Consider the following 56,859-nt stretch of genomic DNA (forward strand, 5'->3'; position numbering starts at 1 on the left):
CACTCGGCACCGGCGTCGAGGAAGACCTTGTCCAGACCCTCCTGCTCGGCCTGCGCCTTGACCCGCATGGACCCCGGCACCACCAGCATCCGCATCCCCTCGGCCACGTGGCGGTCGCGCAGGACGTCGGCAGCGGCCCGCAGGTCCTCGATACGACCGTTGGTGCAGGAGCCCAGGAAGACGGTGTCCACGGTGACCTCCCGCAGCGGCATGCCCGGGGTGAGACCCATGTACTCGATGGCCTTCTGGGCGGCCTGGCGGTCACCCTCCTCGACGATGGTGTCGGGGTCGGGCACCGAGGCGCCCAGCGGCAGGCCCTGGCCGGGGTTGGTGCCCCAGGTGACGAACGGGGTGAGCGTGGTGGCGTCGATGCGCACCTCGTGGTCGAAGACCGCGTCGTCGTCGGTGCGCAGCTGCTCCCAGCTGGCCACCGCGGCGTCCCAGTCGGCTCCCTGCGGGGCGTGCGGGCGGCCCCTGAGGTAGTCGTAGGTGGTCTGGTCGGGCGCGATCATGCCCGCCCTGGCGCCGGCCTCGATGGACATGTTGCAGATGGTCATGCGCGCTTCCATGGACAGCGCCTCGATGGCCTCGCCGCGGTACTCCAGCACGTAGCCCTGCCCGCCGCCGGTCCCGATCTGGGCGATGACGGCGAGGATCAGGTCCTTGGCGGTGACGCCGGGGGGGAGCTGGCCGTCGACGGTGATGGCCATGGTGCGGAACGGGCGCAGCGACAGCGTCTGGGTGGCCATCACGTGCTCCACCTCGCTGGTGCCGATGCCGAAGGCCAGCGCACCGAAGGCGCCGTGGGTGGAGGTGTGGCTGTCGCCGCAGACGATGGTGACGCCGGGCTGGGTGAGACCCAGCTGGGGACCGATGATGTGCACGATGCCCTGCTCGGCGTCGCCCATGGAGTGCAGGCGGATGCCGAACTCCGCGCAGTTGGCCCGCAGGGTGTCCACCTGGGTCCGGGAGACCAGGTCGGCGATCGGCTTGTCGATGTCGGTGGTGGGGACGTTGTGGTCCTCGGTGGCGATGGTGAGGTCAGGACGACGCACCGGCCGGCCGGCCAGCCGCAGGCCGTCGAACGCCTGCGGGCTGGTCACCTCGTGCACGAGGTGCAGGTCGATGTAGATCAGGTCGGGCTCGCGCTGCTCCCCCGTGCCGGCGCCCTGTCGCACGACGTGGGCGTCCCACACCTTCTCGGCCAGTGTCTTCGGCATACGTCTTCCATCTCCGCTCACGCGTTCCCAGCATGTGGGACGTTAGTATCGTCCTGTGAGACAGCATAGCGGTATCGGCGTGCTCGACAAGGCGGTGCTGGTCCTGCACGCGGTGGCGGCGGAACCCTGCGCGCTCGGTGAGCTGTGCGCCAGGACCGGGCTGCCCCGGGCCACGGCGCACCGCCTCGCCGTCGGCCTGGAGCTGCACCGGATGCTGGCCAGGGACGAGCAGGGCCGCTGGCGACCCGGACCGGCCCTCAGCGAGCTGGCGGCCACGGTCACCGACCCCCTCCTGGACGCCGCTGCGGGCGTGCTGCCCCGGCTGCGCGACCTCACCGGGGAGAGCGTGCAGCTCTACCGTCGCGAGGGCCTCAGCCGGGTCTGCGTGGCCATCGCCGAGCCACCCACCGGGCTGCGCGACACCGTGCTGGTCGGCACTCACCTGCCGCTGACCGCCGGATCGGGAGCCAAGGTGCTGGTGGCGTGGGCCGAGCCCCAGCTGCAGGGGTCCGTGCTGGACGAGGCCACCTTCACCGCCCAGACCCTGGCCCAGGTCCGGGCCCGCGGCTGGGCGCAGAGCGTGGCCGAGCGGGAGCCCGGGGTGGCCAGCGTGGCGGCACCGGTGCGCGACGCCGCCGGCGCGGTGGTGGCGGCGGTGTCGGTGTCCGGCCCGGTGGACCGGATCGGCAGGCGCCCGGGCGAGCGCTGGGCGGCAGACCTGCTGGCGGCGGCGGAGGCCCTGCAGCAGCGGCTCTGAGCGGGCCGCCAGGCGATGTGACCTTCACCGCACCGTCGTCGGCGTGCTGCCCCGAACGGCAAGAAACCCCCTGCCGCAGTGCGACAGAGGGTTTCGTGCTGTGTAGCCCCGACGGGATTCGAACCCGCGCTACCGCCTTGAGAGGGCGGCGTCCTAGGCCGCTAGACGACGGGGCCAGGGAGATCAACACGTCCGTGCTGATCTCTCAGCTGGGGTACCAGGACTCGAACCTAGAACAACTGAACCAGAATCAGCCGTGTTGCCAATTACACCATACCCCAATGGCTTCCAAGTTCCAAACCGGCTGGCTGCCGGTGGTTGGTTCCTTGTTCTCGAGCCGTGGAAGAGACTAGCGCACCCCCGGCCGAGACCACCAATCCCCTGGTCAGCGGGCCGCAGCGCGCAGTCTGCCCAGGGAGCGCTCCCGGCCGAGCAGCTCCAGCGACTCAAACAGCGGCGGGCTGATGGTGGAGCCGGTGACGGCCACCCGCACCGGCGCGAACGCCTTGCGCGGCTTGAGCCCCAGATCCTCCACCAGCGCCTTTTTCAGCGCCTCCTCGATGCTGGCCGTGTCCCACCCCTCCAGGGCCTCCAGGGCCGCCACAGCGGCGTTCAGGGCCGGCTCCGCGTCGGGGCCGAGCGTCTTCTTCGCGGCTGCCTCGTCGATGGTGAACTCGCTCTCGTCCACGAAGAGGAAGCCGAGCAGGGCGGCGGCGTCGGAGAGCACCACGATGCGGGTCTGCACCAGGTCGGCCGCGGTGGCGAAGAGCTCGGAGTCCACGTCGGCGGGCAGCTGGCCGTGCGCGGTGAGGTGCGCGCGCAGCCGCTGGGCGAAGTCGGCCGGCTCCAGCATCCGGATGTGCTCGGCGTTGATGGCGTCGGCCTTCTTCTGGTCGAACCGCGCCGGGTTGGAGTTCACCGCGTGCACGTCGAAGGCGTCCACCATCTCCTGCAGGCTGAAGATGTCGTGGTCGTCGGCGATGGACCAGCCCAGCAGGGCCAGGTAGTTGAGCAGACCCTCGGGGATGAAGCCACGCTCGCGGTGCAGGAACAGGTCCGCCTGCGGGTCGCGCTTGGACAGCTTCTTGTTGCCCTCCCCCATCACGAAGGGCAGGTGCCCGAACTCCGGGGTGAAGTCGGCGACCCCGACGCGCTGCAGCGCCTCGTAGAGGGCCAGCTGGCGCGGGGTGGAGGACAGCAGGTCCTCCCCGCGCAGCACGTGGGTGATGCCCATCAGCGCGTCGTCCACCGGGTTCACCAGGGTGTAGAGCGGCTGGCCGTTGCCCCGGGTGATGGCGAAGTCCGGCACGGTGCCGGCGCGGAAGGTGGTCTCCCCGCGCACCAGGTCGTTCCAGGTGAGGTCGTGGTCGGGCATCCGCAGCCGCAGCACCGCCGGACGGCCCTGGGCGCGGAAGTCGGCCTTCTGCTCCTCGGTGAGCGTGCGGTCGTAGTTGTCGTAGCCCAGCTTGGGGTCGCGACCGGCGGCCTTGTGCCTGGCCTCCACCTCCTCGGGGGTGGAGAAGCTCTCGTAGACCTCGCCCGCCTCGACCAGCTTGGCGACGACGTCGGTGTAGAGGCCCTTGCGCAGCGACTGCCGGTAGGGCTCGTGCGGACCGCCCACCTCCGGGCCCTCGTCCCAGTCCAGCCCCAGCCAGCGCAGCGCGTCCAGCAGGGCGTCGTAGGACTCCTGGGTGTCCCGGGCGGCGTCGGTGTCCTCGATGCGGAAGACGAAGGTGCCGCCGGTGTGCCGCGCGTAGGCCCAGTTGAACAGGGCCGTGCGGACGAGGCCCACGTGGGGTGTGCCGGTGGGCGACGGGCAGAAGCGGACACGGACCGGGCGGGTGCTCTGGGAGGTAGTCATGTTGCTCCCAGGCTATCGGTCAGCGCTTGGCCGCCACCGGGTTGGTCAGCGTGCCGATGCCCTCGACGGTGACGCTCACGCTCTGGCCCGCGGTGATCGGCCCGACGCCGGCCGGGGTGCCGGTGAGGATCACGTCACCGGGCAGCAGCGTCATGATCGCCGAGACCCACTCGATGATGTCCGCCACGTCGTGCAGCATCAGCGAGGTGCGGCTGCGCTGAACCACCTCGCCGTCACGCTCGGTGACCAGCTCCAGGTCGCCCGGGTCCAGCTGGGTCTCGATCCACGGGCCCAGCGGGCAGAACGTGTCGTGGCTCTTGCCCCGGGTCCACTGCCCGTCCGCGGCCTGGTGGTCGCGGGCGGTGACGTCGTTGGCCACGGTGTAGCCCAGCACCACGTCCAGCGCCTTGGCGGCCGGCACGTCCTTGCAGGGCCGCCCGATCACCACGGCCAGCTCACCCTCGTAGTCCACCCGGGTGGAGCTCGGCGGCAGGACGATGGGCGCGTGCGGGCCCACGATGGTGGTGGAGGGCTTCATGAAGATCACCGGGGCCTCCGGCGCCGCCCCGCCCATCTCGGCGGCGTGGTCGGCGTAGTTCTTGCCCACGCAGATGATCTTGGTGGCCAGGATCGGCGCCAGCAGGCGCACGTCGGCCAGCTTCCAGCTGCGCCCGGTGAAGGTGGGTGTGCCGAAGGGGTGCTCGGCGATCTCGCGCGCCTGCTGCTCAGGGCCCTCCCCCTCGATGCTGACGAAGGCGACCCCATCCGGGCTGGCAACTCGACCCAAGCGCATGCGCCCGAGCCTACGGTGCGGCTCGACCCCGGCAGCGAGGGCCACCGGGGTCGAGCAGGGTCTGCGCGGGAGGGGACTAGCCGGCGACGCGGGCGGCCAGGCGGTCGCCGATCTCCTTGGTGCTGGTGGCGGCGGTGCCCCGCTCGGCCAGGTCGGCGGCCACCGCGTCCTCGATGGCGCGAGCCTGTGCGGGGTGGCCGAGGTGCTCCAGCAGCAGCGCCACCGACAGCACCGCGGCGGTGGGGTCGGCGATCCCCTGGCCGGCGATGTCCGGCGCGCTGCCGTGCACCGGCTCGAACATGCTCGGGTTGGTGCCCGAGGCGTCCAGGTTGCCGCTGGCGGCCAGGCCGATGCCGCCGGAGATGGCCGCCGCGAGGTCGGTGATGATGTCGCCGAAGAGGTTGTCAGTGACGATCACGTCGTACTGCGAGGGCTTGGTGACCATGTGGATGGTGGCGGCGTCCACGTGCTGGTAGGCCACCGTGACGTCGGGGTGCTCGGCGGCGACCTGGTCGACCACGCGGGTCCACAGCGAGCCGGCGTTGGCGAGCACGTTGTTCTTGTGCACCAGGGTGAGGTGCTTGCGGCGGTTCTCGGCGCGGGCGAAGGCGTCGCGCACCACGCGCTCCACGCCGAACCAGGTGTTCACGCTGACCTCGGTGGCCACCTCGTGCGGGGTCGCCCTGCGGAGCACGCCGCCGTTGCCGGTGTAGGGGCCCTCGGTGCCCTCGCGGACCACCACGAAGTCGATCTCGCCCGGGTCGGCCAGCGGGCTGCGCACGCCGGGGAACAGCCGCGACGGACGCAGGTTCACGTGGTGGTCCATGGCGAAGCGCAGCTTGAGCAGCAGGCCGCGCTCCAGGGTGCCGCTGGGCACCGACGGGTCGCCGATGGCCCCCAGCAGGATGGCGTCGTGCTCGCCCAGCTCGGCGATCACCGACTCCGGCAGCAGCTCGCCGGTGGCGTGCCAGCGCCGGGCACCCAGGTCGTACGTGGTCAGGTCGGCCCCGGGGGCCACCACGTCGAGCACCTTGAGCGCCTCGGCGACCACCTCAGGTCCGATCCCGTCACCCGGAATCACCGCGAGCTTCATCCACTGCCTCCTGCACACATGAGTATGGGGCCGCCACACAGCGGCCGAGGTGCACGCTACCGGGCGACACGGGGTCGCCCGGCAGCGCGCTCGGCGGCGCTCAGGTCAAGCGGCTCAGCTGAAGTCGACCAGCTCGATGGTGCTGGCGCCGGCCGCCTCGGCGATCGGGGCGAGCTGGTAGGCCGCCGGTGCCCGGTCCACGCGGAGCATCATCACCGCGCTGTCGCCCTGGGCCGCCTGGCTGAGCTGCGCGGCCTCGATGTTCACGCCCTGCTCGCCGAGCAGGGTGCCGACCTTGCCCATCACGCCGGGCTTGTCGGCGTAGGCCAGCAGCAGCACGGTGCCCTCGGCCCGCAGGTCGAAGTTGCGGCCGTTGATGGAGACGACCTTCTGCACCTGCTGAGGGCCGGACAGGGTGCCGGCGACGCTGTACGCGGCACCGTCGCCCATGGCGGCGTGCAGCACGACCACGGAGCGGTGGGCGGGGCTCTCGGTGGCGGTGGTGACCTCCACGCTCACCCCGCGCTCCTCGGCGATGGACGGCGCGTTGACGAAGGTGACCTGCTCCTCCACCGCGCCGGAGAACAGCCCGCGCAGGGCGGCCAGCTGCAGCACGGTGACGTCCTCCGACGCCAGCTCGCCGCGGACCTCGACGGTGACCGAGGTGGGCAGGCTGCCGGACACCGCACCCAGCAGCACGCCGAGCTTGCGCACCAGCTCCAGCCACGGGGCGACCTCCTCGCCCACCACGCCACCGGCCTGCACGTTGACGGCGTCGGGCACGAAGTCACCGGCCAGGGCCAGCTTCACGCTGCGCGCCACGTCGGTGCCCGCGCGGTCCTGGGCCTCCACGGTGGAGGCACCCAGGTGCGGGGTGACCACGACGTTGCGCAGCTCGAACAGCGGGCTGTCGGTGCAGGGCTCGCTGCCGTAGACGTCGATGCCGGCGGCGCCGACCTGGCCGCTGGTGACGGCGTCGGCCAGCGCCTGCTCGTCGATCAGGCCGCCACGGGCGGCGTTGACGATGATGACGCCCTTCTTGGTCATCGCCAGCTGCTCGGCGCCGATGAGTCCCTTGGTCTCCGGGGTCTTGGGCAGGTGCACCGAGAAGGCGTCGGCGCGCTGCAGCAGCTCGTCCAGGGTGACCAGCTCGATGCCCAGCTGGGCGGCGCGGGCGGCGGAGACGTAGGGGTCGTAGGCGATGAGCGTGGTGCCGAAGGCGGCGATGCGCTGGGCGAAGAGCTGGCCGATCTTGCCCAGGCCCACCACGCCGATGGTCTTGCCGGAGATCTCCACACCGTTGAACTTGCTGCGCTGCCAGGTGTGCTCGCGCAGGGTGGCGTCGGCGGCGGGGATCTGCCGGGCGGCCGAGAGCAGCAGCGCCACGGCGTGCTCGGCGGCGGAGACGATGTTGGAGGTGGGCGCGTTCACCACCATCACGCCACGGGCGGTGGCCGCGGGCACGTCCACGTTGTCCAGGCCCACGCCGGCACGGGCGACGACCTTGAGGGTGTTGGTGGCGCCGAGCACCTCGGCGTCGACCTGGGTGGCGGAGCGGACCAGCAGGGCGTCGGCGCCGGCGACGGCCTCCAGCAGCGCCGGGCGGTCGGTGCCGTCGACGTGACGCACCTCCACTCCGTCGCCCAGCGCGTCGATGACGGACGGCGCGAGCTTCTCGGCGATGAGGACGACGGGACGGACGGACTGGCTCACTGACGATCTCCCTGGCTTGGAATATGTGACGAAGCGCGGTTCTTCGAGCCTACTTTGCGGTCCCGCCAGCCCAGCGGGCGGTGAACGGCTGTGCCTCCGCAGCACTTCCGGTGGGGCCCGCGGTGGGATAGACATGCACCACGGACGAGCACGGGGGGACCGTCATGGACGTCAGCAGCAGCAACCTCACTCGCCGTGGGCTCCTCGGCGGCCTGGCCGGTGGCGCGCTGCTGGCCAGTGGTGCGCTCTCCGCTCCGGCGCGGGCGGTCGCCGCGGGCGCGCGCGACCAGTTGCCGGGCACCGCCGACGTCGTGGTGGTGGGAGGCGGCATCTCCGGGCTGGTCACCGCGCGCGAGCTGGCCAGGGCGGGCCGGTCGGTGGTGCTGCTGGAGGCCAGGGACCGGGTGGGCGGCCGGGTGCTCAACCACACCCTGGCCAACGGCTCGGTGATCGAGGCCGGTGGCGCGTTCGTCGGACCCACCCAGGACCGCATCCTGGCGCTGGCCGCCGAGCTGGGGATCCCCACCTTCAAGGAGCACGTGGCCGGCGACAACATCTTCGCCGCCAACGGCCGCACCATGCGCTACCAGGGCACCGTCCCGCCCGACCTGGCCATCGTGGTGGACGCCTTCGTGCTGCAGCTGCGCATCGACTGGATGGCCGGGCAGGTGCCGGTGGACGCGCCGTGGAGCGCCCCGCACGCGGCGGAGTGGGACGCGGTGACGGTGCAGGAGTGGGTGCGCGCCAACACCTTCAACCGGGACACGCTGACCTTGTTGCAGTCGTTCCTGCAGCCCACCTACGGCTCCGACGGCGAGGACGTGTCACTGCTGTTCTTCCTGTGGACCATCGCCTGCTCCGGCAACGAGACCACGCCGGGCAGCTTCGAGCGGGCCTCCAGCACCGCCAACGGAGCCCAGGACTCCCGGTTCGTGGGTGGCTCACAGCTGGTGCCCCTGGCCCTGGCCCGCCAGCTGGGCGCGGTGGTGCAGACCGAGGCCGCGGTGCGGCGCATCGCCCAGGACGACACCGGCGTGACGGTGACCAGTGACCGCGGCCAGGTGCGGGCGGGCCGGGTGGTGGTGGCCGCTCCCCCGCCCCTGGTCACCGCCATCGACTGGGACCCGCTGCTGCCTCCGCTGCGCCAGCAGCTGCTGACCCGGCTGCACCTGGGCACGCTGATGAAGGTGGACGCCGTCTACCCCACGCCGTTCTGGCGAGCGGCCGGGCTGTCCGGCAGCGGCATCGCCACCTCCGGCGCGGTGCGCACCTGCTTCGACAACTCCCCTGCCGACGCCGCCGTGGGGGTGCTGCTGGCCTTCGTCGGCGGGTCGACGTGGCGCGAGTACGGCAACCTGCCCCTGGCGCAGCGCCGCACCGCGGTGCTGCAGGGCTTCGCCCAGCTCGTCGGCCCGCAGGCGCTCGACCCGGTGGAGTACGTGGAGCAGGACTGGACGCGGGAGCGCTGGACCAAGGGCTCGCCGGTGGCGTCGGCGGGCACCGGCACCACCACCGCCTACGGCGCGCAGATCCGGGTGCCCTTCGGTCGCGTGCACTGGGCGGGGACGGAGACGGCGACCTACTGGGCGGGATTCATGGACGGCGCGGTGCGGGCGGGTGAGCGCGCGGCGGCCGAGGTCTTGGCGCAAAGGTAGGGACACAGCGGTGACGGCCCCGCTGTGACGGCCCAGTGGTGAATGATCCCGGGGCGAGACCAGCCGTGCCCGCCGGCGCAGGAGCGCGGGCGGGCACGGCTGGTGGTGCAGCTGGCGGTGACCAGGTGTCAGGCCGTCTCGGTGATCGGACGGTCGACCCAGCTCATCAGGTCGCGCAGCTTCTTGCCGGTGACCTCGACGGGGTGCTCGGCGTTGGCCTTGCGCAGCCCCTCGAGCTCGGTGTTGCCGTTCTCCACGTTGGCGACGAGACGACGGGTGAACTCACCGCTCTGGATGTCGGCGAGCACCTCCTTCATCCGCTCCTTGGTGCCGGCGTCGATGATGCGCGGGCCGGAGAGGTAGCCGCCGAACTCCGCGGTGTCCGACACCGAGTAGTTCATCCGGGCGATGCCGCCCTCGTACATCAGGTCCACGATCAGCTTGAGCTCGTGCAGCACCTCGAAGTAGGCCATCTCGGGGGCGTAGCCCGCCTCGACCATCACGTCGAAGCCGTTCTTGACCAGCTCCTCGATGCCGCCGCAGAGCACGGCCTGCTCACCGAAGAGGTCGGTCTCGGTCTCCTCCCGGAAGGTCGTCTTGATGACGCCCGCGCGGGTGCCGCCGATGGCCTTGGCGTAGGACAGCGCCAGCGCCAGGCCGTTGCCGGTGGGGTCCTGCTCCACGGCGACCAGGCAGGGCACGCCCTTGCCGTCGACGAACTGGCGACGCACCAGGTGGCCGGGGCCCTTGGGCGCCACCATGGCCACGGTGATGCTGGGGTCGGGCTTGACCAGGTCGAAGTGGACGTTGAGGCCGTGGCCGAAGAACAGCGCGTCGCCCTCGTTGAGGTTCGGGGCGATGTCCTCGGTGAAGATCTGGGCCTGGGCGGTGTCCGGGGCCAGCACCATGATCAGGTCGGCCTCGGCGGCGGCCTCGGCGGGAGTGACGACCCGCAGGCCCTGCTCCTCGGCCTTGGCGCGGGACTTCGAGCCCTCCTTGAGGCCGACGCGCACGTCCACGCCGGAGTCCCGCAGGCTCAGCGAGTGGGCGTGGCCCTGGCTGCCGTAGCCGATGACGGCGACCTTGCGGCCCTGGATGATCGACAGATCTGCATCGTCATCGTAGAAGATCTCGACGCTCACAGTGTTTCCCTTCGATTGGTGACTTGAGTCTTGGTTCGTGCGGGCGCGGGTGGCTAGCGTGTCGAGGTGATCGACTTGGGGCCGCGGCCCAGCGCGACCACACCGGACTGCACGATCTCCCGGATCCCGTAGGGCTCGAGCAGCCGCAGCAGCGCGTCCAGCTTCTGGTTGGTGCCGGTGGCCTCGATGGTGATGGCCTCGTGGGCAACGTCGATGACCTTCGCGCGGAACAGGGCAACAGTTTCCAGCACCTCGCTGCGGACGCTGGCATCGGCCCTCACCTTCACCAGCACCAGCTTGCGGGCCACGGCGTTGGTGGGGTCCTGCTCGACGATCTTGATCACGTTGACCAGCTTGTTCAGCTGCTTGGTGACCTGCTCCAGCGGGAAGTCCTCCAGGGAGATCACGATGGTCATCCGGGAGATCCCGGGCAGCTCGGTCTCGCCCACCGCCAGGGAGTCGATGTTGAACCCACGGCGGGAGAACAGGCCGGCCACGCGCGCGAGCACACCGGGTTTGTTCTCCACCAACACGCTGAGGGTGTGGGTGCTCACAGGTTCTGTCCCTTCGGGTTCTGGTGCCCAGTGGTGTCGGTGCCGGTGCCCGCAGCACCGGTCTCGGTGGCCGCGTCCTCGGCGGTGGCCGCGGCGACGATCTCCGGGTCCGCGTCGTCGGTGTCGAACAGCGGACGGATGCCGCGGGCAGCCATGATCTCGTCGTTGCTGGTACCTGCGGCGACCATCGGCCACACCTGGGCGTCGGCGCCCACGATGAAGTCGATCACGACGGGCCGGTCGGTGATCGCGCGGGCCGCCTCGATGGTGGCGGCCACGTCTTCCTCACGCTCGCAGCGCATCCCCACGCAGCCCAGGGCCTCGGCCAGCATGAGGAAGTCGGGGATGCGGCGACCGTCGGCGTCGCCGTGGGTGGACAGCCCGGTGTTGGAGTACCGCTCGTCGTAGAACAGCGTCTGCCACTGCCGGACCATGCCCAGGTTGCCGTTGTTGATGACGGCCACCTTGATCGGGACGCCCTCGATGGCGCAGGTGGCCAGCTCCTGGTTGGTCATCTGGAAGCAGCCGTCCCCGTCGATGGCCCACACCTCGGTGTCCGGCCGGCCCATCTTGGCGCCCATCGCCGCGGGCACCGCGTAGCCCATGGTGCCCAGGCCCCCGGAGTTCAGCCAGGTGCGCGGCTTCTCGTAGGAGACGAACTGCGCGGCCCACATCTGGTGCTGGCCGACGCCGGCGACGTAGATGGCGTCCGGTCCGGCCGCCTTGCCGATCTCGGAGATCACCAGCTCCGGGGACAGCGCACCGTCGGCGGGGCGGTCGTAGCCCAGCGGGAACCGGGTGCGGATGTCGTCGAGCTGGCTCCACCACTGCGTCAGGTCCGGCACGTCGCCCTCGGAGCGCTGGTCGCGCACGCACTCCAGCAGCTCGGTGATGACCTCCTTGCAGTCACCCACGATCGGCACGTCGGCGTGGCGGTTCTTGCCGATCTCAGCCGGGTCGATGTCGGCGTGGATGACCTTGGCCTCGGGGGCGAAGGAGCTGAGCACCCCGGTGACGCGGTCGTCGAAGCGCGCGCCCAGGGTGATCAGCAGGTCGCTGCGCTGCATGGCGGCGACCGCGGCGACGGTGCCGTGCATGCCAGGCATGCCCAGGTTGAGGTGGTGGCTGTCGGGGAACGCGCCGCGGGCCATCAGGGTGGTGACCACCGGGACGCCGGTCAGCTCGGCCAGCTGGGCCAGCTCCTCGCCGGCCTCGGCCTTGATGACGCCACCGCCGACGTAGAGCACCGGCCGGCGGGCAGCGGCGATCAGCCGGGCGGCCTCGCGGACCTGCTTGCTGTGCGGCTTGGTGATCGGCCGGTAGCCGGGCAGGTGGATCTCCGGCGGCCAGGAGAAGGTGGTGCGCGCCTGCAGCACGTCCTTGGGGATGTCCACCAGCACGGCGCCGGGACGTCCGGACTCCGCCAGGTGGAAGGCCTCGGCGATGGTGCGCGGAATGTCCAGCGGGTCGGTCACCAGGAAGTTGTGCTTGGTGACCGGCTGCGTGATCCCGGAGATGTCGGCCTCCTGGAAGCCGTCGGTGCCGATGAGCGCGGTGGCCACCTGGCCGGTGATCGCCACCAGCGGCACGGAGTCCATCTGGGCGTCGGCGATGGGAGTGACCAGGTTGGTGGCACCGGGCCCGGACGTCGCCATGCACACCCCCACCCGGCCGGTCGCCTGGGCGTAGCCGGTGGCCGCGTGGCCCGCGCCCTGCTCGTGGCGAACCAGCACGTGCCGAACCCGGGTGGAGTCCAGCATCGGGTCGTAGGCCGGCAGGATCGCACCGCCGGGGATGCCGAAGACCACCTCGCAGCCCACCTCCTCCAGCGAGCGCACGAGGGACTGCGCCCCGGTGACCTGCTCGGGCGGGGACGACACGCGGCGGCCGGTGGCCGGCGCAGCCGGGCTGCGCGGCGCGCGCGGGGTGGGGTGCGGGCGGGCGGTGGGTGCGCTCACTGCAGCTTCCTCTGGTCGGACGGGGCAACGGGAACGTGGCATGAAGCTCGGCGAACAACAAAAAACCCCCGCCGCGGAGACTCCGCTGTGCGAGGGTGGCGCATCGACGCTGTGGTTGAGCTGTTCGGAAGACGTCCGGCTCAGGCGTAGATGCGCCTGCCGAGTACGAGAGCGTCATGGTTCACCCGTGTGACGTTAGCCGGGCGCCACCGGCAGCGTCAACTTGACCCACGGGTGCGACCATGGAGGCATGTCCCCAGCCGAGGCGAGCACCCCTCCCCGGGTCGAGCCCGCCCCCACCGCCGTGCTGCAGAACAACCGTGTCGCCCTGCTCGGCGTCGGCTTCCTGCTCGTCTGCCTCATCCCCGCCATGGTCGCCGCACCGCTCGTCTTCGGCTGGCTGGTGGTCGTCCCCGTGGTGGCCACGTGGTGGGTGCTGCGGATGCGCACCACGGCCAGCCCGGACGGGTTGCAGGTGCGCACCATGACCGGTGGGCAGTCCATCGGCTGGGACCGCGTGCGCGGCGTCCGGTTCCCCCGCCACCGGAGCACCCGGCTGGGCTCCTTCGGCCGGGCGGTGCTCGACGACGACACCGAGGTGACCCTGCCGTGCGTCACCTTCCGCGACCTGCCGGTGCTCTCGCTGGCCAGCGGCGGCCGGGTCCCTGACCCGTTCGCGGCCAGGGACGAGGCGGAGCTGGCGGACCAGGGTGCCGACGAGGCCCGCGACCACCCGGACCAGGACGAGCCCCGAGCCGAGCGCTAGGCGAGCTGGAGCTGCAGCAGCACCGCGCCCGCGGCGGCGCCCAGCACCAGCGCCACCGCGGCCGTGCGCAGCGGGGCCCGGGCCCACACCCGCCCGTGGTCCAGGCTGATCCGGCCCGCCCCGGCCAGGGCCAGCGCCACGGCCAGCACCCCCAGCCCGAGCAGCAGCTCGGGCCCCAGCGCGTGCACGCTCACCCCGAGCCCGGGCTCACCGATCACGGGGACACCCACGCGGGGCTGCTCCAGCACCTCCGGCAGCGCCGCCACCACCAGCGCCAGCACCGCACCGCTCGCCCACTCGGTGAGCAGACCCAGCACCAGCAGGACTCCCACCACCAGCTCGGCCACGCTCACCGCGGTGGGCAGCGCCTCGATGACGTGGCTGTCGCCCAGGACGCCCCACAGCTGGTGCGCACCGCGAGCCAGCACCAGCGCCCCCACCGCCAGCCGCAGCAGGAGCAGACCCAGGGCGGTGCCTGGCGACGGCCCGAGGCCTGGCGATGGACGGGTGCGGCGCTCCACGGGGACGGCCACCGCGCTGGTCGGCTCTGCGCTCTCGTCAATCTCGTCGTCGTCGTCGAGGCCGGGGTAGATCGGCGGCAGCTCCGACCGCTCGGACGCCGGCGGGATGTAGCGCGGGCTGGCGCGCTCCGTGGGGGCGATCACGCCCAGGCTGCCGCCGGGCAGGACCACCGTGGGCGGGCCCTGCTCGTCCGCGCTCGTGGGGCGGTCTCGCGGTGCCATGCGAGGACGGTAGGACCGCTCCCGCCGCATCCGGCGCAGCACGGCACCGGTGGCGTGTTGCGATTCGGTGAACGCTGCTCACCGCTGGCTCACCACCTGCCCAGTAGCCTGCTGTGGTGACCAGGGGCAGAGGCGGCGACCGGTGGGTCCGACGGCTGGCTCCGCTGGCCGCGGTGGCCGTGCTCGCCACCGGCTGCGCCCAGTTCGACGACCAGCCCGCCGGCGACTTCCGGCCGAACCCCACCCTGGGCGCCGGCCCGGAGGTCACCCCCCAGCTGCCCACCCCGCCGACCGCCCCGCCGGAGCCCGGCTCGCCGTCGAGCCCGGCGCCCAGCGCGACGCCGGCGCCGTGCACCGACCCCGACCCGGCGGTGGTGGCCACCTGTCTGGATCCCACGGCAGGGCTGGCCAAGCTGCCCGGCGAGGACGGCGCCCTGGTGGCGGAGCGCCGCACCGGCCGGCTGCTGCGGGTCGCCCCGGAGAAGGCGCCGGTGGAGCTGGCCCGGGTGCCGGTGGACGGCGCGGCCGACGGTGGGCTGCTGGACGTGGCCCTGTCTCCCAGCTACGCCCAGGACCGCCTGATCTACCTGTACACCACCACGGCCACCGACAACCGGGTGGTGCGCATCGCCGTGGGCGACTCCCCCAAGCCGGTGCTGGTGGGCATCCCCAAGGGGCCGCTGCACAACGCCGGCTCCCTCGCCTTCGACGCCAAGGGCAACCTGCTGGTGGCCACCGGCGACGCCGGCCAGCCCGCCGCCGCCGCCGACCCGGCCTCGCTGGCGGGCAAGCTGCTGCGGGTCACCCCGGCCGGGGCGCCGGCACCGGGCAACGCCACCCCCACCTCGCCGGTGGTGGCCAGCGGCCTCAACGAGCCCGGCGGGGTGTGCACCGACGGCGTCACCGGCAGCAGCTGGCTCACCGACCGTGGCGCCACCGTGGACCGGCTGCGACCGGTGTCCGCCACCGGCGCGGTCGGCGAGCAGGTGTGGACCTGGCCGGACCGGCCCGGCGTGGCCGGCTGCGCTGCCGTGCAGGGGCGCGTGTCGGTGGCGGTCACCACCGGCGCCGGGCTGCACGTGCTGAGCATCGGCGGCAACGGCGCCGTCACCGCGCCGCCGGAGGTGCTGGTGCCGGGCCGCTACGGCCAGCTCTACGGCGCCGACGTGGGCGCCGACGGCGTGGTGTGGGCCGGCACCGTCAACAAGACCACCGGCGCGGCGGGACCCACCGACGACCGGGTGGTGCGCATCCAGCCGCCGGCGGGACAGGGTGGCGCGAGCTCGGTGTAGCCGGTCGTATGCTCACCCGGTGTTCCGGGTGATGTTCGTCGAGCCACGTATCCCGCCCAACACGGGCAACGCCATCCGCACCTCGGCGATCACCGGCACCGAGCTGCACCTGGTGCGCCCGCTGGGGTTCGACCTCTCCGACGCCAAGCTGCGCCGGGCCGGGCTGGACTACCACGACATGGCCTCGGTGACGGTGCACGACGACCTCACCGCCGCCTGGGCCGCGCTGGGCGAGTGCCGCGTGTTCGCCTTCACCGGGCACGCCACCACCCGCTACACCGACATCGACTACCGCCCCGGCGACGTGCTGATGTTCGGCGCGGAGCCCACCGGGCTGTCCCCGGAGGTGCTGGCCGACGAGCACGTCACCGAGCGGGTGCGCATCCCCATGCTGCCCGGGCGCCGGTCGCTGAACCTGGCCAACGCCGCCACCCTCGCGGTGTACGAGGCGTGGCGCCAGCACGGGTTCCCCGGCGCTGTCTGAGCCCGGCACTGGCTGAGCCCGCGCCGGGGCTCGCTCAGGAGCAGGCCTTGATGACCAGCTCGCGCACGCGCGCCGCGTCGGCCTGACCGCGGGTCGCCTTCATCACCGCACCCACGATCGCGCCGGCCGCCTGGACCTTGCCGCCCCGGATCTTGTCGGCCACCCCGGGGTTGGCGGCCAGGGCCTCGTCCACCGCCGCCTGCAGCGCGGAGTCGTCGCTGACGATGGCCAGCCCACGAGCGGCAACCACCTCGTCGGGCTCCCCCTCGCCGGCCAGCACGCCGTCCACGACCTGGCGGGCCAGCTTGTTGTTCAGCGAGCCCTCGGCCACCAGCGTGATCACCCGGGCCAGCTGCGCGGGCGTGATGGGCAGCTCGGCCAGCGCCACCTCGCGGGTGTTGGCCTGCTGGGTGAGGTAGGACACCCACCACGACCGGGCCTGCGCCGCGGGGGCGCCCGCCTCCACCGTTGCGGCCACCAGGTCCAGCGCACCGGCGTTGCGCAGGTCGCGCATCTCCTCGTCGGTGATGCCCCACTCAGCCTGGATGCGGGCCCGGCGCTGCCAGGGCAGCTCGGGCAGGGTGGACCGCAGCTGCTCCACCCACTCCGCGTCCGGGGCGACCGGGGTGAGGTCGGGCTCGGGGAAGTAGCGGTAGTCCTCGGAGGTCTCCTTGCGGCGGCCCGGGGAGGTGGTGGCGTCGGCCTCCTGGAAGTGCCGCGTCTCTTGCACGATGGTGCCGCCGGCGGCCAGCACCGCAGCCTGGCGCCGCATCTCGTAGTGCACCGCACGCTCCACGCTGCGCAGGGAGTTCACGTTCTTGGTCTCGGTGCGGGTGCCCAGCTCGGTGGCGCCCTTGGGCATCAGCGAGACGTTGGCGTCGCAGCGCAGCGAGCCCTGGTCCATCCGCACGTCGGAGACGCCCAGCGCCTGGAGCAGGTCGCGCAGCGCGGTGACGTAGGCGCGGGCCACCTCGGGCGCGCGGGCCCCGGCGCCCTCGATCGTGCGGGTGACGATCTCCACCAGCGGCACGCCGGCGCGGTTGTAGTCCAGCAGCGAGTGGCTGGCACCGTGGATGCGGCCGGTGGCCCCGCCGACGTGCAGCGACTTTCCGGTGTCCTCCTCCATGTGGGCGCGCTCGATCTGCACCCGGAAGGTCTCGCCGTCGTCGAGCACCACGTCGAGGTAGCCGTCGGTGGCGATGGGCTCGTCGTACTGGGAGATTTGGTAGTTCTTCGGCTGGTCGGGGTAGAAGTAGTTCTTCCGCGCGAACCGGCCCCACGGGGTGATGCTGCAGTTCAGCGCCAGGCCGATGCGCACCGCCGACTCCACCGCCGCGGCGTTGACCACCGGCAGCGAGCCGGGCAGGCCCAGGCACACCGGGCAGACCTGGGTGTTGGGCTCGGCGCCGAAGCCGGTGGGGCAGCCGCAGAACATCTTGGTGGCGGTCCCCAGCTCGACGTGCACCTCCATGCCGAGCACCGGGTCGAACCTCTCGACGACCTCGTCGTAGTCCATCAGGTCGACGGCGGTGCTGGCGGTCATCGGTGACGAGCTCCTCGCGTTGGTGCGGTGGACGGGCGCGGCGCGCTGCACGGCCGGTGGACCCGGCCGGGCGCCGCACGCCGGCGTTGTCCCCCATCCTAGGTGCCGTGCGACGATCGGAGTCAGCCCCGCACGGTCGCGGGGCCCAACTGCGAGGAGAGTCTGAACGTGCGCACCTTCCACAACGCCGACGAGCTGATCGCCGCCAAGGGCGAGACCCTGGGCACCAGCGACTGGGTGACCATCGAGCAGAGCCGCATCGACACGTTCGCCGAGGCCACCGGCGACCACCAGTGGATCCACGTCGACCCCGACGCCGCGGCCCAGGGCCCCTTCGGCAGCACCATCGCGCACGGCTACCTCACCCTCTCGCTCATCCCCATGCTGTCCTGGCAGGCGTACTCCCTGGAGGGCGTCAAGATGGGCGTCAACTACGGCCTGAACAAGGTGCGCTTCCCCGCGCCGGTCAAGGTGGGTTCCAAGGTGCGCAGCACCTCCGTGCTCAGCGAGGTCACCGAGATCGGGGGCGGCCTGCAGCTGGTCGTCACCGTCACCCTGGAGGTCGAGGGCGGCGACAAGCCGGTGTGCGTCGCCGAGACGGTCACCCGCGTCTTCTTCTGATCCCTGGTCTGCTGGTGCGATGAGCGACCTGGCCGAGCGGCTGCTGACCGAGGCACCGATCTGGGTGTACCTGGCGATCGCGCTCATCGTGCTGGTCGAGGATGCGATGTTCGTCGGCTTCGTCGTCCCCGGCGAGACCGCCGCGGTGGTCGGCGGGGTGGCCGCCAGCCTCGGCCGCGTCGACGTCTACCTGATGGCGGCGGTCACCGTGGCCGCCGCCATCGCCGGCGACAGCATCGGCTACGAGATCGGCAGGCGCTACGGCACGCGCATGCTGCAGGCCAAGGTGCTGGCCAAGCGCCAGGCGCAGGTGCAGTCCGCCCAGCACCTCCTGGCCACCCGGGGCGCGATCGCGGTGTGCGTGGGCCGGTTCGTGGCCTACCTGCGCGCGATCATCCCAGCCCTGGCGGGCACCGCCGGAATGCCCTACCGGCAGTTCCTGCTGTGGAACGCCGTCGGCGGGCTGGTGTGGGGGGTGAGCTGCGTGGCGCTGGGCTACCTGGCGGGGGCGTCGTACCAGCAGCTCGCCAGCGAGGCCGGCCGCGACATCGCGGTCGCGGCGGGACTGGTCGCCGTGGTGGCCGTGCTGGTCTGGCGGGTGCGCAAGCACCGCAGGCACAACGGGGTCACTCCCCCGGCGGGACCCGCCCAGCCCGGTCCAGCCGGCGGATGACCCGGCACGGGTTTCCCGCGGCGAACACCCCGTCGGGGACGTCGCGGGTGACCACGCTGCCCGCACCGATCACCGTGTTCGCTCCCACCCTGGCGCCGGCGCAGACGATGACCCCGCCACCGAGCCACGCGTTGTCCCCGATGCTGATCGGCGCCGCCAGCTCCCAGCGCGCCCGCCGCGCCTCGTGGTCGTCCATCGGGTGCAGCGGCGTCAGCAGCTGCACCCGCGGGCCGATGGAGACGTCGTCGCCGATGGTGATCGGCATGCAGTCCAGCAGGATCGCGTCGTAGTTCAGGAACGAGTTGCGACCGATGGTGATGTTGTAGCCGAAGTCGCACTGCAGCCGCGGCATGATCCAGGTGCCGGCACCGACGCTGCCGAACAGCCGGTGCAGCACCGCGGTGCGCCCGGCGTCGTCGGTGGCGGCGTTGAACTCCGCCACCACCAGCTGGCAGTGCTGGCGCTCTACCTCCAGCTGCGGATCGGCCGGGTCGTAGAGCTCACCGGCGAGCATCCGCCGCTTCTGCTCGCCGGCCCCGGCCGCCGCGCTCACAGCTCCGGCGGAGCCTGCAGCGGTCCACGGGCGGCCTCGTAGGCCGCCCCCACCCGGTAGAGCCGGTCGTCGGCCAGCGCAGGCGCCATGATCTGCAGCCCCACGGGCATCCCGTCGTCGTCGGAGAGCCCCGACGGCAGCGACATGGCGGCGTCACCGGCCAGGTTGGTGGGGATGGTGCACAGGTCCATCAGGTACATGGCCAGCGGGTCGTCCACCCGCTCGCCCAGCCGGAAGGCCGTCTGCGGAGAGGTGGGCGAGACCAGCACGTCCGCCTTCTGGTAGGCCGCCTGGAAGTCGCGGATGATGAGCGTGCGCACCTTCTGGGCCTGGCCGTAGTAGGCGTCGTAGTAGCCCGCCGACAGCGCGTAGGTACCGATCATGATGCGGCGCTTGACCTCCGCGCCGAACCCGGCCTCGCGGGTCAGGGCCATGACCTCCTCGGCGCTGTGGCTGCCGTCGTCGCCCACCCGCAGGCCGTAGCGCATGGCGTCGAACCGGGCCAGGTTGGACGACACCTCGCTGGGCAGGATCAGGTAGTACGAGGCCAGCGCGTAGGCGAAGCTCGGGCAGGAGACCTCCACCACCTCGGCGCCGAGCGCCTCCAGCTGGGCCACCGCGGCGTGGAAGGAGGACAGCACCCCGGGGGCGTAGCTGTCGCCCTGCAGCTCGCGCACCACGCCGACGCGCACGCCGGTGAGGTCGCCGCTGGCGCCCTGCAGCGCTGCCTCGACCACGGCCGGGACCGGGGCGTCGATGGAGGTGGAGTCGCGCGGGTCGTGCCCGGCGATGACCTCGTGCAGCAGCGCGGTGTCCAGCACCGTGCGCCCGCACGGACCGCCCTGGTCCAGCGAGGACGCGCACGCCACCAGGCCGTAGCGGGACACGCCGCCGTAGGTGGGCTTGACGCCGACCGTGCCGGTGACCGAGGCGGGCAGCCGGATGGAGCCGCCGGTGTCGGTGCCCACGGCCAGCGGGGCCTCGTAGGCGGCCAGGGCGGCGGCGGAGCCACCACCGGAGCCACCCGGCACCCGGGTGAGGTCCCACGGGTTGTGCGTGGGGCCGTAGGCGGAGTTCTCGGTGGAGGAGCCCATCGCGAACTCGTCCATGTTGGTCTTGCCCAGCACGGGGATGCCGGCCGCGCGCAGGCGGGAGGTGACGGTGGCGTCGTAGGGCGGCCACCAGCCCTCGAGCATCTCCGACCCGCAGGTGGTGGGCATGTCGGTGGTGGTGAAGTTGTCCTTCAGCGCCAGCGGCACCCCGGCCAGCGGGGAGGCCGGCTGCTCACCGGCGGCCAAGGAGGCGTCCACGGCTCCGGCCGCGGCCAGCGCCGCCATGCCGTCGATGTGCAGGAAGGCGCGGACCCGCTCGTCCACCTCGCCGATGCGGTCCAGGTGGGCGCGGGTGACCTCGGTGGAGGAGACCTCGCGGGAGTGGATCTTCTGCGCCAGCTCGCTCGCGGAGAGGCGGGTCAGCTCGGCGCTCACTGCTCGTCCGCCAGGATCTGAGGCACGCGGAAGCGGCCCAGCTCGGCGGCCGGGGCCTTGGCCAGCGCCTCGTCCTGGGTCAGCCCGGGGGTGACCACGTCGGGGCGGAACGCGTTGGTGACCGGCAGCGCCTGAGAGGTCGGCGGGACGTCCTCCGCGGCGACCTCGGAGACGGTGGCTACGTGGTGCAGGATCGAGTCCAGCTGACCAGCGAAGTGGTCCAGCTCGTCCTCGGTGACGGCGAGCCGGGCCAATCGCGCGAGGTGGGCGACCTCCTCGCGGGTGATGACGGGCGCCGTCGTGTTCTCGGCATTCATGCGGTGGGGATCTCCCCTATCGAGGCGGCATCGGGTGCCCGCCAAGACTAGCCGGTGCCACCAGCGTGCCCTGCCCCCGAGTGAGTGTAGGAAGATGTTGCCTGCCCGAGCGGTTCGCCGAGTGTCCCCGGCAAGGAGACGACATTGTCCTTCCTCATGCGCGTGCAGGTCCCGGACCAGCCTGGGGCCCTGGGTCTGCTGGCCTCCGCGCTGGGACGTGCCGACGTCGACATCCTCTCGGTGGACGTGGTGGAGCGCGACGCCAGCTACGCCGTGGACGACCTGGTGGTGGAGATTCCCCGCGGGTCCTTCCCCGACGGCCTCATCACCGCCGCCGAGGGCATCGAGGGCGTGCAGGTCATCTCGGTGCGACCGTTCGTGGGGGTGCTGGACACCCACCGCGAGCTCGAGCTGATCGACGTGGTGGCCGGCACCATCGGCGACCGCCTGCAGACGTTGGTGGACGGGCTGCCCCGGGTGCTCAGCGTGGGCTGGGCGATGATCGTGGGCATGGGCAAGGACGGCCCCTACCGGGTGGTGGGCTCCCCCGCCGCGCCGGAGTCCCACTCCGCGGCCGCGCCCTGGCTGCCGCTGCGGGCGCCGGCCGCCCTGGACGAGAACGCCGACTGGGTGCCGGAGAGCTGGCGGCAGGTGAACACCACCGTCGCCGCGGCACCCCTGGGCGAGGAGAACCGCGCGGTGCTCATCGGCCGGCCCGGTGGCCCGGAGTTCCGCCCGTCCGAGGTGGCGCGGCTGGGTCACATGGCGGGCATCGTCGCCACCGTGCTGGGCTAGTCGGCAGGCTTGTCCCCGGCGGGCGCCTCCCCAGCGGGCGCCTCTCCAGCCGGCACCGCGAGCTTGGTGGCCTCCTCGGGCCCCTGCTCCAGCAGCACCTCGAAGCCGGCCTCGTCCAGCACCGGCACGCCGAGGGTGACGGCCTTGTCGTACTTGGACCCGGGAGCGTCCCCGACCACCACGAAGGCGGTCTTCTTGGACACGCTGCCCGCGGCCTTGCCGCCGCGCTCCAGGATGGCCTCCCTGGCCTCGTCCCGGGACAGCCGGGCGAGCGACCCGGTGACCACGATGGACAGTCCCTCCAGGAACCGCGGCACGCCGGCGTCGCGCTCGTCCACCGTGCGCACCCCGGCCTCGCGCCACTTGCGCACCACCTCGCGGTGCCAGTCCACCTCGAACCAGCGGACCACGGCCGCGGCGATGGTGGGGCCCACGCCCTCCACCGCGGCGAGCTCGGCCTCGCTGGCCTGCTCGATGCGCTCGAGGCTGGCGAACTCCCCGGCGAGCGCCCGAGCCGCGGTGGGCCCCACGTGGCGGATGGACAGTCCCACCAGGACGCGCCACAGCGGACGGTCCTTGGCGGCGTCCAGGTTGTCCAGCAGCCGGCGGCCGTTGGCCGACAGGTTCCCCGCCTTGGTGCGGAACAGCTCGGTGCGCAGCAGGTCGTCCTCGGTGAGGGTGAACACGTCGCCCTCGTCCTGGATGACCCCGGCACGGAGCAGCTCGGTGGCCGCCTCGTAGCCCAGCACCTCGATGTCGAAGGCGCCGCGGCCGGCCACGTGGAACACCCGCTCCCGCAGCTGGGCGGGGCACGAGCGCGCGTTGGGGCAGCGCAGGTCGGCGTCGCCCTCCTTGGCCGGGGCAAGCTCGGTGCCACACTCCGGGCAGTGGGTGGGCATGACGAAGGGACGCTCGTTGCCGGTGCGCACGTCCACCACCGGACCGAGCACCTCGGGGATGACGTCGCCGGCCTTGCGGATGGTGACGGTGTCGCCGATGAGCACGCCCTTGCGCACCACCTCGCTGGCGTTGTGCAGGGTGGCCAGCGCCACCGTGGACCCGGCCACCAGCACCGGCTCCATGAACGCGAACGGGGTGACCCGACCGGTGCGGCCCACGTTCACCCGGATGTCCACCAGCTTGGTGGTCGCCTCCTCGGGCGGGTACTTGTAGGCGATGGCCCAGCGGGGGGCGCGCGAGGTGGCACCCAGGCGCCGCTGCAGCGCCACGTCGTCCACCTTGACCACCAGACCGTCGATCTCGTGCTCCACGTCGTGGCGGTGCTCGCCCCAGTAGGCGACCCGGGCTGCGGCCTCGTCGATGCCGTGCACCCGCACGGTGTGCGCGGACACCGGCAGGCCCCAGGCGGCCAGCGCCTCGTAGGCCTGTGACAGCGCCACCGGCTCGAAGCCCACCCGCCGACCCAGGCCGTGGCAGATCATCCCGAGCCGTCGCCGCGCGGTGACCGCGGGGTTCTTCTGCCGCAACGATCCCGCCGCGGAGTTGCGGGGGTTGGCGAAGGGCGCCTTGCCCTCGGCCACCAGCGACGCGTTGAGCGCCTCGAAGTCGCTGAGCCGGAAGAACACCTCGCCGCGCACCTCCAGCAGCTCCGGCACCGGGAACTCCGCGGTCGGCGTGAGGACCTCGGGGATGTCGTCGATGGTGCGCGCGTTGAGGGTGACGTCCTCGCCGGTGCGGCCGTCGCCGCGGGTGGCTCCGCGCACCAGCTTGCCGTTCTCGTAGACCAGGTTCAGCGCGACCCCGTCGATCTTGAGCTCGCAGACGTAGTCCACCTCCTGCCCCACGTCGGCCACCACCCGGTCGGCCCAGGCGTGCAGCTCCTCGGAGTCGAAGGCGTTGTCCAGGCTGAGCATCCGCTCCAGGTGGTCCACGGCACTGAACTCGGTGGCGAAGCCGCCGCCCACCAGCTGGGTGGGCGAGTCGGGCGTGCGCAGCTCGGGGTGGGCCTCCTCGAGGGCCACCAGCTCGGTGAAGAGCACGTCGAACTCACCGTCAGTGATGACCGGCGCGTCCCGCACGTAGTACCGGAACTGGTGCCCGCGCACCTCCTCGGCGAGCGCGGTCCAGCGCTCGCGCGCCTGGGGGTCGCCGGAGGTCTCTGGCAGCTCGCTCGTCACTCCCAAAGATTAGCCAGTGACCCTGACAGTCCCGGCCCCCGACCGGGCCTCGCTCACATGCCCCAGGACTCCGGTGGGTCGGTGAAGGCGCGGCCCAGCTCCACGCACTGGGCCAGCAGCCGCCGGGCGTCCGCGGGCGTGCTGCCGGCCAGGCCGCAGCCGGGGGTCACCAGCACCTCGGTGGACAGCACCGACCGGGGAAAGCCGAGGCGGTCCATCAGCCGCAGGGCCGGCTCGGCCAGCTGGTGCAGCGTGGTGGCCGACGCCCCGCCGGAGGCCGGCACGGACACCGGCACGGGCACCACCCCCAGCACCAGCATCGCCCCGTCCTCCAGGGTCTCGCCGATCTCGTCCAGGTCGGTGACTCCCACCAGTCCCAGGTCCACCCCCACGGCGGTGGCCCCGGCCCGGCGGATCAGGGTGAGCGGGACGGCGGCGGCGCAGCAGTGCACCATGGTCCGGCCCGGCGCCTGCTCCAGCACGGTGCGCAGCCCGGCCTCCACCTCCGGTGCGGGCACCGCCGGGATGGTGGTCAGCCCCGAGACGGTGGGCAGGGCGCCCGCCAGCACCCCGGGCAGGCCGGGCTCGTCCACCTGCAGCACCACCGGGATGCCGGTGCGTCGCTGCACCTCGGCCACGTGCTGGGCGACCCCCTCGGCCAGCGACGCGGTGACCTCGGCGACGGCGCCACGGTCGGTGAGCAGGCGGTGGCCGCTGCGCAGCTCTACCTGGGCCGCCATCGTCCAGGGACCCGCCACCTGCACCTTCAGCGCCGGCGGCGTGGCGCCGGCGCGCTCCAGCGCCTCCTCCAGGACGTCCAGGTCGCGGCGGAGCAGGTCGACGGCACGGCGGTGGTCGCGGCCGGGACGGGAGGCCACTCGGTATCCGGAGGGGGCGACCTCCACGGCCAGGTCGACCAGCAGGGCGGCGGTGCGCCCCACCATGTCCGCCCCGACGCCTCGGGCAGGCAGCTCCACCAGGTGCGGGAGCGCGGCCAGCTCACCGAGCACGATGCGCGCGGCCTCGTCGGCGTCGGCACCGGGCCAGGAGCCCACGCCGGTGGCTGTCCCGCCCGGCAGACCGCGGAGGAAGGGCTTCGCTGCGTCGGTCACCAGCACTGTCTACCAGTCGCGCGGGCCCGTGGGGGCCGACGGTGCGGCGTGGTCGACCGGGTGGCGCGAGCCGCTGATGGTGGCGCTGCCCAGGACGACGTCACCGTCGGGGTCGGGCCGGTAGAAGACCGCGGCCTGACCAGCGGCAACCCCGCGCAGCGGCTGGTGCAGGGTGACCTCCACCCCCTCGGCGGTGACCGTGACGGTGGCCGGGGCCAGGCCCCCGTGCGCCCGCACCTGCACCACGCACTCCAGCGGGCTGTCCGGGGCGTGCCCGTGGGTCCACACGGGGCGGGCCCCACGGAGGTGGTGCACGTCCAGGTGCGCCGCGGAGCCCACGGTCACGGTGCCCGCCTCGGCGTCGATGGCGGTGACGTAGCGGGGGCGCCCGTCCGGGGCGGGAGCGTCCAGGCCCAGGCCCTTGCGCTGGCCGATGGTGAACCCGTGCACGCCCTCGTGCGACCCGAGCACGCTGCCGGAGTCGGCGTCCACCACCGCACCCGGACGCACCCCGATCCGGGTGCCGAGGAAGGCGCGGGTGTCCCCCGAGGGGATGAAGCAGATGTCGTGGCTGTCCGGCTTCTCCGCCACGGCCAGCCCGCGCCGGGCAGCCTCGGCGCGGATCTCCGGCTTGGGGGTGTCCCCCACCGGGAACACCGCGCGGCCCAGCTGGTCGGCGGTGAGCACCGCCAGCACGTAGGACTGGTCCTTGTCGGCGTCCACGGCCCGGCGCAGCACGCCGTCGGACAGCCGCGCGTAGTGCCCGGTGGCCACGGCGTCGAAGCCCAGGGCCACGGCCCGCTCGGCCAGGGCGGAGAACTTGATCTTCTCGTTGCATCGCAGGCAGGGGTTGGGCGTCTCCCCCGCCGCGTAGGCGGCCACGAAGTCGTCCACCACGTCCTCGGCGAACTGGGCGGCGAAGTCCCACACGTAGAACGGGATGCCCAGCACGTCGGCGGCGCGGCGGGCGTCGCCGGCGTCCTCCTTGGAGCAGCAGCCCCGCGATCCGGTGCGCAGCGTGCCCGGCGAGGCCGACAGGGCCAGGTGCACGCCCACCACGTCGTGGCCCGCCGCCACCATGCGGGCAGCGGCGACCGCGGAGTCCACGCCGCCGCTCATCGCGGCCAGCACCCGCATCAGCCCCGCACCGCCGTCCGGGCCGCCCCCGCGCTGGTCAGCCCCGCCATCCGGGCCCGCTCCACCACCGGGACGATGGCGTCCAGGAAGGTGTGCACGTCCGCCTCGGTGGAGGTGTGCCCCAGCGACAGCCGCAGCGAGCTGCGCGCGGCGTGCGGGTCCACCCCCATGGCGATGAGCACGTGGCTGGGTTGCGCCACCCCGGAGGTGCAGGCCGAGCCGGTGGAGCACTCGATGCCGCGGGCGTCGAGCAGCATCAGCAGGGAGTCGCCCGCACAGCCGGGGAAGGTCAGGTGGGCGTTGCCGGGCAGCCTGCCCTGCGGGGACGGGTCTCCGTTGAGCACCGCGTCGTCCACCACGTCGAGCACGCCGCGCACCAGCTGGTCGCGCAGCGTGGCCATCCGCGCGGCCCGCTCGGGCAGGGTGCGGGTGGCGACCTCGGCGGCGGTGGCCAGACCGAGCACGCCGACCACGTCCGGGCTGCCCGAGCGCACGTCGCGCTCGTGGCCGCCACCGTGCAGCAGGGGCACGCAGCCCACGTCGCGGCCGAGCAGCAGCGCCCCGGTCCCGAAGGGTCCGCCGAGCTTGTGGCCGGTGATGGTGAGCGCGTCGGCGCCGCTGGCGCGGAAGTCCACCGGCAGCTGGCCGACCGCCTGCACGGCGTCGGTGTGCAGCGGCACCCCGTGGGCGTGCGCGATCTCGGCCAGGGCTGCGACGTCGGTGATGGTGCCGACCTCGTTGTTCGCCCACATCACGCTGACCAGGGCGGTGTCGTCGGCGTGCGCGGCCAGCGCGGCCCGCAGCGTCTCCGGCTGCACCCGCCCGTGCGCGTCCACCGGCAACCAGGTGAGCACCGCGCCCTCGTGCTCCACCAGCCACTGGGCGGCGTCGATCACCGCGTGGTGCTCGGCTGCCCCCACCAGCAGGCGGCGCCGCCGCGGGTCGGCGGCGGTGCGCGACCAGTAGATCCCCTTGATCGCCAGGTTGTCGCTCTCGGTACCGCCGCCGGTGAAGATCACCTCGGTGGGCCGGGCGCCCAGCACCTGGGCCAGCAGCTCGCGAGACTCCTCCACGCGGCGGCGAGCGGCACGGCCGGAGCCGTGCAGGGACGCGGCGTTGCCCGCGGTGCCCATCGCCTCGGTCACCACGGCCACCGCCTCCGGAAGCATGGGAGTGGTGGCGGCGTGGTCCAGGTAGACGGTTGCCGAGGCTGGGGTGCTAGTCATGACCGGACCAGGGTACGCGGCTGAGAACGCCACGAAGCCCCCACCCGCAGCGCGGACAGGGGCCTCGTGGGCATGGTGCTGACCGGGTCAGCCCTTGCGGTTGTTCACCTCGTCGGTGAGCTGCGGCGCGACCTTGAACAGGTCGCCCACGACGCCGAAGTCAGCGATCTCGAAGATCGGCGCCTCCTCGTCCTTGTTCACCGCGACGATGGTCTTCGACGTCTGCATCCCGGCCCGGTGCTGGATGGCACCGGAGATGCCCAGGGCCAGGTAGAGCTGCGGGGAGACCGTCTTGCCGGTCTGGCCCACCTGGAACTGGCCCGGGTAGTAGCCGGAGTCCACCGCGGCGCGCGAGGCGCCGACAGCAGCCTTGAGGGAGTCGGCCAGCGCCTCCACCACGGTGAAGTTGTCCGCACTGCCCACGCCACGTCCACCGGAGACCACGACGCTGGCCTCGGTGAGCTCGGGACGGTCGCCACTGACGACCGGCTCGCGGCTGGTGATCTTGGTGGCCGTCGCGGCGTCGGGAGCCGGCACCTCGACGGTCTCCTGCGTGCCGGCACCGGCCTGCGGCGCGGCGTCGATGGCGCCGGGCCGGACGGTGATGACCGGCACGCTGGTGTTGGCCTTGGCCGTCACCGTGAACGCGCCACCGAAGATGGAGTGCTTGACGGAGCCGTCAGCGTCCACCGCGACGACGTCGGTGAGCAGGCCGGAGTCCAGGCGCAGGGCCAGCCGACCGGCGACCTCCTTGCCGATGACGCTCGCGGCGGCCACGACGGCGGCCGGGCTGGTCTGCTCGACGAGCTTGGCCAGCACGTCCACCTGGGGGGTGACCAGGTAGCCGTCGACGTCGTCGGACTCGCCGACGTAGATCTTCTCCGCACCGGCCGCGGCCAGCGCGTCCGCCATGCCTGCCGCGGTGCCGGCGGCGCCGAGCACCACCGCCGAGGGCTCACCCAGCGCGCGCGCCGCGGTGATGAGCTCGGATGAAACCTTCTTCAACTCGCCGTCAGCGTGCTCGACGAGTACCAGGACCTCTGCCATTTTCTGGTTCTCCTACCTTCTCGTCCGGTTGGTCTCGAGCACGCCGTCAGATGATCTTCTGCGCCACGAGGTACTGCGCGATCTTGCTGCCGCCGTCGCCCTCGTCGGAGACGCGCTCGCCACCGCCACGGGGCGGCTTGGGCACCGACTCGGAGACCGAGCTCATCGCGTTGGCCAGGCCGACCTCGCTGGGGTCGATGCCGGCGTCGGCCAGCGTCAGCGTGGTGACCGGCTTCTTCTTGGCGGCCATGATCCCCTTGAAGGAGGGGTAGCGCGGCTCGTTGATCTTCTCGGTCACGCTGACCACGGCGGGCAGCGAGGCCTCGAGCTGGAAGACACCCTCGTCGGTCTCCCGCTCGGCGGTGATGGTGCCGCCGTTGATGGCCAGCTTGCGCACCTGGGTGAGCTGGGGGCGGCCGAGGAGCTCGGCCAGCATCGCCGGGAGGGCGCCGGAGCGACCGTCGGTCGACTCGTTGCCCGCGATGACCAGGTCAACCTCGCCCAGCGTGCCGATGACCTTGGCCAGCGCCTTGGCGGTCTGGATGGCGCAGGAGCCGTGCAGCGCCTCGTCGGAGAGGTGCACCGCCTTGTCGGCGCCCATGGACAGCGCCTTGCGGATGGCGTCGGTCGCGCGGTCGGGACCCATGGTCACCACGGTGACCTCGCCCTCGCCGGCCTCCTTGAGCAGCAGTGCCTCCTCGACAGCGCGCTCGTTGATCTCGTCGAGCACCGCGTCGGCCGAAGCACGGTCGAGGGTGAAGTCACTCTCGGACAGCTTGCGGTCCGACCACGTGTCGGGAACCTGCTTGATCAGCACAACGATGTTCATGGGTCTTCTTCGACCTCCTGCGAGTGGTGGTGATCCTGACCTTCGGTAGAGCAGGATGGCACGGCGTAGCTCTGCCCATATGTTACTGGCGGGTAATAACTGTGCAACTCAATGCTAAGCGATCCCCGCCACACTCCCGCGTGCCGGACCGCCGCTGCGGCACAGGTACTACTCTGCGCCGGTGACCGACTCCGCTCCCGCCACCCAGGACAGCGTGGACCAGAACGGTGCTGGCCAGGGCCCCGTCCCGGCTGTCGTCGAGGCTCTGCCCATCACCGGTGAGCGCACCGTCCCCGGCATCGCCGAGGAGAACTACTGGTTCCGCCGCCACGAGGTGGCCTACCTCGACCTGGCCCGGCACTGCGCCGGCCGCACCGTGCTGGAGGCCGGCTGCGGGGAGGGCTACGGCGCCGACCTGTTGTCCCGCAGCGCTGCCCGCGTGGTGGCGCTGGACTACGACGCGCACACCGCCGCCCACGTCGGCCGGCGCTACCCCGGCCTGGACGTGCTGCGCGGCAACCTGGCGGCGCTGCCGCTGCGCACCGCGTCGGTGGAGGTGGTGGTGAACCTGCAGGTCATCGAGCACCTGTGGGACCAGGCGGAGTTCCTGCGCGAGTGCGCCCGGGTGCTGGCCCCCGGTGGCGTGCTGCTCATCAGCACCCCCAACCGCATCACCTTCTCCCCCGGCCGGGACACCCCGCTGAACCCCTTCCACACCCGCGAGCTCAACGCCGACGAGCTGGCCGAGCTGCTGGTCGAGGCCGGCTTCACCGTGCAGTCCATGCGTGGGCTGCACCACGGCCCGCGGCTGCGGGCACTGGACGCCGCCCACGGCGGGTCCTTCATCGACGCCCAGCTGGACCGCTCGCTGGCCGGCGAGGCCTGGCCGGAGCAGCTGGTGGCCGACGTCGCCTCCATCAGCACCGACGACTTCGAGATCGTGGAGCCCGACGTGGACGCGAGCCTGGACCTGGTCGCGGTCGCGGTCCGCCGGTGAGCACCGAGCCCGTCGGCACCTTCTGCCTGGTGCTGCACTCCCACCTGCCGTGGCTGGCCCACCACGGCCGCTGGCCGGTGGGCGAGGAGTGGCTCTACCAGTCCTGGGCCGGCTCGTACCAGCCGCTGTTCGCCATGCTGCGCCGCCTCGCCGACGAGGGCCGCACCCGCCAGCTCACCCTGGGCGTCACCCCGGTGCTGGCCGCGCAGCTCGACGACGCGCACAGCCTGCGCGGCATGCACGACTGGCTGGGCGACTGGCAGCTGCGAGCGCACTCCGCGGCCGGGCGCCGGGGCGAGGACGCGCTGCAGCGCCTGGCCACCCACGAGCACCGCGCCGCCGAGGCCGCGCTGGGTGACTTCGAGACGCACTGGCGCCACGGCGGCTCCCCGCAGGTGCGCTCGGTGGTGGACTCCGGCGTGGTGGAGCTGCTCGGCGGGCCGCTGACCCACCCCTTCCAGCCGCTGATGGACCCCCGGCTGCGTGACTTCGCGCTGCGCTCGGGCCTGGCCGACGCCACCGCCCGCACCGGGCGCACCCCGGCCGGCATCTGGGCCCCGGAGTGCGCCTACGCCCCCGGCATGGAGACCGGCTACGCCGCCGCCGGTGTGCGCCACTTCCTGGTGGACGGACCCGCCCTGCACGGCGCGACCAGCACCGCCCGGACCGTGGGCGACAGCGACGTGGTCTGCTTCGGCCGCGACCTCGAGGTCAGCTACAAGGTGTGGTCGCCGCGCTCGGGCTACCCCGGCCACGCCGCCTACCGCGACTTCCACACCTACGACCACCCCAGCGGGCTCAAGCCGGCCCGGGTCACCGGGCGTGGCGTCGCCCCGGAGGCCAAGGCGCCCTACGACCCCGCCCGGGCCGCGGCGGCGGTGCAGCAGCACGCCGCGGAGTTCGTGGAGGTGGTGCGCTCCCGGCTCGCCTCGCTGGCCGAGCGCGACGGACGCCCTGGCCTGGTTGTGGCCGCCTACGACACCGAGCTCTTCGGGCACTGGTGGCACGAGGGGCCCGCCTGGGTGGAAGCCGTGCTGCGGCTGCTGCCCGAGGCCGGCGTCCGGGTGACCACCCTGGAGGGTGCGGTGGAGGCCGGGTGCGTGGGCGCACCGGTGGACCTGCCCGCGTCGTCGTGGGGCTCGGGCAAGGACTGGCGGGTGTGGGCCAGCGACGAGGTCAGCGACTTCGTCCGGCTCAACGCCGACGTCACCCGCACCGCACTGTCCACCGTGGACGACCTGGTCAAGGAGCAGGGCCGCAACCCGGTCGCCGACCAGATCCTCCGGGAGGCGCTGCTGGCGCTGTCCAGCGACTGGGCCTTCATGGTCACCAAGGACTCCGCCCCCGACTACGCCCGCACCCGAGCCCAGACCCACGCCCACGCGGTGCACGAGATCGCCGGTGCGGTACGCGCGGGAGGTCCTGCGCTGGCGCTGGCCGAGCAGTGGCGCCGTGCCGACGGACCCTTCGCCGCGCTGGACGCCCGCCGGCTCGTCACCCCCGGGAGCACGGCCTCGGCATGAGGATCCTCCTGGTGTCCTGGGAGTACCCGCCGGTGGTGGTGGGTGGTCTCGGCCGGCACGTGCACTCCCTCGCCTGCCACCTCGCCGCGGCCGGGCACGACGTGGTGGTGCTGGCCCGACGGCCCACCGGCACCGACGCCGGCACCCACCCGACCACGGACGCGGTGGTGGAGGGGGTGCGCGTCGTCGCGGTGGCCGAGGACCCGCTGGACCTGGTGTTCACCGAGGACCTGATGGCGTGGACGCTGGGGCTCAACCACGCCCTGGTGCGCGCCGGGCTGGCCCTGCAGCGCTCCGGCTGGCAGCCCGAGGTGGTGCACGGCCACGACTGGCTGGTCGCGCACGCCGCGGTGGCCCTGGCTGAGCACCTGCAGGTGCCGCTGGTGGCCACCCTGCACGCCACCGAGGCCGGCCGGCACAGCGGCTGGCTGCCTGACCGGATGAACCGCCAGGTGCACTCCGCGGAGTGGTGGCTGGCCAACAGCGCCGACTCGCTCGTCACCTGCTCGACCGCCATGCGGGCCGAGGTCACCGAGCTGTTCCGCCCCGAGGCGCCGGTGACGGTGCTGCACAACGGCATCGACCTGGACCACTGGCCGAGCCCGCCCCAGGTCGCCCGGACCGGACCGCCGCAGCTGCTGTTCCTGGGCCGCCTGGAGTGGGAGAAGGGCGTGCAGGACGCCATCGCCGCACTGGCCCGCGTGCGGCGCACGCACCCCGGCACCCGGCTGGTGGTGGCCGGCGAGGGCTCGCAGCTGGAGTGGCTGCGCGCGGAGGCCCGCCGGCACCGGGTGCTGCGCGCGGTGACCTTCGCCGGGCACCTGAGCACGACGCAGCTGCTGCAGCGGCTGGCGCGGGCGGACGCGGTGGTGCTGCCCAGCCGCTACGAGCCGTTCGGCATCGTGGCGCTGGAGGCGGCCGCCGCCGGGGCGCCCCTGGTGGCCTCCTCGGCCGGCGGGCTGGGCGAGGCGGTGCAGCACGGCGTGACCGGGCTGTCGTTCACACCGGGTGACGTGGCCGGGCTGACCACCGCGGTGCGCTCCGTGCTGGACGACCCCGGCGCGGCGCGGGAGCGCGCCCAGCGGGCCCGCGCGCGCCTGGACACCGACTTCTGCTGGACCAGCATCGCCGCGGCCACCGTGGACGTCTACCGCGCGGCCCACCGACGCCCACGGACACCGCTGGCCCGCCCGGTGATCCCGCCGAACCCGCTGCCCGGCCGCTGACGCCGGCTACAGGGTGCTGCCGCGGTCCTTGCTGCGCGGCACCAGCGCGGGGCTGAGGGTGCCGCGACGCTGGGCCAGGGCCGTGACGAACTCGCGCACCACGTCGTCGGCGGCGTGCTGCGGGGTCCACCCCAGCTCAGTGCGGGCGCGGGTGGTGTCCATGATGGGCGCACCGGCCGCGAGGTTCACCCAGCCGGGCTCCACCGGCTGCAGCCGCGTCTGCCAGCTGAGCTTGCCGGCCGCCCGGGCGGCGCCGATCGGCAGGGGCGGACCCACGCCGCCGAAGGCCGCGGCCCAGGTGCTGCGGTCCAGCGCGGGCTCGGCGGCCAGGTTGAACGCGCCCTCGGCCCGCTGGTGCAGCATGCGCACCAGGGCGTCGGCGACGTCATCGGCGTGCACGAACTGCAGGTTCACCCCGGGCGGGAACGGCACCAGGCGCAGCAGCGCCGGGCGCAGCAGCCGGGTGGGCACCAGCGGACCCATGAAGTAGCGGGCGATCTCCGAGGCAGCGTCAGGCTGCAGGATCAGCCCGGGTCGCACCCGGGTGACCGTCGTCCCTGGCGCGTCGAGCTCGTCGAGCATCGCCTCGGTGGCGGCCTTGTCCACGCTGTAGGAGGAGGTGGGCACACCGGTGTGCGGCCAGCTCTCGGTGACCACCTGGCCCTGCTCGGCCGGGGCGTAGACCCCGATGGAGGACTGGTGGACCAGGTGCGGCACGCCCTGGGCGACCGCGGCGTCGATCACCCGGCGGGTGCCGCCCTGGTTGGTGCGGTGCAGCAGCGGCTGGTTGTAGGACGGCTGGATCAGCCAGGCCAGGTGCACCACCGCGTCCGCGCCGGCGAAGGCCCGCTCCAGCACCTCCCCGGAGAACGGGTACGACAGGTCCGTGCCCACCCACTCCACGCCACGGTAGGGGTCCACGTCCGGTGGTGGGCGGCGGCAGATGCCCACCACCTCGTGCTCGGCCGAGTCAGCTGACAGCGCCCGCAGGAGGGCGGTGCCCACGTTGCCCGACGCTCCGGTGACCACTACCCGCATGGCAGGAGCATCCGCATGTTGTTCATCAGCCGAGTCGACCACACCGCACCCCCTGCCGCACGGCGAGCGCGGCACACCGAGCCCGTGGCTCAGCCGCCGAGGCCGAGCGCCTTCTTGCGCTCGATGTCGGCCAGCGCGGCCTCCAGCTGGGCCCGCTCCGCGGCGGTGGCCTCCCAGTCGTCGTAGCGGTTGCGCACCACCCGCGCCGGGGCACCCACCGCGATGCTGCCGTCGGGCACGTCGCCCTTGACCACCGCGTGGGCGCCGAGGACGCAGCCGCGGCCCACCCGCGTGCCGCGCAGCACGGTCACCTTGGTGGCGATCCAGCAGTCGGGTCCGATCCGGACCGGAGTCTTGACGATCCCCTGGTCCTTGATCGGCGTGTTGACGTCGGCGTAGATGTGGTCGAAGTCGCAGATGTAGACCCAGTCGGCCACCAGGGTGGAGGCACCGATCTCGATGTCCAGGTAGGTGTTGACCACGTTGTTGGCCCCGAAGACGGCCTTGTCGCCGATGCGCAGCGACCCCTCGTGGCAGCGGATGGCGTTGCCGTCACCGATGTGGACCCAGCGGCCGATCTCCATGCGAGCCAGACCGGGAGTGGCGTGCAGCTCCACGTTGCGGCCGAGGAACACCATTCCCCGGAGCACCACGTGCGGGTTGGCCATCTTGAAGCGCAGCAGCCGCCAGTAGCGCACCAGGTACCAGGACGTGTAGGCCTTGTTGCGCAGCACCCACCGCAGCGAGGCGAGAGTGAGGAAGCGGGCCTGCTCGGACTCGCCGCTGCCGCGACCGGCCCGCCAGCGGGCACGCAGCGGCGCACCCCACATGCTCGTCATGGGCAGCGAGCCTACTGGCGGGGCCGACCATCTCGGCACTGCCCCACCGGGCAGGTCAGGCGCCGCGCGGGGGGCAGCGCTGCGCCCAGAGCCTGCTCAGGTGCTCGGCCACGTCCTCGCCCAGCTGCTCGTGCGGGACACCCTGGATGGCACCCTCGAGGGCCACCAGGGCGTAGGTGCAGTCGATCAGGCCCTCGGCCTCCAGCCGGGCACAGACCTCGACCGCACCGGCCTCGCGCAGCGACTCCAGGTCGGGCACCCCCACCCAGCGCAGGTCGTTGGCCAGGGCGGGACTGATGTTCTCGGCCTCCTCCAGCGGGGTGCCGGAACCGGTGCGGCGCGGGTCGCGCAAAACCTTGCCGATCATGCCGTGCTCCCCCTTGCTGAGCGGGTGAAGGCAGTGCGAGTGGTGCAGCAGGTACTGCGTCCACTCTCGCCCGAGCTGTGCTGCGAAGTGGACCAATGCGTCGTCCCGGCCCATTTAACACGGTTCGGCGGGGCGCCGAAATGGGAAAGATCACCCCGCTGACCACTTCCCTCGGCTCAGCTGGTGCGGTGCGCGGTGCAGACGTAGGCCCGGTGCGCGTCGCCGATGCGGGCCAGCACCACGCTCAGCGCGGGCCCGCCCGAGCGTCCCGCGAGCTTGAGCCGCGGGCGGAGCACGGCGGGATCGACGTCGAGGCCGCGCACCAGGATCTCCACCGAGGACGCACCGCGGCGCCGCAGCGCCTGGCGCAGCGCCTTCTCCGAGTAGGCCAGCTCCTCCAGCACCCGGAACGCGCGCACCCCGGGGGGCGGGAGGTCGCCGGTGAGGTAGGCGATGTGCGGGTCCAGCTGGCCCAGGCCGTGTCGGGCGCCGTAGTGGCGCACCAGCCCGGCCCGGACGACCGCACCGTCGGGCTCGACGATCCACTCGCCCACCGGGCGCACGTCGGTGTCGTCCGGCTCGGCGTCAGTGATCGTCCACGCGGCGTCGCGGCTGCTGAGCACGGTGGCCCTGCGGTGCACGGGGCCCTGGTGGCCGGGGCTGCTCAGGCCGGCTGAGTACAGGCAGGCCTCGCGCACGCCGCCGTCCAGGGAGACCAGCTCCACCTCGCCCGCCCAGTCCAGCAGGTCCACGTCCAGCCCGGGTGCGCACTTCACCGCCAGGTCGCGGCCACGGTAGACCTCCAGCAGCACCGGCAGCGGCGGCTGCAGCGCCGCGGGGTCGTGCCGGCGGCCCCGGGTGTCCCGACGCCCCGGGTCGGCGAGCACCACGGTGTCCCGGCTGACCGGGGCCAGCGCGTCGGCGCGGGCCAGCGCCACCCCGGCGACGTTGTGCGCCGCCATCGCCAGCCGAACGGGGTCCAGGTCGGAGCCGAGCACCCGGCCGGCCACGCCGGTCAGCTCGGCCAGCTCGGCACCCACCGAGCAGGTGACGTCGTGCACGTCCCGGCCGGCCAGGCGCTGGGCGCGGTGCCGCGCCACCAGGGTGGGGGTGGCCTGCTGCAGCGCGTCGTCGGTGAACAGCCAGTCCTGCGCCTCGGTCAGCTTCGCCACCGCCCGGCGGCGCAGCAGCAGCGTCTCCAGCACTGCCGGAGCGTGGTCGCCGGCCACCGCGCGCACCGCGGCCACGTCGGCCAGCCGGGACGCGGTGGTCAGCGGCAGGTCCGCACACCGGGCCAGGACGTCCGAGCCCTCCGCGGACCGCAGGAAGCGGACGTCGGAGAGGTCGAACGCGTAGCCCACTAGTGGCTGTCGGCAGCGGCCGGCTTCACGCCGGTGACCATCGCGTTGTAGAAGAACTGGCGAGGCACCACCCGGTTGAGCACCTTCTCGTCCAGCGCCGCCATCCGCTGCCAGCTCTTGAACGCGAAGAAGTTCCACCGCACGCCCAGCTTGCCGGCGGGCACCGCGGCCTCGAGGGTGCGCATCGGCCAGCCCAGCAGCGCAGCGGCGAGCTCCTCGGTCTCCACGTGCACGTCCACGGCACCGGCGCGCAGCGCCATCCGCTCCAGCTCGCTGGGGTCGAAGGTGTGCAGGTCCACCACGGCCTCCAGCGCCGCCGCGCGGGAGGACTCGTCCAGCTCGCCCTGCGGCTTGCGCCAGGACGTCAGCCCCGGCAGCTTGGTCACTCGGGTTGCGGTCTCCCAGGTGAGCCGACCCAGCAGCCGCGCGTAGCGGTTGCCGATGGTGGTGGGCTCCCCGGCGAACACCAGCCGTCCGCCGGGCTTGAGCACCCGCAGGCACTCCCGCAGCGACTGCTCCACGTCCGGGATGTGGTGCAGCACCGCGTGCCCGACGACGAGGTCGAAGGTGTTGTCCTCGTACGGGATCGTCTCGGCGTCGGCGACCCGGCCGTCGACGTCCAGGCCCAGGTGCTCGGCGTTGCGCAGCGCCACCTTGACCATGCCCGGGGACAGGTCGGTGACCGAGCCCTTCGTGGCCAGCCCGGTCATCATCAGGTTGAGCAGGAAGAAGCCGGTGCCGCTGCCCAGCTCCAGCGCCCGCTCGTAGGGCACCTCGCGAGCGGCGACGTCCTTGGTGACCACCGCGTCGAAGCGGCCCCGCGCGTAGTCGTTGCAGCGCTGGTCGTAGGAGATCGACCACTTCTCGTCGTAGGTGCCTGCCTCCCAGTCGTGGTACAGGACCTGGGCGAGCTTGGTGTCGGAGTAGGCAGCCTGCACCTGCTCGGCGGTGGCGTGCGGGTTGGGCGCCGGGTCGACGTTGTCGCGGGTGCTCGCAGTCATGCGGGACACCCTAAGTGGTCCCTACTTGCCGGTAAACTTCGCCTTGCCAGGACCGTTCTCGACGAACGACGTCATGCCGATCTTCTGGTCCTCGGTGGCGAAGCCGGCGGCGAACAGGTGCGCCTCCAGCTTGAGGCCGCTGTCCAGGTCCATGTCCAGCCCGCTGTCGATGGCCGCCTTCGCAGCGGCCAGCGCACGGGCGGCTGCCTGGGTGAACTGGCCGGCCCAGGCCTTGGCGGCGGTGTAGACGTCGTCCGGGGCCACCACCTCGTCGATCATCCCGATGGCGAGCGCCTCCTCCGCGCCGACGAAGCGTCCGGTGAAGATGATGTCCTTGGCCTTGCTGGGGCCCACCAGGCGCGCCAGGCGCTGGGTGCCGCCGGCGCCGGGGATGATGCCCAGCAGCAGCTCGGGCTGGCCCACCTTCGCGTTGTCGCCGGCGATCCGCCGGTCGCAGCACAGTGCCAGCTCCATGCCGCCGCCCAGGGCGTAGCCGGTGATGGCGGCCACGGTGGGCTTGCTGATCTGTGCCACGGCCCGGAACGACTGGGTGAGCGAGCCACCGTCGGCGGCCATCTCGGCGTAGCTCTTGCTCGCCATCTCCTTGATGTCCGCGCCGGCGGCAAACACCTTCTCGCCGCCGTAGACGATCACCGCGCGCACGTCCTCGCGCTGGTCGGCCTCCTCGGCCGCCGCGCGCAGCTCCCGGTGCAGCGTCTCGTTCACCGCGTTCATCGGCGGGCGGTTCAGCCTGATGGTGCCGATGCCGTCCTGGACCTCGAGTGACACGAATTCAGCCATGGGCGGCACGCTACCGTCCCGGTGCGCCACCGCGGCAACCCTGTGTCAGGCCCGGCGGGCGAAGTACCGGCCGTCGATCTCGTCCAGCTTGATGGAGGCGCCGAAGGTCTCGCTGAGCGCCTCGCCAGTGATGACGTCCTCCACCAGGCCGGACGCGACCTCGCGGCCCTCGCGCAGCAGCAGGGCGTGGGTGAACCCCGGGGGGATCTCCTCCACGTGGTGGGTCACCAGCACCATGGCCGGCGCGTCGGGGTCCATCGCCAGCTCGGACAGCCGGTGTACGAGGTCCTCCCGGCCACCCAGGTCAAGGCCCGCGGCCGGCTCGTCGAGCAGCAGCAGCTCCGGGTCGGTCATCAGCGCCCGGGCGATGAGCACCCGCTTGCGCTCCCCCTCGGACAGGGTGCCGAAGGCGCGGGTGGCCAGGTGGTCGGCGCCGAGCTCGGCCAGCAGCTCGTCGGCCCGATCGGTGTCCATCGCGTCGTAGGCCTCGCGCCAGCGCCCCAGCACGGCGTAGCCGGCGGAGACCACCAGGTCGCGCACCTGCTCCTCGGCGGGCACCCGGTTGGCCAGCGCTGCCGAGCACAGGCCGATGCGCGGGCGCAGCTCGAAGACGTCGGTGCGCCCCAGCACCTCGCCCAGCACGTGCGCGGAGCCGGCCGTGGGGTGCTCCTCGGCGGAGGCCAGCCGCAGCAGGGAGGTCTTGCCCGCCCCGTTGGGCCCCAGCACCACCCAGCGCTCGTCCAGCTCGACCTGCCAGGACAGCGGTCCGAGCAGCGTCGTGGACCCTCGGCGCAGGGTCACCTCGTCGAGGTCGACGAGCAGGTCGGGATCCGGTTCGCGTTGCACCACGCCGACCATCTTCCCGCACGGCCTCCAGGGGCAGAGGGCAGGATGCCCTCCGTGTCGCCTGAAACCCCTCCGCGCCCCGGGGCACCGTTCCCGCTGGGCGCTCACCTGACCGCCACCGGCGCCCGCTTCGCCGTCACCTCCTCGGCGGCCGAGCGGGTGGAGCTGTGCCTGCTCGACGACGACGGCGGGCAGCGCTGGGTGGAGCTGGTCGAGCGCACCTTCGACGTGTGGCACGGCCTGGTGGAGGGCGTGCGCGAGGGCCAGCGGTACGGCTACCGGGTGCACGGCCCTGGCCTGCCCCCGGCCACGCCACCGGCGCTGCTGCTGGACCCCTACGCCCGCCGGGTCGCCGACGGGCTGGGGGTGGTGACCGCGGCCGGCGGTCCTCCCACCGGCACCGCCCCGCAGGTCCCGTGGGAGGAGACGGTGATCTACGAGCTGCACGTGGGCAGCTTCACCTCCACCCACCCGGACGTGCCGGAGCAGCTGCGCGGCACCTTCGCCGGCGTGGGCCACCCCGCGGCGGTGGCGCACCTGGTGTCCCTGGGCGTGACCGCGGTGGAGCTGCTGCCGGTGCACGCCATCCGCACCGAGGACGGGGTGGCGGCGCGGGGGATGCGCAACCACTGGGGGTACTCCACGCTCGGCTTCTTCGCCCCGCACCCCGGCTACGCGGCCACCCCGGGCGCGGAGGTCGCCGAGTTCCGCGCCATGGTCGCCGCGCTGCACGAGGCCGGCATCGAGGTGCTGCTGGACGTGGTCTACAACCACACCTGCGAGGGCGGGGCGGACGGCCCGGTGCTGAGCATGCGGGGCCTGGACCCGCAGGCCTACTACCTGCACTCCCCCGACGGCAGGCTGCTCGACCTCACCGGCTGCGGCAACACCCTCGACCCCGCCTCGCCCACGGTGGTCCGCCTGGTCACCGACTCGCTGCGCTACTGGGCGCAGGAGATGGGGGTGGACGGCTTTCGCTTCGACCTGGCCAGCGCGCTGGGCCGCCCCCGCGGTGCCGAGTTCGACCCCCGGGCCCCGCTGCTCACCGCCATCGCCACCGACCCGGTGCTGAGCACCCGCAAGCTGATCGCCGAGCCGTGGGACGCCACCGGCCCCGGGTACCAGGTGGGCGGGTTCGGCGTGCAGTGGTCGGAGTGGAACGACCGCTACCGCGACACCGTCCGCGACTTCTGGTGCGGCAAGGCCACCCGGGGGGAGCTGGCCTACCGGCTGTCGGGCTCGTCCGACCTCTACGCCCGGGGCGGCCGCCGACCGTGGTCGAGCATCAACTTCGTCACTGCCCACGACGGCTTAACCCTGCACGACCTGGTGTCCTACGAGCGCAAGCACAACGAGGTCAACGGCGAGGACAACCGGGACGGCACCGACGACAACCACTCCTGCAACCACGGGGTGGAGGGCGCCACCGACGACCCCGCGGTGCTCACCTCCCGGGCGCACCACGTGCGGGCCCTGGCCGCGACGCTGATGCTCTCCACCGGCACCCCGATGCTGCTGGCCGGCGACGAGCTGGGCAACACCCAGGGCGGCAACAACAACGCCTACTGCGCACCCACCAGCACGGCAGCGCCGTGGACGCTGGACTGGGTTGCGGCCGACCCCGACCTGCTGGAGTTCTACCGCCGGCTGGGGCGGCTGCGCCGGTCCGCCCCCGCGCTGCGCCAGCCAGAGTTCTTCGAGGGCCGCGACACCCCGTCCGGGCAGCCCGACCTGGTGTGGTTCGGCGCCGAGGGCACCGAGATCACCGACGCCCAGTGGCAGGACCACACCCAGCGCACCGTGCAGATGTGGGTGGACGGCGGCGACGTGCGCTCCCACGACCGCCACGGCGACCTGCTCGCCGACCACAGCTGGCTGCTGGTGCTGCACAGCGGTGCACCGGCCCAGGTGAGGCTGGCGCCGGTGGGAGAGCTGGAGGTGGTGCTGGACTCCGGCTCCCCCACCGGCCTGCCCAGCGGGCCGCGGTTCCTGGCCGGCGGCACCACCGTGACGGTGCCCGAGCACACCCTGTGGGCGCTGCGGGTGCTGCCTCCCCGCGCCTGAGGGAGGCAGCACCGGCACTCAGGCCAGCGACACCAGACCCAGCTCGGCCGGACCGGACAGCAGCTCGTTGCGGGGCAGCACCCGCACGGTGTACCCGGCGGCGCCGGCGTGCGGCAGGGGCACCTGCAGCTGGTAGGTGGTGGCCCCGGAGCCGTCGTTGGCCGCGCCCGCCGACTGCATCTCGTAGACCTGCACGTCGGTGAGCTCCTCGTCGGCGCCGATCCGGCCGAGCACCGCCTGCACGGTCACGTCCTGCTCGCGCAGCCCGGCCAGCTCCACGTTGGCCGTCAGGGTCAGCTCGGCCCCGATCACCGGCGTGTCGGGCAGCCCGGTGGCGTCCACTCCGGACACCCGCACCAGCGGCCACGCCGACTGCACGGCGTGCCGGTAGCCCGCCAGCTGCTTGGCGGCGCGGAAGTCGTCGGCAGCCATGGCGTGGGCAGCCACCGCGGCCGGCCGGTAGTAGCCCAGCACGTACTCGCGGACCATCCGAGAGGCCAGCACCTTCGGGGCGAGCTCGCGCAGGGTGTGGCGCACCATCTCCACCCAGCGGGCGGGCAGCCCGTCGTCACCGCGGTCGTAGAAGCGCGGCAGCACCGAGCGCTCCAGCAGCTCGTACATGGCAGCGGCCTCGAGGTCGTCGCGCCGGGTCTCGTCCAGCACGCCGTCGGCGGTGGGGATGGCCCAGCCGTTCTCGCCGTCGAACATCTCGTCCCACCACCCGTCCCGGATGGACAGGTTGAGCCCGCCGTTGAGCGCCGACTTCATTCCCGACGTGCCGCAGGCCTCCAGCGGCCGCAGCGGGTTGTTCAGCCAGACGTCGCAGCCCCAGTAGAGGAAGCGCGCCATGGACATGTCGTAGTCCGGCAGGAAGACGATGCGGTGCCGCAGGTCGTGGGTGTCGGCGAAGCGCACCACCTGCTGGATGAGCGCCTTGCCGCCGTCGTCGGCGGGGTGGCTCTTGCCGGCGATGACCAGCTGCACCGGGCGGTCAGGATCGGTCAGCATCGCCCGCAGCCGCTCCGGGTCGCGCAGCATCAGGGTGAGCCGCTTGTAGGTGGGCACCCGGCGGGCGAAGCCCACGGTGAGCACCTCGGGGTCGAAGACGTCCTTGACCCAGCCCAGCTCGGCCTCGGTGGCCCCGCGCTCCAGCCAGGACGCCTTCACCCGGCGGCGCACCTCGTGCACCAGCTTGGTGCGCAGCTGGGTGCGCAGCTCCCACAGCCGCTCCGCGGGGACGTCGTTGAACATCTCGAACACCCGTGCCTGCCCGTCGGGGCGCAGCGCCTGCGAGACCCGCTCGCGGCCCACCATCTCCTCGGCCATCTCGAACCACTCGCGCGCCGCCCAGGTGGGGGCGTGCACGCCGTTGGTGACGTAGCCGATGGGTACCTCGGCGGCGTCGAAGCCCGGCCACAGCTCGGCGAACATGCCCCGGCTGACCTCGCCGTGCAGCCGGGAGACGCCGTTGGCGCGCTGCCCCAGCCGCAGGCCCATGTGCGCCATGTTGAACATGTGCGGGTCGGCCTCCGCGCCCAGGGCGAGGATGCGGTCGAGGGTCAGGCCGGGCAGCAGCCCGGAGTCGGCGCCGTCACCGGCGAAGTAGTGCCGCACCAGCGAGACCGGGAAGCGGTCGATGCCGGCGGGCACCGGGGTGTGCGTGGTGAAGACGGTGCCGGACCGGACCGCGGCCAGCGCGGCCTCGTAGTCCAGACCGTGCTCGGTGACCAGCTCGCGGATGCGCTCCAGGCCCAGGTAGCCGGCGTGGCCCTCGTTGGTGTGGAACACCTCCGGCTGCGGGTGACCGGTGATGTCGCAGTAGGCCCGCACGGCGCGCACGCCACCGATGCCGGCCAGGATCTCCTGCTTGATGCGGTGGTCCTGGTCGCCGCCGTAGAGGCGGTCGGTCACCCCGCGCAGCTCGGCGTCGTTCTCCCCGATGTCGGAGTCCAGCAGCAGCAGCGGCACCCGGCCCACCTGCGCGATCCACACCCGGGCAGCGAGCACCCGGTCGCCCGGCATGGCCACGTGCACCAGCACCGGGGAGCCGTCCTGGGTGGTGAGCAGCTGCAGCGGCAGGCCCTGCGGGTCCAGGGACGGGTAGTGCTCCAGCTGCCAGCCCTCCGCCGACAGCGACTGGCGGAAGTAGCCCGAGCGGTAGAGCAGGCCCACCGCCACCAGCGGCACCCCCAGGTCGGAGGACTCCTTGAGGTGGTCACCGGCCAGCACGCCGAGGCCGCCGGAGTAGTTGGGCAGCACCTCGCTGACGCCGAACTCCATGGAGAAGTAGGCCACCGCGCGCGGCAGCTCCTCGGTGCGGGCCATCTCCTGGTACCAGCGGGGCTCGGTCAGGTAGGAATGGAGCTCAGCGGCCTGCGCGTCCAGCCGTGTGGTGAATGACTCATCGGCCGCCAGCACGTCCAGCCGGGAGCGCGGCACCTCCCCCAGCAGGCGGACCGGATCGTGGCGGCACGACTGCCACAGCTCCTGGTCGATCTCGGCGAACAAGTCCTGCATGAGGGGGTTCCACGACCACCGCAGGTTCAGCGACAACGGCCCGAGGGCCGCCAAGCGTGCGGGCAGATGGGCTCGGACCGTAAACCGGCGAAGGGCTTTCACATCGCGAGCCTACCGAGAAATCACACTGTGCTCGGCTAGCGCTGCGGCCCGGCGCCCGGCAGGGTAGGACCCGAACCTCTACCCAAACACCCTTTTACGAATGGAGCTCATACGTGAGTGGTCGGCTCGGGATCGACGACGTGGCCCCTGTGGTGGCCTGCGGTCGCTACCCCGCCAAGGCGGTGGTCGGCGAGGTCATCCCCGTCGCGGCCACCGTGTGGCGCGAGGGACACGACGCAGTGGCCGCGACGGTCGTCTGGCGCGGCCCCGGTGCGGGCGCTGCCATGCAGGTGGCGATGACCGAGGGCGCCGAGCCCGACCGGTTCCACGCGCTGCTGCGGGCGGACTCCCCCGGGCTGTGGACCTTCCGGGTGGACGCCTGGAGCGACCCGCTGAGCACCTGGCGGCACGCCGTCAACGCCAAGGTCGGCGTGGGCCAGACCGCCGAGGAGCTGGCCAACGACCTGGAGATCGGTGCGCAGCTGCTCACCGAGGCCGCCCGCAAGGTGCCCAAGGCCAGCCGCGCCCGGGTGGTGGCCGCCGCGACCGCGCTGCGGGCCGACGCCACGGTGGCCGAGCGGATCGCACCCGCCTTCTCCGCGGAGGTCACCGAGCTGCTCCGGGTGTACCCGCTGCGCCAGCTGGTCACCCGCGGCAAGGTCAACCAGGTGTGGGTGGACCGCCCACGCGCCCTGGTCGGCTCCTGGTACGAGCTGTTCCCGCGCTCCACCGGTGGCGTGGACGCCGACGGCAAGCCCGTGCACGGCACCTTCGCCACCGCCGCCGAGGAGCTGCCGCGCATCGCCGACATGGGCTTCGACGTGGTGTACCTGCCGCCCATCCACCCGATCGGCGAGGTCAACCGCAAGGGCCCCAACAACACGCTCACCCCCGGGCCGGATGACGTGGGCTCGCCCTGGGCCATCGGCTCCGCCGAGGGCGGCCACGACGCCATCCACCCCCAGCTGGGCACGCTCGCGGACTTCGACGACTTCGTCGCGCGCACCACCGAGCTGGGCATGGAGGTGGCCCTGGACCTGGCGCTGCAGTGCGCGCCGGACCACCCCTGGGCCATCGAGCACCCGGAGTGGTTCACGGTGCTGCCCGACGGCACCATCGCCTTCGCGGAGAACCCGCCCAAGAAGTACCAGGACATCTACCCGCTGAACTTCGACAACGACCCCCAGGGGCTCTACGTCGAGGTGCTGCGCGTGGTGCGGCACTGGATGGACCACGGGGTGCGCATCTTCCGGGTGGACAACCCGCACACCAAGCCGCCGAACTTCTGGGAGTGGCTCATCGGCGAGGTCAAGAAGACCGACCCGGACGTGCTCTTCCTGGCCGAGGCGTTCACCCGCCCGGCCCGGCTCTACGGCCTGGCCCAGCTCGGCTTCACCCAGAGCTACACCTACTTCACCTGGCGCACCGCGAAGTGGGAGCTGGAGGAGTTCGGCCGGGAGATCACCGACAAGGCCGACGTGGCCCGGGCCAACCTGTTCGTCAACACCCCGGACATCCTGCACGCGTCGCTGCAGCACGGCGGCCCGGGCATGTTCGCCCTCCGCGCGGTGCTGGCGGCGACCCTGGCCCCCACCTGGGGCATGTACTCCGGCTACGAGCTCTACGAGGGCCAGGCCGTGCGCGAGGGCAGCGAGGAGTACCTGAACTCGGAGAAGTACGAGCTGCGTCCCCGTGACTTCGCCGGCGCCCTGGCGCACGGGCAGTCGCTGCAGCCGTTCGTCACCACGCTGAACACGATCCGGCGCAACCACCCCGCCCTGCAGCAGCAGCGCACGCTGCACTTCCACGCGGTGGACAACGACGCCCTGATCGCCTACTCCAAGTTCGACCCGGTCAGCGGAGACTGTGTGCTGGTGGTCGTCAGCCTCAACCCCTTCGGCACCGAGGAGGGCACCGTGTCGCTGGACCTGCCCGCCCTGGGCCGGGAGTGGTCCGACCGCTTCACCGTGCACGACGAGGTGACCGGCGACTACTACCAGTGGGGCCAGGCCAACTACGTGCGGCTGGAGCCGTGGCGCACCGTCGCCCACGTGCTCACGCTGCCGCACCTGTCCGCCGAGGCCCGCACGGCGCTCGCCCAGCGGGCGTAGCACCGGTGTTCCCCCTGCACAGCCCCCGTACCCCCGACACGACGCAAAGGTGAGCAACACGTTGAGCAGCAACCTCGGTCACTCCGTGCCCCCCGAGGCACACGACGCCGAAGGCCACCTCCCGGAGCCCAGCGCGGAGGACTTCGCGCACGCCCGCCAGCTGCGCGTGGACCCCGAGTGGTTCAAGAAGGCGGTGTTCTACGAGGTCCTCGTGCGCGCCTTCAACGACTCCAACGGTGACGGCACCGGCGACCTGCGCGGCCTCGCGGAGAAGCTGGACTACCTGTCCTGGCTGGGGGTGGACTGCCTCTGGCTGCCCCCGTTCTACGACTCGCCCCTGCGCGACGGCGGCTACGACATCCGGGACTTCCGCGCGGTGCTGCCGGAGTTCGGCACCGTCGAGGACTTCGTCTACGTGCTGGACCAGGCGCACCGCCGCGGCATCCGGATCATCACCGACCTGGTCATGAACCACACCTCGGACACCCACATGTGGTTCCAGGAGTCCCGCCGCGACCCCGACGGGCCCTACGGCGACTTCTACATGTGGGCCGACGACGACACCGGCTACCCCGAGGCCCGGATCATCTTCGTCGACACCGAGCAGTCCAACTGGACCTGGGACCCGGTGCGCAAGCAGTACTACTGGCACCGCTTCTTCTCCCACCAGCCGGACCTGAACTACGACAACCCGGCCGTGCAGGAAGCGATGATCGACGTGCTCCGCTTCTGGCTGGACCTGGGCATCGACGGCTTCCGCCTGGACGCGGTGCCGTACCTGTTCGCCCGCGAGGGCACCAACTGCGAGAACCTGCCGGAGACCCACGAGTTCCTCAAGCGCTGCCGCAAGGTGGTGGACGAGGAGTACCCCGGCCGGGTGCTCCTGGCCGAGGCCAACCAGTGGCCGTCGGACGTGGTGGCGTACTTCGGCGAGCCGGACAACGGCGACGAGTGCCACATGGCGTTCCACTTCCCGCTGATGCCGCGCATCTTCATGGCGGTGCGTCGGCAGAGCCGCTTCCCCATCTCCGAGATCCTGGCCCAGACCCCAGCCATCCCGTCCTCCGCCCAGTGGGGCATCTTCCTGCGCAACCACGACGAGCTGACCCTGGAGATGGTCACCGACGAGGAGCGCGACTACATGTACGCGGAGTACGCCAAGGACCCGCGGATGAAGGCCAACATCGGCATCCGCCGCCGGCTGGCCCCGCTGCTGGAGAACGACCGCAACCAGCTCGAGCTGTTCGCGGCCCTGCTGCTGAGCCTCACCGGCTCGCCCGTCCTCTACTACGGCGACGAGATCGGCATGGGCGACAACATCTGGCTGGGTGACCGCGACGCGGTGCGCACTCCCATGCAGTGGACGCCGGACCGCAACGCCGGCTTCTCCCGGGCGGACCCGGCCCGGATGTACCTGCCGGTCATCCTCGACCCCACCTACGGCTACGAGGCGGTCAACGTCGAGCAGCAGATGGGCTCCACCAACACGCTGCTGCACTGGACCCGGCGGATGATCGAGGTGCGCAAGCAGCACCCCGCCTTCGGGCTGGGCACCTTCACCGAGCTGGGCAGCCAGAACCCGAGCGTGCTGTCGTACCTGCGCGAGCTGGCCCCCTCGGCCACCTCGGCGGAGGGACCGGGCAAGACCGCCGACGTCATCCTCTGCGTGAACAACCTCTCGCGCTTCCCCCAGGCCGTGAAGCTGGACCTGAGCCCGTTCGCCGGGCGCATCCCGGTCGAGCTCACCGGTTCGGTGCCCTTTCCCTCGATCGGCACGGAGGAGTACATGATCACGTTGCCTGGCCACGGGTTCTTCTGGTTCGCCCTGCAGCCCGACCCGGCCCTGCAGGAGCCGCACGAGCAGGAGGCCGCGGCGCACCCCTCCGAGGCCGCCAGCGCGGTGCAGGCCTGATGCCGGGGCTCGAGCAGTCCCTCGCCACCTGGCTGCCGCGGCAGCGGTGGTTCGGTGCCATCGGCCACGCCGTCGAGGCGGTGCAGGTGCGCAGCCGGGTGGTGCTGGCCCAGGCCGACGACCAGCGGGTGGAGCACCTGCTGGTGTCGGTGGACCTCGCCGACGCCCCGACCCAGCTGTTCCAGGTTCCGCTGATCTACCGCGCCACCCCGCTGTCCGACTCTGCCGCGGCCGCCCTGCACGGGGCGGTCGGGCAGGACGAGCAGGGCTGGGTCGCCTACGACGGGCTGCGCGACCCCGACGCCATCGCGGTGCTCGCCGAGCACCTCGCCGCGGGGCGCCCGGTCGACCACCTGCGCTTCGCGGTGGAGGACGGGGTCACCATCCCGGCCGGGCTCACCGGTCGCGCGCTGTCGGCCGAGCAGTCCAACACCTCCGTCGTGCTCGGTGAGCTGCTGCTGGTCAAGGTGTTCCGCCGCGTCGCCCCCGGGCTCAACCCCGACCTGGAGCTGCACCGGGCGCTGGCTGCGGCCGGCTGCACCTGCATCGCGCCGGTCCGCGCGTGGCTGGAGGGCGAGGTGGACGGTGAGCCGACCACCCTGGCCATGGCTCACGACTACGCCCTCAACGTGGCCGACGGCTGGCAGATGGCCCTGACCAGCGTGCGCGACCTGTTCCTCGAGGCCGACCTGCACGCCGAGGAGGTGGGCACCGACTTCTCCGGCGAGGCCCACCGCATCGGGACGGCCGTGGCCGAGGCGCACGCCGGGCTGGCCGCCGCGCTGGGCACCGTGGAGTGCGCCAGCACCGAGGGCCCCACCAGCCCCGTGCCCGGCATGCTGGCCCGCCTGGACGCCGCCGTCCAGGTGGTGCCCGAGCTGGCCGAGCACGTCGAGGCGATGCGCGAGGTGTTCCAGGCCGCCGAGCCCTTCACGGCGTCGCTGACGATGCAGCGGGTGCACGGCGACCTGCACCTGGGCCAGGTGCTGCGGGTACCCGCACGCTGGCTGCTCATCGACTTCGAGGGTGAGCCGGCCAAGTCGCTGGCCGACCGCCGCCGCCCCGACAGCGTGCTGCGCGACATCGCGGGGATGCTCCGCTCCTTCGACTACGCCGCGTTCCACCAGCTGACCGGCAGCGAGCACGCCGGCCCGCCCTCGCAGCTGGAGTTCCGCGCCCGGGAGTGGGCACAGCTCAACATCTCCTCCTTCTGCGAGGGCTACGCCGAGGTGACCGGCGCCGACCCGCGCGAGCACCCCGAGCTGCTGCGGGCCTACGAGCTGGACAAGGCCATCTACGAAGCCGCCTACGAGGCGCAGCACCGGCCCACCTGGCTGGCCATCCCGCTGCGGGCGATTCGTCGCCTCAGCGCGGCCGCCACAGGGGCGCCCACGCGCGCCGTACCTGCTCGAACCACAGAGAAGGACCTCACATGAGCACCCCGGCCACCCGCCCCGACGCGCGTCCGGACGCTGTCGAGCTGGCCCGACTGCTGGAGGGCACCCACCACGACCCGCACGCCCTGCTGGGCGCCCACCCGGCCGGTCGGGCCACGATCATCCGCGCCCTGCGCCCCGACGCCACCTCGGTGAAGGCCCGCATCGGCGGCACCGACCACGACCTCGCGCACATCGAGGGCGGCCTGTTCGGCGCCGCGGTGCCGGTGACCGACCTGGCGGACTACCGCCTGGTGGTCACCTACGGCGAGGAGACCACCGTGGTCGCCGACGGCTACCGGTTCCTGCCCACCCTGGGCGAGGTGGACCAGCACCTGATCGCCGAGGGCCGCCACGAGCGGCTGTGGGACGCCCTCGGTGCGCACGTGCGCAGCTACGACACCCCGGACGGCACCGTCGAGGGGGTGTCCTTCGCGGTGTGGGCGCCCAACGCCCGCGGCATCTCGGTGGTCGGCGACTTCGACGGCTGGAACGGCCGGGCCACCCCCATGCGCGCGCTGGGGTCCACCGGCGTCTGGGAGGTCTTCGTCCCCGGCCTCAGCGACGGCACCCGCTACAAGTTCCGGGTGCACGGCGCCGACGGCAGCGTGATGGACAAGGCCGACCCGATGGCGTTCGCCACCGAGGTCCCGCCCGCCACCGCGTCGGTGGTGCACACCAGCAGCTACGAGTGGAACGACGACGCCTGGCTCGCCCGGCGCGCCGAGGGTCGTCCGCACGCCGAGCCGATGAGCGCCTACGAGGTGCACCTGGGCTCGTGGCGGCCGGGGCTGGGCTACCTGGAGCTGGCTGACCAGCTGGCCGCGTACGTGCGGGAGACCGGCTTCACCCACATCGAGCTGCTGCCGGTGGCCGAGCACCCCTTCGGCGGGTCCTGGGGCTACCAGGTCACCTCCTACTACGCCCCCACGTCGCGCTTCGGCACCCCCGACGAGTTCAAGGCCTTCGTGGACGCCATGCACGCCGCGGGCATCGGCGTCCTGGTGGACTGGGTTCCCGCCCACTTCCCCAAGGACGCCTGGGCGCTGGCCCGCTTCGACGGCACCGCGCTGTACGAGCACGCCGACCCGCGCCGCGGCGAGCAGCGCGACTGGGGCACCTACGTCTTCGACTTCGGTCGCAGCGAGGTCCGCAACTTCCTGGTGGCCAACGCCCTGTACTGGCTGGAGGAGTTCCACGTCGACGGCCTGCGGGTGGACGCCGTGGCCTCGATGCTCTACCTGGACTACTCCCGCGAGGAGGGCCAGTGGGAGCCCAACATCCACGGCGGCCGGGAGAACCTCGAGGCGGTGGCGTTCCTGCAGGAGATGAACGCCACGGTCTACAAGAACCACCCCGGCGTGGTCACCATCGCCGAGGAGTCCACCTCCTGGCCCGGCGTCACCCGGCCCACCCACCTCGGCGGCCTGGGCTTCGGGATGAAGTGGAACATGGGCTGGATGCACGACACGCTCGACTACCTGGCCCACGACCCGGTCTACCGCACCTACCACCACCACGGCATGACCTTCTCGCTGGTCTACGCCTGGAGCGAGAACTTCGTGCTGCCCATCAGCCACGACGAGGTGGTGCACGGCAAGGGGTCGCTGTGGGAGCGGATGCCCGGCGACGACTGGAACAAGGCCGCCGGCGTGCGCGGTCTGCTGGCCTACATGTGGGCGCACCCCGGCAAGCAGCTGCTGTTCATGGGCAGCGAGTTCGGCCAGCCCAGCGAGTGGTCGGAGAAGAACGGGCTGCAGTGGGGGGTGCTGGAGGACCCCGAGCGCGGTGCCACCCACCGCGGCATCCAGCGGATGGTCGGCGACCTCAACGCCACCTACCGCAGCCTGCCCGCGCTGTGGTCGCAGGACACCTCACCGGAGGGCTTCGGCTGGATCGACGCCAACGACGCCGAGAACAACGTGCTCAGCTTCCTGCGCCACGGCGACGACGGCTCGGTGGTGGCGTGCGTGGCGAACTTCTCCGGTCAGCCCCGTGAGGGCTACCGGCTGGGGCTGCCCCAGGCGGGCACGTGGCGCGAGGTGCTCAACACCGACGCCGAGGTCTACGGCGGCTCCGGGGTGGGCAACCTGGGTGCGGTGCACGCCACCGACGAGCCGTGGCACGGCCGGCCCGCCTCCGCCGACGTCCGGCTGCCCCCGGCCGGCGTGCTGTGGCTGGTGCACGAGCAGTAGCTCCGAGTTCGTCCACCCCGGCGCCACTGACAGATAGGATCCCGCCACAGTCGGTGACGTCGGGGGGACCAGGAATGAACAGCTCGCGCACACCCGCTGCACCGCAGCGCAGCAGCCGGTCTCGGGGCGCTGCGCTGTGGGGCACCGTGCTGCTGGTGCTCACGCTGGCCACGGGGTGCTCCACCGTGGTGAACGGCTCCGCCACGTCCATCTACTCCGACCCGCAGCTGGTCAGCGGGTTGCGGGTGAGCGAGGGACCCAGCGGGCCGCGCAACGGGGTGGGTCGGGCAGACCTCGCCGTCCGGGGCATCAGCGACGACCCGGTGGACACCCTCGCCGTCAACGCGGTGGCCGACGCGGAGGCGTTCTGGCAGGAGACCTACCCGGCGGTGTTCGGCAGCCCGCTGGAGAAGGTGGAGAAGCTGGTCTCCTACGACTCCTCCGTGGACAGCGACGAGAAGATCTGCGGCGCCGACACCTACAAGCTGGTCAACGCCTTCTACTGCTCCACCGAGCACCTCATCGGCTGGGACCGCGGCAAGCTGCTGCCGGCCATCGAGAGCCGCTTCGGCGCCATGGGCGTGGTCACGGTGCTCGCCCACGAGTACGGCCACGCCGTCCAGCGCCGCGCCAAGCTCAACGCCAAGGCACCCACCCTGGTCACCGAGCAGCAGGCCGACTGCTTCGGTGGAGCGTTCATGCGCACCGTGGCGGAGGGCAAGGCCAAGCACTTCACGCTGAACACCGCCAACGGCCTCAACGCCGTGCTGGCCACCACCATCGCCGTGCGCGACAAGGAGGGCATGGCGCCGTCGGACAAGCGCGCGCACGGCAGCGCGTTCGACCGGGTGAGCGCCTTCCAGTTCGGCTTCACCGACGGCGCCGCCCGCTGCGCGAAGATCGACACCGAGGAGGTGCGCAAGCGGATCGCCAACCTGCCCAACAAGTTCGACTCCTCCTCCGACACCGGCGAGCTCGCGGTGACCGAGCGCAACGTTGGCTCAGTCATCGAGTCCCTGAAGGAGAGCTTCCGCAGCAACAACGTGGCCGAGCCGACCGTCAGCTACACCGACACCGGCCCGTGCGCCGACGCCAAGTCGACCCCGCCGGTGTCCTACTGCCCGGCCACCAACACCCTCACCGTGGACGTGCCCGGGCTGGCCGCGCGGGCGGAGAAGGCTGACGACACGGACAACGACGCCCTGCCGGACAGCGTCAGCGGCGACTTCAGCGCCTACGTGCTGCTGGCCTCCCGCTACACCCTGGCGGTCCAGAAGGGGCTGGGCGCGAGCCTGGACGGTGAGCTGGTGGGTCTGCGCAGCGCCTGCTACGCGGGCGGCTACGCGGCCGCCACCTCCGAGCCCACCGGCACCCTGCGGTTGTCCCCCGGCGACCTGGACGAGGCGGTCAGCGGACTGCTCACCGACGGGCTGGCGGCCAGCGACGTCAACGGCAAGGAGGCCCCCAGCGGGTTCACCCGCGTGGAGGCCTTCCGCACCGGAGTGCTCGACGGTGCCGCGACCTGCGCCACCGTCTACGGAGGCTGAGCCTGCGCCGCCCGGTCTAGTACAGGGCGCTGGCCAGCTTGCGCCGGGCGGCGACCACCAGCGGCTCGCTGGGCTCGAACAGCTCGAAGAGGCTGAGCAGCCGGGAGCGCGGCACGTCCTTGTCAGCGCCAGTGCTGCGGCGCACCGTCTCCACCAGGCGGGTGAACGCCGCCTCCACCTGCTGGTTGGCCAGCTCCGCGTCGGCAGCGGCCAGCTGGGCCTGCACGTCAGCGGGGTTGGCGTCGGCCACGGCCACCGCGTCGGCGGACACGGTCTCCAGCCGGGCCATGAACCGGATCTGCGCCAGCGCGGCAGCGGCCTCGGCGTTGCCGGGCTCGGAGTCGAGCACCCGCTGGTAGGCCGCCTCGGCGCCGGCGAGGTCACCGGTCTCCAGCGCCTGCTCGGCCTCCAGGAAGCGCGGGTCCTGGGGCTCCTCGGCCACCGCCGCGCCCTCGGTAGGCACACCAGCACCGGGCAGCCGGTCCTTCAGCGCGGCCAGCAGGCTGTCGATCCACGCCTGCACCTGCTCCTCCGGCTGCGGCCCGGCGAAGGCCTGCACGGGCTGGCCGAGGGCCACCGCCACGACCGTGGGCAGCGCCTTCACCTCGAAAAGCTCGGCGATGCGGGGGCTCTGCTCGATGTCCACCTTGGCCAGCGTCCACGCACCGCCGCTGGCCGCGGCCAGTCGGTCCATGGTGGGCAGCAGCTGCTGCGACGGCGGGTCCCAGCTGGCGTGCAGCACCACGATGACCAGGCTCTGCATGGAGCGGTCCACCACGTCGGCCTGGAAGCTGGCCTCGGTGACGGTGAGGCCAGCCGACGCCGCGGCGCCGGGTGCGGACGGCGGCGCCTCCGCGCGCGCCTTGAGAGCCGAGAGGTCCACCGCGCCGGACATGGCCGGGGCTGGTGCGGGACGGGGTCCTGGACGAGTCACGTCGCCAATTTTGACACGTTTGGCGGTACGAGGCCGCCAGGGGTCGGCTAGTCCTGCGCGAGCCGGTCCTGCACCCGCGCCACCTTGGCGGTGAGCTGGCCGGTGTAGCCGGGACGGATGTCGGCCTTGATCACCACGCTGGTGCGCGGGGAGGTCTCGGCGACGACGTCCACGGCGCGCTTGACCACGGCCATCACCTCGTCCCACTCCCCCTCGATGCAGGTGAACATCGACGACAGCTCGTAGGGCAGCCCGGAGTCCCGGACCACCCGCACCGCGGCGGCGACCGCCTCGCTGACGCTGCCGTCGGGCGAGCCGCCGCTGGGGCTGACGCTGAAGGCGACGATCACCGCGCGACGCGCTCCGAGGTCGGCGCCCCCGGCGTCGTGCCCGCGGCGCGGTCACCGAGCAGGCCGCGCTTGTCCGCCCAGCGCTCGAAGATGATGGATCCGAAGGGCGGGACGCTGGCCACCAGGGCCAGCGCGGTGACCTTCACGTCCCAGCGCAGGGCGAGCATCGTCAGCAGGGCGACGATGACGTAGGCGACGAACGCGGCGCCGTGGATGGGGCCCATCACGGGGACGCCGGCCTCCATGTCCAGCACCCACTTGAAGAACATCGCCACCAGCAGACCGGCCCAGGAGAGTGCCTCCAGGACGGCGACCAGGCGAAAACGGGCTGCGGGCGTGCGGAGGTCGAATGCAGAAGCCATGCGCTCAGTGTGCCTGGTGACGGCGCTCACCACGCCCCCGGCCCCAACCGGACGTTTCCGGCAAGCGCCTGGTCAGGGGGTGGTGTCGAGGGTGCGGACCACCTCGTCGGCCGCCGCGTACGGGTCGAGCTCACCGGCCAGGACCCGACCGGCCAGCGCCGACAGCGCCGAGCTGCCCGCCACGTCGGCCAGCCGCTCGCGCAGCGTCTGCAGGGCGATGGCCTCCACCTCGGTCTGCGCCCGGTGCTGGCGACGACGCTCGAGCTCGCCGTTGCCGACCATCCACGCGCGGTGCTCGGCGATGGCCTCCACCACGTCCTTGACCCCCTCGCCCCGGTCGGCGACGGTGCGCACCACCGGCGGGCGCCAGGACGGCCCGGTGAGCTCCTGGCGACCCAGGGAGATCATGTGCTTGAGCTCGCGCGCGGTGCGGTCGGCCCCGTCCCGGTCGGCCTTGTTCACCACGAACACGTCGGCGATCTCCAGGATGCCGGCCTTGGCCGCCTGGATGCCGTCACCCATCCCCGGAGCCACCAGCACCAGCGTGGTGTCGGCCAGGGAGACGACGTCCACCTCGGACTGGCCCACGCCCACCGTCTCCACCAGCACCACGTCGAAGCCCACGGCGTCCAGCACGCGCAGAGCCTGCGGCGCTGCCCAGCTGAGGCCACCGAGGTGTCCGCGGGTGGCCATGGACCGGATGAACACGTCGGGGTCGGTGGCGTGCACCTGCATCCGGATGCGGTCGCCCAGCAGGGCACCGCCGGAGAACGGGGAGGACGGGTCGATCGCGAGCACGCCCACCCGGTGTCCGGCCTCGCGGTAGGCCGAGACCAGCGCGGCGGTGGACGTGGACTTCCCGACGCCGGGCGAGCCGGTCAGGCCGATCACCTGTGCGGTGCCGGCGTGGGGGGCGAGCGCCGCAGCCACCTCGCGCAGCTGCGGGCTCGCGTCCTCCACCAGCGAGATCAGCTGGGCAACCGCGCGCGGCTGCCCAGCTCGAGCCCGCTCGACCAGCGCGGCGACGTCGAGCTCTCGTCGCCGAGAGCTCGACGCCACGGGTCAGCCCTTGGCCGGGACGCGGAGGATGAGCGCGTCGCCCTGGCCGCCACCACCGCACAGCGCCGCCACACCGGTGCCGCCACCGCGGCGGGCCAGCTCGTGGGCCAGCGTCAGGGTGATCCGAGCCCCGGACATCCCGATCGGGTGCCCGTACGCCAGCGCGCCGCCGTTGACGTTGACCTTGTCCTCGTCCAGGCCGAGCTCGCGCATGGAGACGATGCCGACCGCGGCGAAGGCCTCGTTGATCTCGACCAGGTCGAGGTCGGTGGGGCTGATGCCCTCGCGCTCGCACGCCTTGGCGATGGCGCGGGAAGGCTGCGACTGCAGGGTGGAGTCCGGTCCGGCGACCACGCCGTGCGGGCCGATCTCGGCCAGCCACTCCAGGCCCAGCTCCTCCGCCTTGGCCTTGCTCATCACCACGACGGCACAGGCACCGTCGGAGATCTGGGAGGACGAGCCGGCGGTGATGGTGCCGTCCTTGCGGAAGGACGGACGCAGCTTGCCCAGCGACTCCACAGTGGTGTCGGCGCGGATGCCCTCGTCGAACTTGAACTCCACCGGGTCGCCCTTGCGCTGCGGGATGGAGACGCCGACGACCTCGTCGTCGAACAGGCCGTCCTTCCACGCCTTGGCCGCGCGCTCGTGGGAGCGGGCCGCGTAGGCGTCCTGCTCCTCGCGGGTGATCTTGTCCTCGTCGTTGCGCTGCTCGGTGAGCAGGCCCATGGCCTGGTCGGTGAACGCGTCGTGCAGGCCGTCGTA

49 protein-coding genes and 2 tRNA genes (2 of these 51 only partly in view) are annotated in these 56,859 nt (G+C 72.6%); 17 read left to right on the forward strand and 34 right to left on the reverse strand.

Annotated features, from left to right (window positions below; all coding sequences use genetic code 11):
• A protein-coding gene (gene leuC / locus AC3YO9_RS12830; RefSeq protein ID WP_127782675.1) for a 3-isopropylmalate dehydratase large subunit crosses the window boundary here: on the reverse strand, positions 1-1,220 show its 5' portion. Its footprint begins 196 nt before the window's first position; 1,220 of the gene's 1,416 nt are visible here — the first part of the coding sequence; it begins with the start codon at positions 1,218-1,220; its stop codon lies off the left edge, out of view.
• A 55-nt stretch (positions 1,221-1,275) separates the two neighbouring features.
• On the opposite strand from leuC, the gene AC3YO9_RS12835 reads away from it, so the two are divergent.
• Entirely contained in the window at positions 1,276-1,977 is a 702-nt protein-coding gene (locus AC3YO9_RS12835; protein ID WP_489983397.1) for an IclR family transcriptional regulator, read from the forward strand.
• Between the two features lie 103 nt (positions 1,978-2,080).
• Here the strand turns inward: AC3YO9_RS12835 and AC3YO9_RS12840 are convergent.
• The 6 genes from AC3YO9_RS12840 to serA all read right to left on the reverse strand — a co-directional run bounded on the left by AC3YO9_RS12840 (position 2,081) and on the right by serA (position 7,437).
• Positions 2,081-2,153: transfer RNA gene (locus AC3YO9_RS12840), tRNA-Glu, on the reverse strand.
• A 33-nt stretch (positions 2,154-2,186) separates the two neighbouring features.
• Positions 2,187-2,258 (reverse strand) — tRNA-Gln (locus tag AC3YO9_RS12845).
• A 104-nt stretch (positions 2,259-2,362) separates the two neighbouring features.
• The gene (gene gltX, locus AC3YO9_RS12850) at positions 2,363-3,838 is read right to left on the reverse strand and encodes a glutamate--tRNA ligase (RefSeq protein ID WP_489983398.1); all 1,476 of its coding nucleotides are present in this window, start codon (positions 3,836-3,838) and stop codon (positions 2,363-2,365) included.
• Positions 3,839-3,857: 19 nt separating this feature from the next.
• Positions 3,858-4,631: a fumarylacetoacetate hydrolase family protein gene (locus AC3YO9_RS12855; protein ID WP_489983399.1), complete on the reverse strand. Its 774-nt coding sequence runs from the start codon at positions 4,629-4,631 to the stop codon at positions 3,858-3,860.
• Positions 4,632-4,707: 76 nt separating this feature from the next.
• Positions 4,708-5,724 carry a 3-isopropylmalate dehydrogenase gene (locus AC3YO9_RS12860; RefSeq protein ID WP_489983400.1) on the reverse strand — a complete coding sequence of 339 codons (1,017 nt, stop codon included), beginning with the start codon at positions 5,722-5,724 and terminating at the stop codon, positions 4,708-4,710.
• A 114-nt stretch (positions 5,725-5,838) separates the two neighbouring features.
• Positions 5,839-7,437, reverse strand: a complete 1,599-nt coding sequence (gene serA / locus AC3YO9_RS12865) for a phosphoglycerate dehydrogenase (RefSeq protein WP_489983401.1) — start codon at positions 7,435-7,437, stop codon at positions 5,839-5,841.
• Positions 7,438-7,601: 164 nt separating this feature from the next.
• On the opposite strand from serA, the gene AC3YO9_RS12870 reads away from it, so the two are divergent.
• Positions 7,602-9,092, forward strand: coding sequence for a flavin monoamine oxidase family protein (locus AC3YO9_RS12870; RefSeq protein ID WP_489983402.1), 1,491 nt, complete (start codon positions 7,602-7,604; stop codon positions 9,090-9,092).
• 128 nt (positions 9,093-9,220) lie between these two features.
• On the opposite strand, the gene ilvC is transcribed toward AC3YO9_RS12870, so the two are convergent.
• From ilvC to AC3YO9_RS12885, 3 genes are read right to left on the reverse strand one after another with little or no spacing between them, the layout of a single operon-like run.
• Positions 9,221-10,234 (reverse strand): ketol-acid reductoisomerase, encoded by a 1,014-nt coding sequence (gene ilvC, locus AC3YO9_RS12875; RefSeq protein WP_127782668.1) that lies wholly within the window; start codon positions 10,232-10,234, stop codon positions 9,221-9,223.
• A 53-nt stretch (positions 10,235-10,287) separates the two neighbouring features.
• The gene (ilvN, locus tag AC3YO9_RS12880) at positions 10,288-10,788 is read right to left on the reverse strand and encodes an acetolactate synthase small subunit (protein ID WP_127782667.1); all 501 of its coding nucleotides are present in this window, start codon (positions 10,786-10,788) and stop codon (positions 10,288-10,290) included.
• Entirely contained in the window at positions 10,785-12,746 is a 1,962-nt protein-coding gene (locus tag AC3YO9_RS12885) for an acetolactate synthase large subunit (protein ID WP_206518126.1), read from the reverse strand. The genes ilvN and AC3YO9_RS12885 overlap by 4 nt, the downstream gene beginning before the upstream one ends.
• 250 nt (positions 12,747-12,996) lie before the next feature.
• Here AC3YO9_RS12885 and AC3YO9_RS12890 point away from each other — a divergent pair, with 250 nt between their 5' ends.
• A complete protein-coding gene (locus AC3YO9_RS12890) occupies positions 12,997-13,512 on the forward strand; it encodes a PH domain-containing protein (protein WP_489983403.1) in 516 nt (171 codons plus the stop codon).
• Here the strand turns inward: AC3YO9_RS12890 and AC3YO9_RS12895 are convergent.
• The gene (locus tag AC3YO9_RS12895; RefSeq protein ID WP_489983404.1) at positions 13,509-14,255 is read right to left on the reverse strand and encodes a hypothetical protein; all 747 of its coding nucleotides are present in this window, start codon (positions 14,253-14,255) and stop codon (positions 13,509-13,511) included. The genes AC3YO9_RS12890 and AC3YO9_RS12895 overlap by 4 nt on opposite strands.
• A gap of 116 nt (positions 14,256-14,371) precedes the next feature.
• Between AC3YO9_RS12895 and AC3YO9_RS12900 the strand changes: the two genes are divergently transcribed.
• Positions 14,372-15,547, forward strand: coding sequence for a PQQ-dependent sugar dehydrogenase (locus AC3YO9_RS12900; RefSeq protein ID WP_489983405.1), 1,176 nt, complete (start codon positions 14,372-14,374; stop codon positions 15,545-15,547).
• A 19-nt stretch (positions 15,548-15,566) separates the two neighbouring features.
• Positions 15,567-16,031, forward strand: coding sequence for a tRNA (cytidine(34)-2'-O)-methyltransferase (locus tag AC3YO9_RS12905; protein ID WP_489983406.1), 465 nt, complete (start codon positions 15,567-15,569; stop codon positions 16,029-16,031).
• 34 nt (positions 16,032-16,065) lie between these two features.
• Here AC3YO9_RS12905 and gatB read toward each other — a convergent pair whose 3' ends face one another.
• Positions 16,066-17,574 carry an Asp-tRNA(Asn)/Glu-tRNA(Gln) amidotransferase subunit GatB gene (gatB, locus tag AC3YO9_RS12910; RefSeq protein WP_489983407.1) on the reverse strand — a complete coding sequence of 503 codons (1,509 nt, stop codon included), beginning with the start codon at positions 17,572-17,574 and terminating at the stop codon, positions 16,066-16,068.
• 168 nt (positions 17,575-17,742) lie between these two features.
• Here gatB and AC3YO9_RS12915 point away from each other — a divergent pair, with 168 nt between their 5' ends.
• Both AC3YO9_RS12915 and AC3YO9_RS12920 read left to right on the forward strand, forming a co-directional pair.
• On the forward strand, positions 17,743-18,195 hold the full coding sequence (locus AC3YO9_RS12915; RefSeq protein ID WP_164860593.1) for a MaoC family dehydratase: 453 nt from the start codon (positions 17,743-17,745) through the stop codon (positions 18,193-18,195).
• A 19-nt stretch (positions 18,196-18,214) separates the two neighbouring features.
• The gene (locus tag AC3YO9_RS12920) at positions 18,215-18,868 is read left to right on the forward strand and encodes a DedA family protein (RefSeq protein ID WP_489983408.1); all 654 of its coding nucleotides are present in this window, start codon (positions 18,215-18,217) and stop codon (positions 18,866-18,868) included.
• Here the strand turns inward: AC3YO9_RS12920 and AC3YO9_RS12925 are convergent.
• Genes AC3YO9_RS12925 through gatC form a run of 3 tightly spaced genes read right to left on the reverse strand, consistent with a single transcriptional unit; the run spans position 18,822 to position 21,225 of the window.
• Complete coding sequence (locus tag AC3YO9_RS12925) at positions 18,822-19,382, reverse strand: sugar O-acetyltransferase (protein ID WP_489983488.1); 561 nt, start codon at positions 19,380-19,382, stop codon at positions 18,822-18,824. The two genes, AC3YO9_RS12920 and AC3YO9_RS12925, sit on opposite strands and share 47 nt — an antisense overlap.
• A gap of 35 nt (positions 19,383-19,417) precedes the next feature.
• Positions 19,418-20,908 carry an Asp-tRNA(Asn)/Glu-tRNA(Gln) amidotransferase subunit GatA gene (gene gatA, locus AC3YO9_RS12930; protein WP_127782661.1) on the reverse strand — a complete coding sequence of 497 codons (1,491 nt, stop codon included), beginning with the start codon at positions 20,906-20,908 and terminating at the stop codon, positions 19,418-19,420.
• Positions 20,905-21,225 (reverse strand): Asp-tRNA(Asn)/Glu-tRNA(Gln) amidotransferase subunit GatC, encoded by a 321-nt coding sequence (gene gatC / locus AC3YO9_RS12935; protein ID WP_127782660.1) that lies wholly within the window; start codon positions 21,223-21,225, stop codon positions 20,905-20,907. Before gatC ends, gatA begins: the two co-directional genes overlap by 4 nt.
• A 144-nt stretch (positions 21,226-21,369) precedes the next feature.
• Between gatC and AC3YO9_RS12940 the strand changes: the two genes are divergently transcribed.
• Complete coding sequence (locus AC3YO9_RS12940) at positions 21,370-22,020, forward strand: ACT domain-containing protein (protein ID WP_127782659.1); 651 nt, start codon at positions 21,370-21,372, stop codon at positions 22,018-22,020.
• On the opposite strand, the gene ligA is transcribed toward AC3YO9_RS12940, so the two are convergent.
• The 6 genes from ligA to AC3YO9_RS12970 all read right to left on the reverse strand — a co-directional run bounded on the left by ligA (position 22,017) and on the right by AC3YO9_RS12970 (position 29,509).
• Positions 22,017-24,158, reverse strand: coding sequence for an NAD-dependent DNA ligase LigA (ligA, locus tag AC3YO9_RS12945; RefSeq protein WP_489983409.1), 2,142 nt, complete (start codon positions 24,156-24,158; stop codon positions 22,017-22,019). The two genes, AC3YO9_RS12940 and ligA, sit on opposite strands and share 4 nt — an antisense overlap.
• A 53-nt stretch (positions 24,159-24,211) precedes the next feature.
• Complete coding sequence (locus AC3YO9_RS12950; protein WP_127782657.1) at positions 24,212-25,270, reverse strand: methionine synthase; 1,059 nt, start codon at positions 25,268-25,270, stop codon at positions 24,212-24,214.
• Between the two features lie 9 nt (positions 25,271-25,279).
• The gene (gene mnmA / locus AC3YO9_RS12955; protein WP_489983410.1) at positions 25,280-26,407 is read right to left on the reverse strand and encodes a tRNA 2-thiouridine(34) synthase MnmA; all 1,128 of its coding nucleotides are present in this window, start codon (positions 26,405-26,407) and stop codon (positions 25,280-25,282) included.
• Entirely contained in the window at positions 26,407-27,633 is a 1,227-nt protein-coding gene (locus AC3YO9_RS12960) for a cysteine desulfurase family protein (protein WP_489983411.1), read from the reverse strand. Before AC3YO9_RS12960 ends, mnmA begins: the two co-directional genes overlap by 1 nt.
• Before the next feature lie 87 nt (positions 27,634-27,720).
• Positions 27,721-28,680, reverse strand: coding sequence for an electron transfer flavoprotein subunit alpha/FixB family protein (locus AC3YO9_RS12965; protein WP_489983412.1), 960 nt, complete (start codon positions 28,678-28,680; stop codon positions 27,721-27,723).
• 46 nt (positions 28,681-28,726) lie between these two features.
• Positions 28,727-29,509, reverse strand: coding sequence for an electron transfer flavoprotein subunit beta/FixA family protein (locus tag AC3YO9_RS12970; RefSeq protein ID WP_127782653.1), 783 nt, complete (start codon positions 29,507-29,509; stop codon positions 28,727-28,729).
• A gap of 214 nt (positions 29,510-29,723) precedes the next feature.
• On the opposite strand from AC3YO9_RS12970, the gene AC3YO9_RS12975 reads away from it, so the two are divergent.
• The 3 genes from AC3YO9_RS12975 to AC3YO9_RS12985 are packed head-to-tail and all read left to right on the forward strand — an operon-like array spanning position 29,724 to position 33,255.
• Positions 29,724-30,506 carry a class I SAM-dependent methyltransferase gene (locus AC3YO9_RS12975; protein ID WP_489983489.1) on the forward strand — a complete coding sequence of 261 codons (783 nt, stop codon included), beginning with the start codon at positions 29,724-29,726 and terminating at the stop codon, positions 30,504-30,506.
• Positions 30,503-32,029, forward strand: a complete 1,527-nt coding sequence (locus tag AC3YO9_RS12980) for a 1,4-alpha-glucan branching protein domain-containing protein (protein ID WP_489983413.1) — start codon at positions 30,503-30,505, stop codon at positions 32,027-32,029. The genes AC3YO9_RS12975 and AC3YO9_RS12980 overlap by 4 nt, the downstream gene beginning before the upstream one ends.
• Positions 32,026-33,255 carry a glycosyltransferase family 4 protein gene (locus AC3YO9_RS12985; protein ID WP_489983414.1) on the forward strand — a complete coding sequence of 410 codons (1,230 nt, stop codon included), beginning with the start codon at positions 32,026-32,028 and terminating at the stop codon, positions 33,253-33,255. The genes AC3YO9_RS12980 and AC3YO9_RS12985 overlap by 4 nt, the downstream gene beginning before the upstream one ends.
• A 6-nt stretch (positions 33,256-33,261) precedes the next feature.
• On the opposite strand, the gene AC3YO9_RS12990 is transcribed toward AC3YO9_RS12985, so the two are convergent.
• The 7 genes from AC3YO9_RS12990 to AC3YO9_RS13020 all read right to left on the reverse strand — a co-directional run bounded on the left by AC3YO9_RS12990 (position 33,262) and on the right by AC3YO9_RS13020 (position 39,520).
• Positions 33,262-34,293, reverse strand: a complete 1,032-nt coding sequence (locus tag AC3YO9_RS12990; RefSeq protein ID WP_489983415.1) for an NAD-dependent epimerase/dehydratase family protein — start codon at positions 34,291-34,293, stop codon at positions 33,262-33,264.
• 89 nt (positions 34,294-34,382) lie between these two features.
• Entirely contained in the window at positions 34,383-35,132 is a 750-nt protein-coding gene (locus tag AC3YO9_RS12995; RefSeq protein WP_127782649.1) for an acyltransferase, read from the reverse strand.
• A 55-nt stretch (positions 35,133-35,187) separates the two neighbouring features.
• Positions 35,188-35,499, reverse strand: a complete 312-nt coding sequence (locus AC3YO9_RS13000) for a TfoX/Sxy family DNA transformation protein (RefSeq protein WP_489983416.1) — start codon at positions 35,497-35,499, stop codon at positions 35,188-35,190.
• A 176-nt stretch (positions 35,500-35,675) separates the two neighbouring features.
• Positions 35,676-36,860 carry a THUMP-like domain-containing protein gene (locus tag AC3YO9_RS13005; RefSeq protein ID WP_489983417.1) on the reverse strand — a complete coding sequence of 395 codons (1,185 nt, stop codon included), beginning with the start codon at positions 36,858-36,860 and terminating at the stop codon, positions 35,676-35,678.
• Positions 36,860-37,861 carry a class I SAM-dependent methyltransferase gene (locus AC3YO9_RS13010; RefSeq protein WP_127782646.1) on the reverse strand — a complete coding sequence of 334 codons (1,002 nt, stop codon included), beginning with the start codon at positions 37,859-37,861 and terminating at the stop codon, positions 36,860-36,862. Before AC3YO9_RS13010 ends, AC3YO9_RS13005 begins: the two co-directional genes overlap by 1 nt.
• 21 nt (positions 37,862-37,882) lie before the next feature.
• Complete coding sequence (locus tag AC3YO9_RS13015; RefSeq protein ID WP_127782645.1) at positions 37,883-38,662, reverse strand: enoyl-CoA hydratase/isomerase family protein; 780 nt, start codon at positions 38,660-38,662, stop codon at positions 37,883-37,885.
• Positions 38,663-38,707: 45 nt separating this feature from the next.
• Complete coding sequence (locus tag AC3YO9_RS13020) at positions 38,708-39,520, reverse strand: ABC transporter ATP-binding protein (protein WP_489983418.1); 813 nt, start codon at positions 39,518-39,520, stop codon at positions 38,708-38,710.
• Between the two features lie 33 nt (positions 39,521-39,553).
• Here AC3YO9_RS13020 and glgX point away from each other — a divergent pair, with 33 nt between their 5' ends.
• Entirely contained in the window at positions 39,554-41,572 is a 2,019-nt protein-coding gene (glgX, locus tag AC3YO9_RS13025) for a glycogen debranching protein GlgX (protein WP_489983419.1), read from the forward strand.
• A gap of 18 nt (positions 41,573-41,590) precedes the next feature.
• Here the strand turns inward: glgX and glgP are convergent, their stop codons facing one another.
• Complete coding sequence (glgP, locus tag AC3YO9_RS13030) at positions 41,591-44,191, reverse strand: alpha-glucan family phosphorylase (RefSeq protein WP_489983420.1); 2,601 nt, start codon at positions 44,189-44,191, stop codon at positions 41,591-41,593.
• A gap of 113 nt (positions 44,192-44,304) precedes the next feature.
• On the opposite strand from glgP, the gene AC3YO9_RS13035 reads away from it, so the two are divergent.
• The 5 genes from AC3YO9_RS13035 to AC3YO9_RS13055 all read left to right on the forward strand — a co-directional run bounded on the left by AC3YO9_RS13035 (position 44,305) and on the right by AC3YO9_RS13055 (position 53,392).
• Positions 44,305-46,302 (forward strand): alpha-1,4-glucan--maltose-1-phosphate maltosyltransferase, encoded by a 1,998-nt coding sequence (locus tag AC3YO9_RS13035; protein WP_489983421.1) that lies wholly within the window; start codon positions 44,305-44,307, stop codon positions 46,300-46,302.
• Positions 46,303-46,363: 61 nt separating this feature from the next.
• Positions 46,364-48,214 carry a maltose alpha-D-glucosyltransferase gene (treS, locus tag AC3YO9_RS13040; RefSeq protein WP_489983422.1) on the forward strand — a complete coding sequence of 617 codons (1,851 nt, stop codon included), beginning with the start codon at positions 46,364-46,366 and terminating at the stop codon, positions 48,212-48,214.
• Positions 48,214-49,650 carry a maltokinase N-terminal cap-like domain-containing protein gene (locus AC3YO9_RS13045; RefSeq protein WP_489983423.1) on the forward strand — a complete coding sequence of 479 codons (1,437 nt, stop codon included), beginning with the start codon at positions 48,214-48,216 and terminating at the stop codon, positions 49,648-49,650. Before treS ends, AC3YO9_RS13045 begins: the two co-directional genes overlap by 1 nt.
• Positions 49,647-51,845, forward strand: a complete 2,199-nt coding sequence (gene glgB / locus AC3YO9_RS13050) for a 1,4-alpha-glucan branching protein GlgB (protein WP_127782639.1) — start codon at positions 49,647-49,649, stop codon at positions 51,843-51,845. The genes AC3YO9_RS13045 and glgB overlap by 4 nt, the downstream gene beginning before the upstream one ends.
• A gap of 74 nt (positions 51,846-51,919) precedes the next feature.
• Positions 51,920-53,392 (forward strand): neutral zinc metallopeptidase, encoded by a 1,473-nt coding sequence (locus AC3YO9_RS13055; protein ID WP_489983424.1) that lies wholly within the window; start codon positions 51,920-51,922, stop codon positions 53,390-53,392.
• A 16-nt stretch (positions 53,393-53,408) separates the two neighbouring features.
• On the opposite strand, the gene AC3YO9_RS13060 is transcribed toward AC3YO9_RS13055, so the two are convergent.
• From AC3YO9_RS13060 to AC3YO9_RS13080, 5 genes are all read right to left on the reverse strand, one after another.
• Positions 53,409-54,287, reverse strand: a complete 879-nt coding sequence (locus AC3YO9_RS13060; protein WP_489983490.1) for a co-chaperone YbbN — start codon at positions 54,285-54,287, stop codon at positions 53,409-53,411.
• Positions 54,288-54,373: 86 nt separating this feature from the next.
• Positions 54,374-54,676 (reverse strand): thiamine-binding protein, encoded by a 303-nt coding sequence (locus tag AC3YO9_RS13065; protein ID WP_127782637.1) that lies wholly within the window; start codon positions 54,674-54,676, stop codon positions 54,374-54,376.
• A complete protein-coding gene (locus tag AC3YO9_RS13070) occupies positions 54,673-55,038 on the reverse strand; it encodes a DUF3817 domain-containing protein (protein ID WP_127782636.1) in 366 nt (121 codons plus the stop codon). The genes AC3YO9_RS13065 and AC3YO9_RS13070 overlap by 4 nt, the downstream gene beginning before the upstream one ends.
• Before the next feature lie 72 nt (positions 55,039-55,110).
• Positions 55,111-56,097, reverse strand: a complete 987-nt coding sequence (gene meaB / locus AC3YO9_RS13075; protein WP_127782635.1) for a methylmalonyl Co-A mutase-associated GTPase MeaB — start codon at positions 56,095-56,097, stop codon at positions 55,111-55,113.
• 3 nt (positions 56,098-56,100) lie between these two features.
• Positions 56,101-56,859: the 3' portion of an acetyl-CoA C-acetyltransferase gene (locus AC3YO9_RS13080; RefSeq protein ID WP_127782634.1), read on the reverse strand. Its footprint extends 465 nt past the window's final position; 759 of the gene's 1,224 nt are visible here — the last part of the coding sequence; its start codon lies beyond the right edge, outside the window; its stop codon occupies positions 56,101-56,103.

Source organism: Rhodococcus sp. Z6_132 (genome assembly GCF_058133635.1).

Bases quoted from the DNA above. Each gene is read 5' to 3' on its own strand.
- gltX (WP_489983398.1), bottom strand. From the start codon at position 3,838: ATGACTACCTCCCAGAGCACCCGCCCGGTCCGTGTCCGCTTCTGCCCG.
- AC3YO9_RS12855 (WP_489983399.1), bottom strand. From the start codon at position 4,631: ATGCGCTTGGGTCGAGTTGCCAGCCCGGATGGGGTCGCCTTCGTCAGC.
- AC3YO9_RS12860 (WP_489983400.1), bottom strand. From the start codon at position 5,724: ATGAAGCTCGCGGTGATTCCGGGTGACGGGATCGGACCTGAGGTGGTC.
- AC3YO9_RS12870 (WP_489983402.1), top strand. From the start codon at position 7,602: ATGGACGTCAGCAGCAGCAACCTCACTCGCCGTGGGCTCCTCGGCGGC.
- AC3YO9_RS12890 (WP_489983403.1), top strand. From the start codon at position 12,997: ATGTCCCCAGCCGAGGCGAGCACCCCTCCCCGGGTCGAGCCCGCCCCC.
- AC3YO9_RS12895 (WP_489983404.1), bottom strand. From the start codon at position 14,255: ATGGCACCGCGAGACCGCCCCACGAGCGCGGACGAGCAGGGCCCGCCC.
- gatB (WP_489983407.1), bottom strand. From the start codon at position 17,574: ATGACCGCCAGCACCGCCGTCGACCTGATGGACTACGACGAGGTCGTC.
- AC3YO9_RS12920 (WP_489983408.1), top strand. From the start codon at position 18,215: ATGAGCGACCTGGCCGAGCGGCTGCTGACCGAGGCACCGATCTGGGTG.
- AC3YO9_RS12925 (WP_489983488.1), bottom strand. From the start codon at position 19,382: ATGCTCGCCGGTGAGCTCTACGACCCGGCCGATCCGCAGCTGGAGGTA.
- gatC (WP_127782660.1), bottom strand. From the start codon at position 21,225: ATGAATGCCGAGAACACGACGGCGCCCGTCATCACCCGCGAGGAGGTC.
- mnmA (WP_489983410.1), bottom strand. From the start codon at position 26,407: ATGCGGGTGCTGGCCGCGATGAGCGGCGGCGTGGACTCCGCGGTCGCC.
- AC3YO9_RS12960 (WP_489983411.1), bottom strand. From the start codon at position 27,633: ATGACTAGCACCCCAGCCTCGGCAACCGTCTACCTGGACCACGCCGCC.
- AC3YO9_RS12965 (WP_489983412.1), bottom strand. From the start codon at position 28,680: ATGGCAGAGGTCCTGGTACTCGTCGAGCACGCTGACGGCGAGTTGAAG.
- AC3YO9_RS12970 (WP_127782653.1), bottom strand. From the start codon at position 29,509: ATGAACATCGTTGTGCTGATCAAGCAGGTTCCCGACACGTGGTCGGAC.
- AC3YO9_RS12985 (WP_489983414.1), top strand. From the start codon at position 32,026: ATGAGGATCCTCCTGGTGTCCTGGGAGTACCCGCCGGTGGTGGTGGGT.
- AC3YO9_RS12990 (WP_489983415.1), bottom strand. From the start codon at position 34,293: ATGCGGGTAGTGGTCACCGGAGCGTCGGGCAACGTGGGCACCGCCCTC.
- AC3YO9_RS12995 (WP_127782649.1), bottom strand. From the start codon at position 35,132: ATGACGAGCATGTGGGGTGCGCCGCTGCGTGCCCGCTGGCGGGCCGGT.
- AC3YO9_RS13000 (WP_489983416.1), bottom strand. From the start codon at position 35,499: ATGATCGGCAAGGTTTTGCGCGACCCGCGCCGCACCGGTTCCGGCACC.
- AC3YO9_RS13010 (WP_127782646.1), bottom strand. From the start codon at position 37,861: ATGACTGCGAGCACCCGCGACAACGTCGACCCGGCGCCCAACCCGCAC.
- AC3YO9_RS13015 (WP_127782645.1), bottom strand. From the start codon at position 38,662: ATGGCTGAATTCGTGTCACTCGAGGTCCAGGACGGCATCGGCACCATC.
- AC3YO9_RS13020 (WP_489983418.1), bottom strand. From the start codon at position 39,520: ATGGTCGGCGTGGTGCAACGCGAACCGGATCCCGACCTGCTCGTCGAC.
- glgX (WP_489983419.1), top strand. From the start codon at position 39,554: ATGCCCTCCGTGTCGCCTGAAACCCCTCCGCGCCCCGGGGCACCGTTC.
- AC3YO9_RS13045 (WP_489983423.1), top strand. From the start codon at position 48,214: ATGCCGGGGCTCGAGCAGTCCCTCGCCACCTGGCTGCCGCGGCAGCGG.
- glgB (WP_127782639.1), top strand. From the start codon at position 49,647: ATGAGCACCCCGGCCACCCGCCCCGACGCGCGTCCGGACGCTGTCGAG.
- AC3YO9_RS13055 (WP_489983424.1), top strand. From the start codon at position 51,920: ATGAACAGCTCGCGCACACCCGCTGCACCGCAGCGCAGCAGCCGGTCT.
- AC3YO9_RS13060 (WP_489983490.1), bottom strand. From the start codon at position 54,287: ATGTCCGGCGCGGTGGACCTCTCGGCTCTCAAGGCGCGCGCGGAGGCG.
- AC3YO9_RS13070 (WP_127782636.1), bottom strand. From the start codon at position 55,038: ATGGCTTCTGCATTCGACCTCCGCACGCCCGCAGCCCGTTTTCGCCTG.